General features: G+C 63.1%; 50 protein-coding genes and 2 rRNA genes (1 of these 52 running past the window's edge). 18 read left to right on the top strand and 34 right to left on the bottom strand.

Annotated features, from left to right (window positions below; translation table 11 throughout):
- The 5 genes from GTA51_RS08420 to GTA51_RS08400 all read right to left on the bottom strand — a co-directional run.
- Positions 1–1,706, bottom strand: the 5' portion of a protein-coding gene (locus GTA51_RS08420; protein ID WP_343039501.1) for a peptidyl-prolyl cis-trans isomerase. 43 nt of this gene lie to the left of the window's left edge; only the first 1,706 of its 1,749 coding nucleotides appear in the window; the start codon lies at positions 1,704–1,706; its stop codon lies beyond the left edge, outside the window.
- Positions 1,703–5,152 carry a transcription-repair coupling factor gene (gene mfd / locus GTA51_RS08415; RefSeq protein ID WP_160960251.1) on the bottom strand — a complete coding sequence of 1,150 codons (3,450 nt, stop codon included), beginning with the start codon at positions 5,150–5,152 and terminating at the stop codon, positions 1,703–1,705. The genes GTA51_RS08420 and mfd overlap by 4 nt, the downstream gene beginning before the upstream one ends.
- Positions 5,153–5,328: 176 nt before the next feature.
- Positions 5,329–5,805, bottom strand: coding sequence for a chemotaxis protein CheW (locus GTA51_RS08410; RefSeq protein WP_024826793.1), 477 nt, complete (start codon positions 5,803–5,805; stop codon positions 5,329–5,331).
- Between the two features lie 120 nt (positions 5,806–5,925).
- The gene (locus GTA51_RS08405) at positions 5,926–6,408 is read right to left on the bottom strand and encodes a MamS/MamX family magnetosome protein (protein WP_160960249.1); all 483 of its coding nucleotides are present in this window, start codon (positions 6,406–6,408) and stop codon (positions 5,926–5,928) included.
- An 82-nt stretch (positions 6,409–6,490) separates the two neighbouring features.
- Positions 6,491–7,690, bottom strand: a complete 1,200-nt coding sequence (locus GTA51_RS08400; RefSeq protein WP_160960248.1) for an aminopeptidase — start codon at positions 7,688–7,690, stop codon at positions 6,491–6,493.
- Between the two features lie 174 nt (positions 7,691–7,864).
- Between GTA51_RS08400 and infA the strand changes: the two genes are divergently transcribed.
- Positions 7,865–8,083 carry a translation initiation factor IF-1 gene (gene infA / locus GTA51_RS08395; protein ID WP_160960246.1) on the top strand — a complete coding sequence of 73 codons (219 nt, stop codon included), beginning with the start codon at positions 7,865–7,867 and terminating at the stop codon, positions 8,081–8,083.
- 74 nt (positions 8,084–8,157) lie between these two features.
- On the opposite strand, the gene GTA51_RS08390 is transcribed toward infA, so the two are convergent.
- Complete coding sequence (locus GTA51_RS08390; RefSeq protein ID WP_160960244.1) at positions 8,158–9,765, bottom strand: MBL fold metallo-hydrolase RNA specificity domain-containing protein; 1,608 nt, start codon at positions 9,763–9,765, stop codon at positions 8,158–8,160.
- Positions 9,766–9,926: 161 nt separating this feature from the next.
- Here GTA51_RS08390 and GTA51_RS08385 point away from each other — a divergent pair, with 161 nt between their 5' ends.
- Together GTA51_RS08385 and GTA51_RS08380 are read left to right on the top strand one after the other, a co-directional pair.
- Positions 9,927–10,583, top strand: a complete 657-nt coding sequence (locus tag GTA51_RS08385; RefSeq protein WP_160960243.1) for an LOG family protein — start codon at positions 9,927–9,929, stop codon at positions 10,581–10,583.
- Positions 10,584–10,592: 9 nt separating this feature from the next.
- The gene (locus GTA51_RS08380; RefSeq protein ID WP_160960241.1) at positions 10,593–11,060 is read left to right on the top strand and encodes a YaiI/YqxD family protein; all 468 of its coding nucleotides are present in this window, start codon (positions 10,593–10,595) and stop codon (positions 11,058–11,060) included.
- Positions 11,061–11,245: 185 nt separating this feature from the next.
- Here the strand turns inward: GTA51_RS08380 and GTA51_RS08375 are convergent, their stop codons facing one another.
- Positions 11,246–12,592, bottom strand: a complete 1,347-nt coding sequence (locus GTA51_RS08375) for a TrpB-like pyridoxal phosphate-dependent enzyme (RefSeq protein WP_160960240.1) — start codon at positions 12,590–12,592, stop codon at positions 11,246–11,248.
- Positions 12,593–13,163: 571 nt separating this feature from the next.
- On the opposite strand from GTA51_RS08375, the gene GTA51_RS08370 reads away from it, so the two are divergent.
- The 4 genes from GTA51_RS08370 (at position 13,164) to GTA51_RS08355 (ending at position 17,719) form a co-directional block, all read left to right on the top strand.
- Positions 13,164–14,612, top strand: a complete 1,449-nt coding sequence (locus tag GTA51_RS08370) for an outer membrane homotrimeric porin (protein ID WP_160960238.1) — start codon at positions 13,164–13,166, stop codon at positions 14,610–14,612.
- A 107-nt stretch (positions 14,613–14,719) separates the two neighbouring features.
- Positions 14,720–15,481: a molybdate ABC transporter substrate-binding protein gene (gene modA / locus GTA51_RS08365; RefSeq protein ID WP_160960237.1), complete on the top strand. Its 762-nt coding sequence runs from the start codon at positions 14,720–14,722 to the stop codon at positions 15,479–15,481.
- A gap of 76 nt (positions 15,482–15,557) precedes the next feature.
- Positions 15,558–16,217: a hypothetical protein gene (locus GTA51_RS08360; protein WP_160960235.1), complete on the top strand. Its 660-nt coding sequence runs from the start codon at positions 15,558–15,560 to the stop codon at positions 16,215–16,217.
- Positions 16,214–17,719, top strand: a complete 1,506-nt coding sequence (locus tag GTA51_RS08355; protein WP_160960234.1) for a carboxypeptidase M32 — start codon at positions 16,214–16,216, stop codon at positions 17,717–17,719. Before GTA51_RS08360 ends, GTA51_RS08355 begins: the two co-directional genes overlap by 4 nt.
- A 307-nt stretch (positions 17,720–18,026) precedes the next feature.
- Here the strand turns inward: GTA51_RS08355 and GTA51_RS08350 are convergent, their stop codons facing one another.
- Positions 18,027–18,647, bottom strand: a complete 621-nt coding sequence (locus tag GTA51_RS08350) for an MBL fold metallo-hydrolase (protein ID WP_160960232.1) — start codon at positions 18,645–18,647, stop codon at positions 18,027–18,029.
- An 82-nt stretch (positions 18,648–18,729) separates the two neighbouring features.
- On the opposite strand from GTA51_RS08350, the gene GTA51_RS08345 reads away from it, so the two are divergent.
- The 4 genes from GTA51_RS08345 to GTA51_RS08330 all read left to right on the top strand — a co-directional run bounded on the left by GTA51_RS08345 (position 18,730) and on the right by GTA51_RS08330 (position 22,834).
- Positions 18,730–19,905, top strand: coding sequence for a hypothetical protein (locus GTA51_RS08345; RefSeq protein ID WP_160960231.1), 1,176 nt, complete (start codon positions 18,730–18,732; stop codon positions 19,903–19,905).
- 239 nt (positions 19,906–20,144) lie between these two features.
- Positions 20,145–21,218, top strand: coding sequence for a D-alanyl-D-alanine carboxypeptidase family protein (locus GTA51_RS08340; protein ID WP_160960229.1), 1,074 nt, complete (start codon positions 20,145–20,147; stop codon positions 21,216–21,218).
- Positions 21,219–21,375: 157 nt separating this feature from the next.
- Positions 21,376–21,585, top strand: coding sequence for a TOBE domain-containing protein (locus GTA51_RS08335; RefSeq protein WP_160960228.1), 210 nt, complete (start codon positions 21,376–21,378; stop codon positions 21,583–21,585).
- A gap of 202 nt (positions 21,586–21,787) precedes the next feature.
- Positions 21,788–22,834, top strand: a complete 1,047-nt coding sequence (locus GTA51_RS08330; RefSeq protein ID WP_160960226.1) for a polysaccharide deacetylase family protein — start codon at positions 21,788–21,790, stop codon at positions 22,832–22,834.
- A 360-nt stretch (positions 22,835–23,194) separates the two neighbouring features.
- Here the strand turns inward: GTA51_RS08330 and GTA51_RS08325 are convergent, their stop codons facing one another.
- The 18 genes from GTA51_RS08325 to GTA51_RS08240 all read right to left on the bottom strand — a co-directional run bounded on the left by GTA51_RS08325 (position 23,195) and on the right by GTA51_RS08240 (position 40,766).
- Positions 23,195–23,665 carry a hypothetical protein gene (locus GTA51_RS08325; RefSeq protein WP_160960225.1) on the bottom strand — a complete coding sequence of 157 codons (471 nt, stop codon included), beginning with the start codon at positions 23,663–23,665 and terminating at the stop codon, positions 23,195–23,197.
- Between the two features lie 216 nt (positions 23,666–23,881).
- Entirely contained in the window at positions 23,882–24,250 is a 369-nt protein-coding gene (locus GTA51_RS08320) for a response regulator (RefSeq protein ID WP_160960223.1), read from the bottom strand.
- A 238-nt stretch (positions 24,251–24,488) separates the two neighbouring features.
- On the bottom strand, positions 24,489–24,692 hold the full coding sequence (locus tag GTA51_RS08315; protein ID WP_160960221.1) for a hypothetical protein: 204 nt from the start codon (positions 24,690–24,692) through the stop codon (positions 24,489–24,491).
- A gap of 151 nt (positions 24,693–24,843) precedes the next feature.
- Positions 24,844–25,149 carry a hypothetical protein gene (locus tag GTA51_RS08310; RefSeq protein WP_160960220.1) on the bottom strand — a complete coding sequence of 102 codons (306 nt, stop codon included), beginning with the start codon at positions 25,147–25,149 and terminating at the stop codon, positions 24,844–24,846.
- A 128-nt stretch (positions 25,150–25,277) separates the two neighbouring features.
- Positions 25,278–26,189, bottom strand: coding sequence for an ADP-ribosylglycohydrolase family protein (locus GTA51_RS08305; RefSeq protein ID WP_160960218.1), 912 nt, complete (start codon positions 26,187–26,189; stop codon positions 25,278–25,280).
- A gap of 337 nt (positions 26,190–26,526) precedes the next feature.
- On the bottom strand, positions 26,527–28,131 hold the full coding sequence (secD, locus tag GTA51_RS08300; protein WP_160960217.1) for a protein translocase subunit SecD: 1,605 nt from the start codon (positions 28,129–28,131) through the stop codon (positions 26,527–26,529).
- 110 nt (positions 28,132–28,241) lie between these two features.
- Positions 28,242–28,616 (bottom strand): preprotein translocase subunit YajC, encoded by a 375-nt coding sequence (gene yajC / locus GTA51_RS08295; RefSeq protein WP_160960215.1) that lies wholly within the window; start codon positions 28,614–28,616, stop codon positions 28,242–28,244.
- 164 nt (positions 28,617–28,780) lie between these two features.
- Entirely contained in the window at positions 28,781–29,515 is a 735-nt protein-coding gene (locus GTA51_RS08290; protein WP_246198052.1) for a thermonuclease family protein, read from the bottom strand.
- 220 nt (positions 29,516–29,735) lie between these two features.
- Positions 29,736–30,290, bottom strand: coding sequence for an acetate uptake transporter (locus GTA51_RS08285; protein WP_160960214.1), 555 nt, complete (start codon positions 30,288–30,290; stop codon positions 29,736–29,738).
- A gap of 129 nt (positions 30,291–30,419) precedes the next feature.
- The gene (locus GTA51_RS08280; RefSeq protein WP_160960212.1) at positions 30,420–31,319 is read right to left on the bottom strand and encodes a sensor domain-containing diguanylate cyclase; all 900 of its coding nucleotides are present in this window, start codon (positions 31,317–31,319) and stop codon (positions 30,420–30,422) included.
- Complete coding sequence (locus tag GTA51_RS08275; RefSeq protein ID WP_246198051.1) at positions 31,316–32,455, bottom strand: sensor histidine kinase; 1,140 nt, start codon at positions 32,453–32,455, stop codon at positions 31,316–31,318. Before GTA51_RS08275 ends, GTA51_RS08280 begins: the two co-directional genes overlap by 4 nt.
- Positions 32,456–32,469: 14 nt before the next feature.
- A complete protein-coding gene (locus GTA51_RS08270; protein ID WP_160960210.1) occupies positions 32,470–32,844 on the bottom strand; it encodes a response regulator in 375 nt (124 codons plus the stop codon).
- Between the two features lie 3 nt (positions 32,845–32,847).
- Positions 32,848–33,369: a chemotaxis protein CheX gene (locus GTA51_RS08265; RefSeq protein ID WP_160960209.1), complete on the bottom strand. Its 522-nt coding sequence runs from the start codon at positions 33,367–33,369 to the stop codon at positions 32,848–32,850.
- A 17-nt stretch (positions 33,370–33,386) separates the two neighbouring features.
- The gene (locus GTA51_RS08260) at positions 33,387–36,578 is read right to left on the bottom strand and encodes a transporter substrate-binding domain-containing protein (protein WP_160960207.1); all 3,192 of its coding nucleotides are present in this window, start codon (positions 36,576–36,578) and stop codon (positions 33,387–33,389) included.
- Positions 36,579–36,652: 74 nt separating this feature from the next.
- Positions 36,653–37,501 (bottom strand): transglutaminase N-terminal domain-containing protein, encoded by an 849-nt coding sequence (locus tag GTA51_RS21390; RefSeq protein ID WP_160960206.1) that lies wholly within the window; start codon positions 37,499–37,501, stop codon positions 36,653–36,655.
- A gap of 3 nt (positions 37,502–37,504) precedes the next feature.
- Entirely contained in the window at positions 37,505–38,269 is a 765-nt protein-coding gene (locus tag GTA51_RS08250; protein WP_160960204.1) for a proteasome-type protease, read from the bottom strand.
- 13 nt (positions 38,270–38,282) lie between these two features.
- Positions 38,283–39,257: an alpha-E domain-containing protein gene (locus GTA51_RS08245; protein ID WP_160960203.1), complete on the bottom strand. Its 975-nt coding sequence runs from the start codon at positions 39,255–39,257 to the stop codon at positions 38,283–38,285.
- A 45-nt stretch (positions 39,258–39,302) separates the two neighbouring features.
- On the bottom strand, positions 39,303–40,766 hold the full coding sequence (locus GTA51_RS08240) for a circularly permuted type 2 ATP-grasp protein (protein ID WP_160960201.1): 1,464 nt from the start codon (positions 40,764–40,766) through the stop codon (positions 39,303–39,305).
- Between the two features lie 162 nt (positions 40,767–40,928).
- On the opposite strand from GTA51_RS08240, the gene GTA51_RS08235 reads away from it, so the two are divergent.
- Positions 40,929–41,831 (top strand): hypothetical protein, encoded by a 903-nt coding sequence (locus GTA51_RS08235; RefSeq protein WP_160960200.1) that lies wholly within the window; start codon positions 40,929–40,931, stop codon positions 41,829–41,831.
- Between the two features lie 82 nt (positions 41,832–41,913).
- On the opposite strand, the gene GTA51_RS08230 is transcribed toward GTA51_RS08235, so the two are convergent.
- From GTA51_RS08230 to GTA51_RS08205, 6 genes are all read right to left on the bottom strand, one after another.
- Positions 41,914–43,605, bottom strand: a complete 1,692-nt coding sequence (locus tag GTA51_RS08230) for a PAS domain-containing sensor histidine kinase (protein WP_160960198.1) — start codon at positions 43,603–43,605, stop codon at positions 41,914–41,916.
- 291 nt (positions 43,606–43,896) lie between these two features.
- Positions 43,897–44,310, bottom strand: a complete 414-nt coding sequence (locus tag GTA51_RS08225; RefSeq protein WP_160960197.1) for a MarR family winged helix-turn-helix transcriptional regulator — start codon at positions 44,308–44,310, stop codon at positions 43,897–43,899.
- A 4-nt stretch (positions 44,311–44,314) separates the two neighbouring features.
- On the bottom strand, positions 44,315–46,222 hold the full coding sequence (locus tag GTA51_RS08220) for a heavy metal translocating P-type ATPase (RefSeq protein ID WP_160960195.1): 1,908 nt from the start codon (positions 46,220–46,222) through the stop codon (positions 44,315–44,317).
- A gap of 173 nt (positions 46,223–46,395) precedes the next feature.
- Positions 46,396–47,412 carry a type I glyceraldehyde-3-phosphate dehydrogenase gene (gene gap / locus GTA51_RS08215; protein WP_160960194.1) on the bottom strand — a complete coding sequence of 339 codons (1,017 nt, stop codon included), beginning with the start codon at positions 47,410–47,412 and terminating at the stop codon, positions 46,396–46,398.
- 13 nt (positions 47,413–47,425) lie between these two features.
- Entirely contained in the window at positions 47,426–47,986 is a 561-nt protein-coding gene (locus GTA51_RS08210) for a GAF domain-containing protein (RefSeq protein WP_160960192.1), read from the bottom strand.
- A gap of 196 nt (positions 47,987–48,182) precedes the next feature.
- Positions 48,183–49,148 carry a GGDEF domain-containing protein gene (locus GTA51_RS08205; RefSeq protein WP_343039500.1) on the bottom strand — a complete coding sequence of 322 codons (966 nt, stop codon included), beginning with the start codon at positions 49,146–49,148 and terminating at the stop codon, positions 48,183–48,185.
- A 371-nt stretch (positions 49,149–49,519) separates the two neighbouring features.
- Here GTA51_RS08205 and dksA point away from each other — a divergent pair, with 371 nt between their 5' ends.
- The 6 genes from dksA (at position 49,520) to GTA51_RS08175 (ending at position 56,497) form a co-directional block, all read left to right on the top strand.
- Positions 49,520–49,882 carry an RNA polymerase-binding protein DksA gene (gene dksA, locus GTA51_RS08200; RefSeq protein WP_024825974.1) on the top strand — a complete coding sequence of 121 codons (363 nt, stop codon included), beginning with the start codon at positions 49,520–49,522 and terminating at the stop codon, positions 49,880–49,882.
- A 175-nt stretch (positions 49,883–50,057) separates the two neighbouring features.
- Positions 50,058–51,662 (top strand): NFACT RNA binding domain-containing protein, encoded by a 1,605-nt coding sequence (locus GTA51_RS08195; protein ID WP_160960189.1) that lies wholly within the window; start codon positions 50,058–50,060, stop codon positions 51,660–51,662.
- Positions 51,663–51,757: 95 nt separating this feature from the next.
- Positions 51,758–52,732 carry a PhoH family protein gene (locus GTA51_RS08190; RefSeq protein ID WP_160960187.1) on the top strand — a complete coding sequence of 325 codons (975 nt, stop codon included), beginning with the start codon at positions 51,758–51,760 and terminating at the stop codon, positions 52,730–52,732.
- A complete protein-coding gene (locus GTA51_RS08185) occupies positions 52,707–55,019 on the top strand; it encodes an HD family phosphohydrolase (RefSeq protein WP_160960186.1) in 2,313 nt (770 codons plus the stop codon). The genes GTA51_RS08190 and GTA51_RS08185 overlap by 26 nt, the downstream gene beginning before the upstream one ends.
- Positions 55,016–55,444: an rRNA maturation RNase YbeY gene (ybeY, locus tag GTA51_RS08180; protein ID WP_160960184.1), complete on the top strand. Its 429-nt coding sequence runs from the start codon at positions 55,016–55,018 to the stop codon at positions 55,442–55,444. Before GTA51_RS08185 ends, ybeY begins: the two co-directional genes overlap by 4 nt.
- A gap of 342 nt (positions 55,445–55,786) precedes the next feature.
- Complete coding sequence (locus GTA51_RS08175; protein ID WP_160960183.1) at positions 55,787–56,497, top strand: class I SAM-dependent methyltransferase; 711 nt, start codon at positions 55,787–55,789, stop codon at positions 56,495–56,497.
- Positions 56,498–56,736: 239 nt separating this feature from the next.
- Here GTA51_RS08175 and rrf read toward each other — a convergent pair.
- Both rrf and GTA51_RS08165 read right to left on the bottom strand, forming a co-directional pair.
- Positions 56,737–56,851 (bottom strand): 5S ribosomal RNA (gene rrf, locus GTA51_RS08170).
- Positions 56,852–56,894: 43 nt separating this feature from the next.
- A 23S ribosomal RNA gene (locus tag GTA51_RS08165) occupies positions 56,895–57,068 on the bottom strand; the annotation flags it as partial.

Raw genomic sequence — 57,068 nt, 5'->3', positions numbered from 1 at the left:
ACGGTGGCCTCGCGGCCGCCGGCGCGGTAGGTCACTTCGCTTGGGCTGCCAAGCCGCACGACCAGCCGTCGGCTATAAGCGATGCGCTGGGGTTTTCCCGGTTTGAGATAGACCCGTTCCTCCTGGCCCTCATCCACGATGTAGAGAATCCAGCTGGCCTTGACCGCAACAAACTCCACTTCGCCGCCGGCCGGGGCCTGGAGCGCCTGGGGCGGTGCCGGCAGGGAGGCCGGCGCATCACCGGCGGCGGCAACCACCGCTGCATCATGCGACGGCGAGGCAGCCGGTGGCACGGGAGCACCAAGGCCGGACGGCGCGGTGGCGGGCGCTGTCGCCCCAGGGGTGGCGGCATGGGACGGTTCGGCCAAAACCGGTGGCACGGCCGGAGTAGCAATGGCAACAGGGGCCAAATCGGCCGAAACCGGCGGCGCGGCCGGGGTCAGGTCCGGGGGCGGCGCGGCTTCGGCCCCCTGCTCCGGCTGTCCGGGGGCGGCAGCAGGCTCGGCGGCAGGTATCGTCTCCCCGGCCACGACAGGCAGGCCCGCTCCGCCAGCTCCGGTCGGCCCAGGCGACAGGGGGACGGCGGCCGGGCTCACCGTCTGCCCCGACGCCACCGGCACTGCGGCAGCGGCTTCCCGCTTGTCGGCCAGGGTCTTTTGGGCCTGTGCAGCCACATAGGCCCGCGCCGCATCCTCGGCCCGGGCAGTCTCGATTTCCGTCTGCTCCGGCTGCCTGCCGGCCTGGGCCGATGGGGACGCCGGCCCTGTCTCCGGCGACTTCCCCTCGGCCAGAAGCTGGCGGTTGATGCTGATATGCGCTGCGGCCAGCGCCTCGGCCAGCCAGGCCGCAAACGCCTTGGTCAGCTTTTCCTCGGCCAGCAGGGCTTCGACCCGGGCGTAGGCCTTGGCCGGATCAAGGACGGCAGACGGCAGGCGCTCGAGAAGGACCAGCCCGATCTGCTCCCGGCCCGAGGGCAAGGGCGGGGTGGCCTCGCCGGGCTTAAGGCCCTTAAGGGCGTCGCGCCAGGCGGCGGGGAGGCCGGCTTCGGGCAGCACGGCCTGGGCGATGCCCGCCCCCGCCTCCTCCCCCTGGCCCAATTTGCGGGCCTTGGCGAGAAGCGCCTTGACCGCATCCGCGTCGCGCCCCGAAACAACCAGAACCCGGACCGAGGCCGGTCTGGTGAAGGTATTGATATGTTCTTTGTAATAGGTGGCCGCTTCGGAAACCCCCACCCGGAGCGTGGGGCGCAGCACCTCCCGCGTAAATTTTTCCTGGGCCAGCCGATCAGCCAGCATGGCCCGCCAGCGGGCCAGATCGAGGTGTTCCTCAAGGAGCAGGCGCTCGAAGGCGTCGCCCGGATAATCGGCCCGCACAGCCTCCTCGGCCTCGACCAGTTCCCGGGACGTCGGGGACAGTTTGCGCCGGGCCAGCTCCTGGGCCACCAGCCGGGACACAATCAGATCGGCCAGGGTTGCGCCGTATTCGGTCCGCAGTTCCTCAACCGCCGGATTCTCAAACGCGGGCATGCCCAGACGGCCGACCTCATGCCGGGCCTCCAGGGCAGCCAGACGGATCGGTGCGCCGTTGACCACGGCCACCACCCCCGACTCCTCGGGGTTCTCCCCCAGACAGCCGGCCAGCAGACAGGCCGCGAGCAGGCAACAGCCCGCCCCACCCCGCAGCAACCGGCCAAGCACAGCCCTCACGGAGTCCCTGCCTCGCCAAGCCCGGCCAGTTCCCTGGCCCAAATCGATAGCGCCTCGGGCAAGGGCAGGGTCTGATCCACCGGCAGGACGATCTTTCCCGGCGGCAGCAGGCGCGCGCCCTGATGCGTGCCCACAAAATCCACCAGCCGCTGGGGTTCGACCGCCGCCCCTTCGCCCTCAAAGGAAACAGTGAGCTTGGTCGGGGCAATCTCGGCCCTGGCCACGCCCAACCGGGCCAGCACCTGCTTTAAACCCAAAACGGCCCGGAAATTGTCCACCTCCGGCGGCGGCGGCCCGAACCGGTCGCGCATCTCGGCCGCCAGTTCGGCCAGCCCTTCCTCGGAACGGGCCGTGGACAGGGCCTTGTACAGGCGCAGCCGGTCCGAAGCCTCGGGCACGTAGCGCTCCGGGATGCGGGCAGGCAGGGCCAGGGTCAGTTCCGGTTCGGTGTGCTCCTTGATGGGTTCGCCCTTCAGGCGCCGCACTTCTTCGGAGAGCATCTCCAGGAACATGTCCAGGCCAATGCGGGCGATATGGCCGGACTGGGCCTCGCCCAGGATGTTACCGGCCCCGCGCAGGCGCAGATCTTCCATGGCCACCTGGAAGCCGGCCCCGAGATAGTCCATATCGAGAATGACGCGCAGGCGCTTTCGGGCCAGTTCCGGCACCTTTTCGATGCTTGGCACCACGAAATAGGCAAAGGCCTGCCGGGGCGAACGGCCCACCCGGCCGCGCAACTGGTAGAGTTGGCCCAGGCCAAACATGTGGGCGTTATCGACGATAAGCGTATTGGCGCGAGGAAAATCCAGGCCGGATTCGATAATGGAGGTGCACACCAGGATGTCGGTTTCGCCGTGCCAGAAGCCGTGCATGGCCTCTTCCAGGGCGGTTTCCGACATCTGGCCGTGGGCCATGGCCACCTTGGCCCCCGGGGCCAGGGTCTTGACGTAAGCGGTCACATCCTCCAGCCCCTGCACGCGGTTGTGCACCCAAAAGACCTGTCCCTGGCGCTCCAGTTCGCGCTTTATGACTTCGCGCAAAAAGCCTTCGTCGCGCTCGACCAGAGCCGTTTCCACGGTTTTGCGATCCACGGGCGGGGTTTCGATGACCGACAGCCCGCGCACGCCGGACAGCGACAGTTGCAGGGTGCGCGGAATGGGCGTGGCTGTCAGCGTCAGGGCGTCGATGTTCTTTTTAAAGGCCTTGAGGCGTTCCTTGTGCTTGACGCCAAAGCGCTGTTCCTCGTCGAGAATCAGCAGACCGATGTTGGGGATGGTCACGTCAGAGGACAGGATGCGGTGGGTGCCGATCAGGATGTCCACCTGGCCCCGGGCCACGGATTCCAGCACCACTTTGCGGCGTTTGGGCGAAACAAAGCGCGACAGCATCTCCACACGCACCGGAAAGCCTTCCAGCCGGGCGGCAAAATTCTGGTAGTGCTGCTCGGCCAAGACCGTGGTCGGACAGAGCATGGCCACCTGCTTGCCGTCAAGGACAGCCCGAAAAGCGGCGCGCAAAGCCACCTCGGTCTTGCCAAAGCCCACATCGCCGCACACGAGGCGATCCATGGGTTCAGGCCGCTCCATGTCGGCCAGCACCTCGTTAATCGCCCGCTCCTGGTCCGGGGTCTCCTCGAAACCGAAAGTGGCCTCAAATTCCAGGTACAGCTCGTTGGTGGGGCCGTAGGCATAGCCCTTGGCCACCTGCCGGTAGGCGTACATCTCGACCAGATCGGCGGCGATGCGCTCGATGGCCTTTTTGGCCCGCTCGCGAATCGACTTCCAGCGCGCTCCGCCCAGACGGTCCAGCGGCGGCGAGATGCCTTCCGGGCCTTTGTAGCGCTGGAGCAGGCCGAGCCGGTCGGCTGGCAGATAGAGCTTGTCCTCGTCGGCAAAGACCAGCAGCAGATAATCCCCGCCGGTGGCGTCCACGGTCATGCGTGTCAGGCCCTCGAAGGTGGCCACGCCGTAGTCGCGGTGTACGATCAGATCGCCTGGGCGGATGTCGTCAAAAGAGGCCAGCCCCTTGAAATCCTTGTCACGGCCCCGCTCGCCTCCAGCCTTGGCCGATTCGGGATGCAGGATATCCTCGGCCAGGATGCGGGTGTCGCGCCAGGACAGTTCCATGCCGTGGCGCAGCGTCGAGATGAGCGCGAAAAGTCCTGTCTCTCCAGGGGCATAGCTGGTGCGAAAGGCCAGCCCCTCAGGCTCGATCATCTGGAGAAATTTCTTACGCGAGCGCTCGCCATGAAAGGACAGGATGGTCTGGCCCTGGCGGTTCCAGTCTTTGAGCGACGCCACCAGCGTGGTCCAGGGCCGTTTGTCCGACCCCGGCTTCCAGAAGATGTCGCCAAAGTGCTCCACGACCTTTTCCGGCAGATCCGGCCCATGCCGCCCCCGGCCCATGACCAGATCTTCAAAGAGGATGCGCCGGCCGGCCACCAGGGATTTGCGCGCCATGTTCTCGGGCCACAGCACCCGGGACGTGGGCCAGGGATGACCGCGTTCCTTGGTTTCGGCCTCGAAAAACCGCCGCCAGGCGTGTTCGGCCTCTTCCAGGCGTTCCTTGACCTTGGTGGGATCGCTCACGAGGTAGGCGGCGTCTTCGGGAAACCAGGCGGAAAGCTCCACCGGTTTTTCATAGAAAAGTCCGGGCCAGATGCCGCCGTCGCGGGTTTCCAGGCAGGTTTCCAGATGCTGCTTGGCGGTCCGGTGCAGTTCGCCCGTGCCGGCGATGGTGGTCCACAGGGCGCGGGCCTCATCCATGAAGGTGTCGGAGAGGACCGCCGGGGCGGCCGGCAGCAAGGCGGCTTCGTTTAATTCCGCCAGGGAGCGCTGGCTGCCGGCGTCGAAGCGGCGTATCGCCTCCACCGTATCGCCAAAAAATTCCAGGCGCAGCGGGCTGTCGTAGCCCGGCGGAAAGATGTCTAAAATGTCGCCGCGCAGGGCGAATTCGCCAGGGTTGGTGACCATGGGCGAACGCTTGTAGCCCCACAGGACGGCCTGTTCGGCAATGAGATCCCGGGGCAGTTCCTCGCCCAGGGCCACGTTTAGGATGTTGCCTTCCAAGGCGCGCTGGGGCGGCCACTTGGGGAGCAGGTTATCCGCCGTGACGAGCAGCACCCGAGGCCCGCGCCCCATGGCGGCAAAGGCCAAAAAGGCCATGCGTCTGGCCCAGAACGCGCCGCTGGGGCGACCGGGCGCATAGGATGGCAAGGTGGCATAGGGCGCGCCCCACAGGGTTCCCGGCGAGGGCGGGGCCAGCAGTTCGAGCAGGGCGGCAATCCGGGTCAGTTCCGTCATACCCGGGACAACAACCACGGCGGACTGCCCCCGGGCCAGGGCCGCAACGGCCAGAAAGGCCAAGGTGGCCGGACCGCTTTTATAGACCGAGGCGGAATCAGCGCCGGCTAAAAGATCGGCAAGGGGAGAGGGGGTGCGGGACAAGACAGGCCTCATGGGGAAATACGGGATGGCCGCCGCCACAGGTCGTGACGGCGGCCGTGAAATCAAACGAATGTTGCCTCGGCCCCACAAGCGGCCGCATCAAGCCAGGATACGGCAAGGCCTGGAGCACTCCAGACCTCGCCCCGGCGCAGGTCCGAGCGCGTGGCGGCTTGGATCTAGAACGACCCGAGCATGTCGCGCTCTTCGCCGGAAAGCAGTTTGTTCAGATCCAAAAGGATAAGCAACCGATCCTCAAGCTTGCCCACGCCGCTGATATACTCCGATTCCAGACCGGAAACCACCGGTGGTGGCGGCTCGACCGTGCTGGCGGGTATGCGCAGCACCTCGGAGACGGAATCGACCACAAACCCCACGATCATATTGTTGATCTCAATGACAATGATGCGGGTATGCTTGTCGTGGTCCCGGGTGGACAGGCCAAAGCGACGCCTGAGATCGATGATGGGAATGACCTTGCCCCGCAGATTGATGACGCCCTCGACAAAGTCAGGGGCGCGCGGAACCTTGGTGATATCCATCATGCGGATGATCTCCTGCACGCTGAGGATATCGACACCAAACTCTTCCTCGCCAATACTAAACGTGACGAGCTGCAGCAGTTCGGCATCCTGTTTCTTGAGGGTTTCCTCCATGCGACAAGCTCCCATTTATGGTGTGGCCGCCCCTGCGGCGGCAGAATACGTCTCTTAGACCACTAGTAACGAAAGCAGGCCCAACAATGCAAGGCCGATCCGTGGCGACGGCGAAAAAAACTAGTCTCCGGCCGATTCCCGCTGGCGTTCCTCGGGTGTCATGCTCCAAAAAGGGAAGCCGTCCTTGGTGCGTCGGACCTTGAGTTGCTGGTTCTCGCCCTTTTTCACCTTGACGGCAAGCAGCACATCCTGGCCGTCAAACTCGGCCCAGACCCCGGCCGCCTTGATCTGGTCGCCTTCTTTCAGGCCAATGGAGGCCAGATCAACGAAATCTTTTGGTCCCAGGTGGACGATTTCCAGGGTTTTGTCTTTTTTGTCCTCGACCTGCAAGGCAACACCCGTGGCCATGCCGGGCGATGGCGTCATGTCATAAATCTTCACCACCCGGCCTTTGATGGCGTCGGCTTCCTTGGGATCGAACATCCTGTCGTATTCCCCGCCCTTTTCCCAGCCCTTGATGTCCGGGTTGGCCTTGGAACCGGCCTGGGCCAGACCAAAAACCAAAAGAACCGCCGCCACGCTCAGCACTGCCAATCTGCGCATACCCCACTCCTTGCATATCCCCGGTCGCGCCGGTCCCCAGGACCGCGCGCCACTGCCGCGATACGGTGCCTTCCCGTCGGCGTCAATACGCGAACTGGCCATCCTCATAAATGGTGACGTCGCGGCCGTCGGCGAGATGCGCCCGGACCCGCTTGGGCTCGGTATTGACCAGATCCCAGTGCAGGGCCGAATCGTTAAAGCCCAGGTCAGCTTTGGCGGCAGCGTCAAGGCTGGCCGGGTCGCCGTCGTAGGTGTCGGAATAGGAGCTTCCCACGGCCACATGGCAGTTTCCGTTCGCTCCGCCGAAATTCTCGTCATAGAGCGTGTTGGCCATGAATTTGTCGATGCGGGAGAACCGGCGGTCCGTCAGGGAAAACTCGCCCAGCCGGGAAGCCCCGGGGTCCATGGCCAATTGTTTGCGCACAAACTGCTCGCCCTGTTCGGCGGCAATCTCCGTGACCTGGCCGTTGGCAAAGGTCAGGCGTACGCCGCCGACCAGGTTGCCGCTGCGATACGACAGCTGATCGGCGTAATACCGCCCGGTGGTGCCGCGCCAGTCCGGGGAAGTGAAAATCTCGAAACTCGGGATATTGTGGCCGGACAGGCCCAGCCAGCGGCGCTTGGCCCCGGGCGTGACCTTCAAATCCACGTTGGCGGATTCGACGTGCAGGTATTCGGCCTTTATGCTGCCAAGCCAGGCTTTTATTTCCCGGGCGTCTTCGTACAGCTTGCTCCAGCGGGCGACCGGGTCGGCGTCTTTCAAGAAACAAGCTGCAATGACCTGGGCGGCGTATTCTTTTTTCGTCATGCCGGCTTTGGCGGCCAGTTCGGCGGTGGGATACAGACACAGCGTCCAGCCGAATTCGCCCCGCTCCTCCCGGCCGACTAAGATGTCGCGCAGGGGTTTTCGCGCCAGGGCGGCCGTGGCAATGCGTTTGGGATCGACGCCGCTTAAATGCGTCAAGCTGTCCGGGGCCAGCAGATGCATGGCACCGTGCAGATTTTCGTTGAGTTCGACCTGGCCGGGGGCCTGGAAGACGAGCTGGGCCTCGTCGGCCACGCCGTAAAAGGCGGATTCCATGGCCGGGGTCAGGGCCAGCCGGGGCACGGGATTAAGCCCCCGGGCCAAAAGCTTGGCGTACACGGCCTCGGCGAGCTTTATGGCGGCCAGTTCGTATTGGACCAGGATGACATCGCCCGGCTTGTACGGTTCGGCGCGCGAAGTGGTCAGTCCCCAGACGAGAACATCGGCGTATTTTTCCAATTGGGGGCGCGTAAGCACGGCGTTATATCCTTTTTTCCCGGGGTATAATCTGAAAGGCGGGCAGGCGGCAAGGACTGGAGAAGCGCTCCCGCCCCCTTGCCAACCGTAAAAAAATCGACTATCTTACTACGTTCTCAACAACGCGACCGTAGCGGCCGCGCCCATACGGCGTGCCGCAGGAGGATACAGATTATGGCCAAAGAAGGCGCTATTGAGGTCGACGGCGTGGTGCAGGAAGCACTACCCAACGCCATGTTTCGCGTCGAGCTGGAAAACGGGCACGCCGTGCTGGCCCACATCTCCGGCAAAATGCGCAAGTTCTACATCCGCATCCTGCCCGGCGACCGGGTCAAGGTCGAGCTTTCCCCCTACGACCTCACCCGCGGCCGCATCACCTACCGCCTCAAGTAACGTCGCCGCCCTCCTGCCTCGGCGGGCGGCGCGGCGACGGGGACACCCCCCAAAGCCGCGCCCGCTCCACCGGCTCACATCTCCGAGAGCAGCTCCAGCAACTCCCGGTCCAGGGCCAAAAGCCGCTGGCGCATTTCCGCCTGTTCCTCCACTGGCCGATCGGCCAGGGTCTTGGTGCGTTCCCGCATTCGGGACAGGCGGCCCTCCATCTCGGTGAAAACCACGTCCCAGTCGATGCGCGGGTGGGCCTTTTCGGCGTCCACCGCCACCACCGGCTCGGCCCCGGGGGTCAGGGTATATTCTTCCAGATACTGGGGAATGCGCACCGTGACGCCGAAGCGCTGGCGGATAAGCCCGGCCAGGGTGTCCAGGGACTTTTGTTCGCCGTGGACCAGAAACACCTGCGGATGGTTGACCTTAAAATGCGACAACCAGGTGAGAATCTGGCTCTGGCCGGCGTGGGAGGAAAAGCCGCCGATGGTGAAGATGCGGGCATTGACCACCACTTCCTCGCCAAAAATCCGGATCATTTTCGCGCCGTCCACGATCTTTCGCCCGGGCGTGCCCATGGCCTGGAAGCCCACAAAGACGATGGTGGCCTCGGGACGCCAGAGGTTATGGCGCAGATGGTGCTTGATGCGTCCGGCGTTGCACATGCCGCTGGCCGCGATGACAATGGCCGGGCCGGCCATCTCGTTTATTTCGCGGGACTGGTCCGTACTGAGGGTAAAGCGCAACGTGGGCAGGGACAGCGGGTCTTCGCCCCGGTCGAAATAGGCCCGCGTCTCGGCGTCGAGATAGGCCGGATTGCGCTTAAAGATCTCTGTGGCCTTGATGGCCAGCGGGCTGTCCACAAAGACCGGCATATCGGACGGTATCCGGCCTTCCTTTTGCAACAGATGCAGGCAGAACAACAGCTCCTGGGTGCGCTCCACGGCAAAGGCCGGGATAATGACCTTGCCGCCGCGCTCGTAGCTGGCGCGGATGGCCTGGGCCAGTTCCTCGCGGCTGTCGGCCACGTTTTTATGGTCGCGGTCGCCGTAGGTGCCTTCCAAAAAGAGATAGTCGGTGTCCACGGGCTTGTCCGGGTCGTTGACCAGCAACTGGTCCGGGCGGCCGAGATCACCGGAAAAGAGCATGCGGGTGCGCTTGCCGTCGCCCTCCAGGGTCAGCTCGATAAAGGCCGAACCCAGGATATGCCCGGCGTCGTGGTAGACGGCGGTTATGCCCGGGGCCGGCGAAAAGGGCTGGCCGTAGGGGATGGGCGTGAGGAGTTTCGTTGTGGCTTCGGCGTCGGCCCGGGTGTAGAGGGCCTCCACCGGGCGGGCACCGTGGCGGCGGTTTTTGCGGCTGGCCCACTCGGCCTCCATTTCCTGGATGTGGGCGCTGTCTTCGAGCATGATGCCCAGCAGATCGCGGGTGGGCGGGGTGCAGTAGATCTTGCCGGAAAACCCGGTTTTGACCATGCGCGGCAACAGCCCCGAATGGTCGATATGGGCATGGGTCAGGATGAAAAAATCCATTTTGCGCGGCTGATAGACCGAAGTATCCAGGTTTCGGCGCTCGATGGTTTCGTTGCCCTGGTGCATGCCGCAGTCGATGGCGAACCGGGCGGCGGCGGTTTCGATGCAATGGCAGGAACCGGTGACGGTGCCGGCCGCGCCGAGAAACTTAACCTTCATGATGCCTCCGAAGTTTGGCCGGGGGGCCGGCCACGTCTTGATAAACCTCGCCCAAGCGGGCAAGACCGGCGAACACGCCAAAGCGGTAGCCGCATCCCACCATGTACCCCGTTCGGCTGCCGCTGAAAAGCCTCGACCGCTTAGCCCGCAAAGGAGCGCCCATGCCCGCCTCGCGCCAGTATCTCATAAACGACCTGTCCATGTCCGAATCCTGGCGGCTTTTTAAAATCATGGCCGAAATCGTGGACGGTTTCGAGCAGCTTGGGGACTTAAATCCCGCCGTGTCCATTTTCGGCTCGGCCCGCACCCAGCCCGACGATCCGATCTACCACGAAACCACCCGGCTGGCCGATATGCTGTGCCGGGCCGGCTATTCGGTCATCACCGGCGGCGGCCCGGGACTCATGGAAGCGGCCAACAAGGGGGCCAACGAGGCCGGCGGCCAGTCTGTCGGCCTGCACATTCATCTGCCGCTGGAGCAGCAGCCCAACAAGTATCTGACCATTCGCAGCGACTACCGCTATTTTTTCATCCGCAAGCTTATGTTTATCAAATACGCCATGGCGTATATCGCCATGCCCGGCGGTTTCGGCACCCTGGACGAACTGAGCGAAGCCATGGTGCTGATTCAGACCCGACGCATCAAGCCCTTTCCCATCATTTTTATGGGCAGGCAGTTCTGGAGCGGGCTTATCGACTGGTTTAAGGGCACACTGCTGGACAAGGGCTACGTCTCGGCGGATGATCTGGAGCTTTTTACCGTGCTCGACACCCCGGAAGAGGCTGTGGCGTATATCCGGCGGCACGTGATTATCTAGAGGAAGCACATGCACATTTACGTCGATGCCGACGCCCTGCCCGGCCCCATCAAGGAAATTCTGTTTCGCGCCGCCATGCGCCGCCGCATTCCCATGACACTGGTGGCCAACAAGTTTTTGCAGATCCCCGCTTCACCCTACCTCGCCTTTGTGCGGACAGGCCAAGGGTTCGACGTGGTGGATGCGGCCATTGTGGCCCGCGTGGTACCCGGCGATCTGGTCATTACGGCCGACATTCCGCTGGCCGCCCTGGTCATTGAAAAAGACGGCCATGCGCTCAATCCCCGGGGCGAACTGTACACCAAGGACAACATCCAGGGCCGGCTGACCATGCGCAATCTGCTCTACGAGTTGCGCGGGGCCGGCGTGACCACTGGCGGCCCGCCGCCGCTGCATAACCGCGATAAGGAAGCCTTTGCCAACCAGCTCGATATCTTTCTAACCCGCCACGCCGGCACCATGCCTCGCCAGCCTTGATACGGCAGCGGACCTCGCTCTTTTATCGCCGCAATCAGAGACGGCGTGTCGGCGTGCCGCTCCAGCCTTGATACGGCAGCGAAGCTTGGGGACAACACCGGGCACACCACGCAAAAGCCCGCCGGACAGGACCTCCGGCGGGCTTTTGCAACGCTGGGACGGCCACCAGACGGCCGTGGACTTTACTATTCCGCGACGTCCGGGCAGGCCTTGAGGGCCTCGGCAATATGCTCCTCGGGATAGGCGAAATCCGTCAATTTTCCCTGCAGGAAGGCGTCGTACGAGGCCAGATCGAGCAGGCCGTGGCCAGAATAGAGAAACACCACCGACTCGCCGGGTTTGGCCTTTTTCGCCGTTTCGATGGCACCCTTGATGGCGTGGGAGGTTTCCGGGGCCGGCAGGAAGCCCTCGGTGCGCAAAAACAACTGGGCCGCCTCGAAACACTCGGTCTGGTAGTAGGCCGTGGCCTCCACCAATCCCTCGTTGACCAGATTGCACAAAATGGGCGCGTCGCCATGGTAGCGCAGGCCGCCGGCATGGATGGGCGCGGGCATGAAGGCGTGCCCCAGGGTGTGCATCTTGAGCAGGGGTGTCAGCCGCGCCACGTCGCCGTAGTCGTAGCGGAACTGCCCCCGGGTCAGGGTCGGGCAGGCCTTGGGCTCCACGGCGACAAAACGGATGGCTTCGCCGGAAAGCTTTCGCGGCAAAAAGGGCGTGATCAAGCCGGCGAAGTTGCTGCCGCCGCCCACGCAGCCCACCAGATAGTCGGGCTTGTCCCCGACCATGGCCAACTGCTTTTCCACTTCCAGGCCAATGACGGTCTGGTGGTGCAGGACATGGTTGAGCACGCTGCCCAGGGCGTATTTGGTGTCCGCGTGGGTCGCGGCGTCTTCCACGGCTTCAGAGATGGCCAGCCCAAGCGACCCGGTGCAGTCGGGATCGCTTTCCAGCATGGCCCGGCCGGTCTGCGTGCGTATCGAGGGCGAAGCAAAGACCTCGCCGCCGTAGGCGTTGATGAGAATACGGCGATAGGGCTTTTGATCGTAGCTCACCTTGACCATGTAGACCGTGCATTCCATCCCCAGCATGGAACAGGCAAAGGAAAGGGCCGTGCCCCACTGGCCGGCTCCCGTCTCTGTTGCCAGTCGGCGAACACCTTCGGCCTTGTTGTAATAGGCTTGGGGGATGGCGGTATTGGGCTTGTGCGAGCCGGCCGGCGAAACGGACTCGTTTTTATAATAAATCTTGCATTTAACGCCAAGGGCCGCTTCCAGGCGTGTGGCCCGCACCAGGGGCGTGGGGCGATAGAGGCGATAGACGTCAAGCACCGGCTGGGGGATGGGCAACCAACGCTGGGGAGACATCTCCTGCTCAATAACGGCCTTGGGAAAGATGACTTCAAGCTGCTCGGGACTTACGGGCTGCTTGGTCTGGGGATCGAGCGGCGGTGCCAGAGGTGTTGGCAGGTCCGGCAGGGCGTTGTACCACTGAGTCGGCATGTCGCTCTCGGGAAGATGTATCTTAACGTCCATGGATCACTCCAGTTTTCGAATTATTCCACAGGCCCTGGGCAAGGGTTTTCTCCCAAACAGCACGGCCAACCATGCGGCCCGTTGTGCCAAACCACGGATTCGGTGTCGTGTCAACGTCGTTGGCCCACGTCGTTAGCCCACTTTCCAACCAGCGCAAAGCAAGGCCCTTTCACAGGAAATCACAAGTGTCATGGCCCGCCGTGGCCCGGCATGGCACGTCGCCCGGCATGGCCGCCGCTATGGCCGCCGCGACCCGCAAGGATCAACTATGTTGCGGCGTTGCGCCTGCGCGGCCAGGGCACAGGCCCGGGGCTGGTATGCCCCATACAAATGCTTGCCGTTGGTCGATTTCTGTTTTAACAATTACATAATTACCCATATAGGCTGTGCGCGTCCTGTCGGCCTTCGGCAGGCGCGTCCCTGCGGGCTGGAGCGCAACGAAGCGTGCGGCTTTGTTTTCCCGAAAGCTGTTGTTGCAAAAATGCCGCTTGTTGCCACGGCGACGTAACAGGAGAGACACCACAGGGCCTCTATAGACGCAGAGTGCAGTACAACACCCAAGGGAGAAGGTATGAAACGGATCACCGCAGCGTTGCTGTTCTGCCTGCTTGTTGCAACAGCCACGGCCCAGGCCGCTACCGAAGTCAAAATGGCTGGCGATTTTCGAGCCTACGGCGTTTTTTTCGAGAACCACAACTGGACGTCCTGGAACGCCAAGGGCACCCAGACGGAAGACACCTTTGAAATATGGCAACGCTGGCGTTTGCGCACCGATTTCGTGGCCAACGAAGCCGTCAAGTTTCGCCTGGGCATCCGGGTCAACGACACGCCCTGGGGCTATGGCACCTACACCGCCGCCAACCCCACCGTTTCCATCGATGTCTACCAAGCCTATCTGGCCTTTAAATGGCCCGGCTCCGATGTGGAAATTACAGCCGGCCTGCAGCCCTTCTCCATGCCCGAAGCGCCGATTTTCTACGATTCCCCGATCCTGGCCGCCAAGGGCTCGGGCGACGGTGCCACGAACTCCTTTGCCGGGCTGGTGGTCAAGGCACCCATCGTTACGGGCGTGTTCGAGCCGATAGCCGGCTTCTCCCGCCTGATCGATGCCAACCGCACCTATGACATCACCACCACCCAGGTCGACGACGAGCTCGACATCTATTTCCTGACCCTGCCCGTCGTGCTGGACGGCTTCACCATCACGCCCTGGGGCTTGGCCGCCGTCATGGGCAAGGCCAGCGCCTCGGCGGTCACCGCCATCCGCAACGGCATGGTTTCCGGGGGCAGCTTCGTCGCGCCAAATAGCGCCAATAACCAAAACGGCTACTGGTGGGGCGGCCTCAATCTGGCGGTCACCGTCGCCGAACCGTTTAAATTTTACGCTGACGGCATCTACGGCCAGGGGGCCATGGCCGACCGGGAACGCTCCAGCCGCCAGGGCTGGTTCATCGACGGCGGCCTGGAATACACCGGCTTTGACTGGGCCACGCCGCAACTCGGTGCCTGGTGGAGTTCCGGGGAGGATTCGAGCCTGCGCAACGGTTCCGAGCGCATTCCCTCCATGGCCGGCTACTTCGGCCTGGGCAGCTCCTTCCTCTATCCCACCAGCCAGGAATTCAGCAAAAACGACATGGGCGTCAATCCGCTGGGCTCCTGGGGCCTTGGCGCGTCGCTGAAAAACATCTCGTTTATGGAAAAGCTGACCATGCTCGGCACCTTTACCGCCGCCTGGGGAACCAACTCCCCGGCCGGTCTGCGCAAGGCCGTCCTGGCCTCCAGTGGCAACGGCAACTACCTGACCATGGGCAAGGATCTGGCCACCGGCGAATATCTCATCGCCGCCAACGCCAACGCCAAATACTGGGTGTACGAAAAAACCCTGGCCTTTATCGTCGAGGCGGGCTGGGCGCATTACGGCAATCCCAATGGCAGCATCTGGAATACAGCCAGCCGCAACTTCACCGGCAACGTCACTGATGCCTGGATGACCTCGTTTGGCGTCAAATACTGGTTCTAAAACACCGCCACCGCATGGGGCCGGCCGCAGGACACCGCCCCGGCCGGCCCTTTTCTTGTGCGCCGCCCTGCGTTACAAAGAGCCAACGCACTTGATGAGGAATTCCCATGAAACGTCTCCTGGCCGCCCTGGTCCTGGTTATCGCTGCCTGCCGGCCGGCTGCGGCCGGGGAAATCACCGTGTTTGCCGCCGCCAGTCTGGTCAATGCCTTCACCGCCGTCAAAGCCGACTTTGAGCAGCTCCATCCCGGCAATACGATCCATCTGGATTTCGCCGCTTCCGGGGCGCTGCTTGGCCGCATGGACGCCGGCGCAGCCTGCGACGTGTTTGTCAGCGCCGACCGCGACACCATGACCATGGCCGTGGACAAACGCCGGGTCGATCCGGCCAGCCGGCTTGTCTTTGCCGGCAACACCCTTGTCCTGGCCGTGCCACCCGGCAATCCGGCCCGCGTCAAGGATCTCGACAGCCTGTCCCAGGGCGGCGTGCGGCGCATCGGCGTGGGCAATCCCGAAACCGTGCCGGCCGGCCGCTACGCCAAACGCGCCTTGCAGCAAAAGGCCCTGTGGTTCGCCCTGACCTCCAAGCTGGTCTACTATCCGTCCGTGCGCCATGTGCTGACGGCCGTGTCCCACGGCGAAGTCGATGCAGGCTTTGTCTACGCCACAGACGCTGCCGCCCCCGGCATCACTGTGGGCACCGCTGCCAGTCTGGTCCTGTCGCCGCCCATCACCTACACCGCCGCCAGGAGCGCGGCCGCCAAGGATACGCGGCTGGCCGCCGACTTCCTGGCCTATCTGGCCACACCCCAAGCCAAAGCAACGCTGGCTGTCTTCGGTTTCACCCCGCCGCCGACGCAACCGGAATAAATTTCGAGCCCTTTCCTTTCGGTGTGGGTTTGGCTATAGACAGGCGCAGCTTTGAGCGCCCCGTCTGGAGAACTGCATGTCCTTTGCCACGCGCCTTGCCGCTATTGTGCTGCTCGTTTTCGTTGCCGCCTGCGCACCTGCCACCCGCAACGCCACCAAGACCTCGGCCAAGCCGGTCCAAAGTACGGCTCCGGCCAAACCGACTCCGGCCAAGCCGACCCCAGGCCCCGGGGCGGCCAAGCCTGCCCCCACACCCCAGGCCTCCCCTTTGGCTGTGACCGATGCCGGCCCCCCCCAAGGTTTCGGCGGCATCGCCTGGGGCGCGCCGACCACTGCCCAACCGGGACTGGCCCAATGGGAAGCTTCTGCGGATAACGGCACCACCACCTACCTGTGGCCCCAAGGCCCCAAGGATGTGCTCGGAGCACCTGTCCGCGAAGCTTATTATGAATTTTTCAAGAACCAGTTCTACCACGTCTGGATCAATTTCGACGGCATGGCCGCCTATGAAACGGCCCTGGCTGGGCTGATCCGCACCTACGGTCCCCCGACCCAGGAAAATCGCGACAAATACTACCACGCCTGGACGCTTGGCGATGTCAACGTCTACTGCGCCTTCCATCCCGCTCTCAACGAAGGCGACGTGAGCTTTTTCTATCAGCCGCTCTACGAACGCATGATCGCCGCCCGCAAAACCGGTGGGGCCAAAACCCCGGCCAGGAGCGCCAAGCCATGAACGCCAGGGACGCCTACGACAAACTCCTCGCCCACAGCCGGGCCTCGGCCGACATCGCGGCCACCTTGAGCCTGCTCTCCTGGGACCAGCAGGTCATGATCCCGCCCGCCGGCCATGCCGGCCGGGCCGAGCAGATCGGAGCCTTGACCGCAATCCTGCACCGCCGGGCCTGCGATCCGGCCATGGGCCAGTGGCTGGACGCCTGCCAAGGGTCGGAACTGACCCGGGATGCAGCCTCGCCCGAAGCTGCCAACATCCGGGAGCTGCGCCGGGATTATGAGCAGGCTGTTAAAATCCCCGAATCCCTGGCCGTGGCCCTGGCCCAGGCCGCAAGCACCGGCCAGCGGGCCTGGGAACTGGCCCGCAAAGACAACGATTTTGCCGCCTTTGCCCCGCACCTGACCAGCCTGCTCGACCTGTCGCGCCAAAAGGCCGAGGCCCTGGGCTATGCCGGCGAGGCCTACGACGCCCTGCTCGATCTCTTCGAGCCAGGGGAGACCGTGGCGGCCATCGCCCCCATCCTGGCTGAGCTACGGGACGCCGCCACAGACATCCTGGGGGCCATCGCTGACGCGCCCCAGCCCGCTCCCCTGCCCGCCGGGCCGTATGCGGCCAAGGAACAGAAAGCGCTGCTGGCCCAGGTCACGGCCCGCCTCGGGCTGCCGGCCGCAGCCTCGCGCCTGGACGTATCGACCCATCCCTTTTCCACCCTCATCGGGCCGGGCGACGCCCGCATCACCACCCGCTTTGACGAAGATGATTTCACCAAGGCCTTTTTCGGTGCCGTCCACGAAACCGGCCATGCCCTCTACAGCCTGGGCCATGTCGGCAACGGCCACTACGGCACGCCCATGGGCGAACCGGCCTCCTTTGCCGTGCACGAGTCCCAATCGCGGCTATGGGAAAACCAGGTGGCCCGCTCCCTGCCCTTTTGGGAGCATATGCTGCCCCTGGCTGCCGCGCATTTTCCACAACTGGCCGGCCTGACCCCGCTTGACGTCTTTCGGGATGTGGGAGCCATCCGGCCGGGGCTTATCCGGGTGGACGCCGACGAGACCACCTACAACCCGCATATCGTGCTGCGCTTCGAACTGGAACTGGCGCTCATTCGGGGCGATCTGGCCGTGGCCGACCTGCCCGGGGCCTGGAACGAAAAATCCCAAGCCATTTTGGGACTGACGCCGCCAAACGACGCCCTGGGCTGCCTCCAGGACGTCCACTGGTCCACCGGTGCCTTTGGCTATTTCCCGACGTACAGCCTGGGCAACATTTACGCCGCCTGCCTGTTCGAGGCCGCCGGCCAGGCCATCCCGGATTTGCCCGCCCGCATGGCGGCCGGCGATTTCGCCCCGCTGCTGGCTTGGCTGGGTAAAGCCGTCCACGAAAAAGGCCGCCTGCTGCGCCCGCGCGCCCTCATCACCCAGGCAACCGGCCAAGCACCAACAGCCGGACCGCTGGTACGCCATCTGCGCGCCAAGGCGGCAGCTATTTACGGCATCTAGAAGAGAAGGCAGAAGATGCCTCCGGCGGCCGGGGGCCTGAGGCCCCCGGACCCCCCAACGGGAAAAGTTTTTTAAGGGGTTTTGGGCGTTGGCTGGTAGACGGGTCGGCTACCAGCCTGGAGAGTCAGCGTTGGAGCTTGACAGGAACCACCGTTGCTCCGGCGGACGCATACAGTGCCCCCTTGCTACCCCGTTGAGAAAGACAAGAGGCTTCGAGGACGCGTCCCGCTCGGGGCGCGTCTTTTTTCATTGTCATGGGGCAGGTGGACTGCAGACGCAGCGGGCCGGCGGCGGGAAGCGGCGAAAGTTATTTCGGAGCGAAAAAGGGATTCTCGGCCTTTTCCCGACCCACGGTGGTGGAGGGGCCATGTCCCGGAAAAAGCTCCACGGCGTCCGGCAGGACGAGCAGGCGGCTGCGGATGGACTCCAGGAGCAGGGAGGCGTCGCCGTAGGGGCTGTCGGTGCGGCCCACGCTGCCGCGAAAGAGCGTGTCGCCGGTAAAGGCGGTAAGTGTTTTGGGGAAAAAATAGGCCAGATGGCCCGGCGTATGCCCGGGAACCGGCAGGACCAGACAGGGCTCGCCCAGAAACGTTGCGCGACCGTGACGGATGTCCTTAAACGCGAACGGCGGCACGGCAGGCAAAGCGGCGTCCGGGCTGTCGCTGTCCGTTTCGACCAGCACGGCGTCGGCGGCCGAGGCAAAGACCGGCGCCCCGGTCTGCGCGGCCAACGTGGCCACCCCGAGCACATGGTCATGGTGGAGGTGGGTGAGCAGGATAGCTGTCAGCTTCAGACTGTAGGCCTGCAAGTGCTCCACCAGCACGTCGGGCTGGCCGCCGCAATCCACGACCAGGGCCGTGCCGTCGGCATTCCAGGCCAGATAGCTGTTGACCCCGTAGGGCTGCATGGGAAACGTCTTGATGTACATAGGCTGCCGGTAAAATTGTCCTTTCCCAAAATGCCTTGCAAACCCCTTGCCGATTGATGCCCAGCACCCGGGGAGGCTGACCATGATCCTTTTTCGCGGCAACTGCCAGATGCAGTTTTGCGCCGAAGCGGCCGCGTCCGCTGGCTGCGACGTCTCTTTTGCCTCCCTGGCCTCGCCCCTGACGCTGACGGCCTCGCCGGGCTTCGTGCCGCCCCTGGTGGCGTCGCTCATTTCTGGGGCCAAGGTCGGGGAATATCTCCACTCCCGGGAACTTGTTGACCAGTTTGTGCCGCCTGCGCCCGACCCGAAAGCCCAGGCCTTGGTCATAAACCTGTTCCACGAAAACCGGCCGCTTTTTCTCCATAAAACCGACGGCTACGCCTTCTATCTCGATCCCAACGCCTACGCCGGCAAGCCGGCCCTGGGCCGGGCCATGGACCGCCATTTTCAGGCTATTGTGCCCAAGCCGGCCGGCTATCTCGACCGCTATGCCGCCATGCTCCTTTTGCTGCGGGAGCGGCTCCCCGGCCTGCCCATCCTGGTGGCCGGGCGCATGAGCCACTACCCGGGCCTGGGGCCGGCCCCCCACTCCTATCTCGACGGCTGGGGCGAACTGTGCTTTACCGCCGGCCGGGAATTCGCCGCCTGGGTCGAAACCGTGCCCGGCGTCTTTTTTCTCGATGCCGACCGGATCATGGCCGGGGTGGCCGCCCGGTCCGGCGCGCCGGTGGAAGCTCTTTTTCCGTTTCTGCGCGTCTCCGCTTCGCCGGCCGACGGCCGGCCGGCCATCAGCCGCGATCTGGAGCATGCCGGCGGCCTGTGGCCGGCTCTTGCGGCCACAATCGCCGCCACCCTGGCCAGCGGCCGGGTGACGTATGCCCCGCAAGAATCCGTGCCGGAAAGTTGGCAGCAACCCTTTGCCCCGGAGCGTTTAAGCGACGACGCCCTGATCGAACATCTCATAAGCGGCTCCAACTACCGGGCGGCCCGGGCTGTGGGGCATTTCCTGTTATGCCCTCAGGAGAGCGCAACGGAACTGCTGCTCGCAGCCGCGCCCCATATGCCGGTGTGCCACAATCTGCTGCATATGGTGCGGGCCTACGGCGCGCGCCGACCGGACCCGGCCCTGGCCGCGTGGTGCGAGGCCCATAGCCGGCGGGCCGCCGCTTTTACCAATAATGGCGAGGTCTATCGCCGGGAGTATCTGGAAAAAATTGAGGCATTGCGGCATTTAATGCTTGCCCCCAAAAGCGTCTAACATTATCAAACACCTCGTTTGAAAATCGTAAACGTTTTTGACCAGCGTGTACGCCCAACCGTGGACCGTCTGCCGGCCCGATTTTAATCCAGCATCAAATCCCGCGCATTTCCAGTTTGTTGGCTGTTTGCGGCCGCAAAACAGGTTTTGGCTGGCATGGATCATGCTCGCCTGACGACGGCCAGGGGCAGCCAAGGTTGCAGCGGCACTCGTATCACTTTTTTAATCTGGGAGGCGTCATGCGCCGCGTACTATTCTTGCTTGTCCTCCTTTGTCTCATCGGACCCAAATCGGCCTTCCCGGCCAAGCAATCCGGGAAACTGGCCGTCAAATCCGCCCTGGTCACGGAGTTTGGCTCGGGCAGGACGCTCTACAGCCAGGACGCCGACCGCCGCATCCCCCCGGCCTCGCTGACCAAGGTGATGACCATGTATGTGGTCTTTGACCTCGTGGCCTCGGGTCAGGCCAATTTCACCGATCGGGTCAAGGTCAGCCGCCAGGCTGATGCCACCGGCGGCTCGTCCATGGGCCTGCGCTCCGGCGAAGTCGTCACCCTGGACGACCTCATGCGCGGCATGGCCGTGGCCTCGGGCAACGACGCCTGCATCGCCGTGGCCGAGCATTTCGGCGGCATCCCCCGTTTCGTGGAGTTGATGAACCGCAAGGCCCGCGCCCTGGGCATGAACGGCACCACGTTTAAAAATCCCAACGGCCTGCCGGCCCCGGGCCAGTTGACCACGGCCCGGGATCTCACCACCCTGGCCGTCAGCTATCTGCACCGCTATCCCCAGGCCCTGCGCTACCATTCCACCACCGTGATCAATCACAACGGCGCGGTCCACGGCAACACCAACCATCTGCTCAATTCCTGTGACGGCGTGGACGGCATCAAGACCGGCTATGTCGATGCCAGCGGCTACAACATCATCGCCACGGCCAAACGCGGCGATTCCCGGGTCATCGCCGTGGTCCTCGGCGGGCGCACCAAGCAGTTGCGCAACCGCGAAGCCACCCGCATCCTCGACGCCTCTTTCTCCGGCGTCGTGGACAGCATGGTCGCTTCCTGCGACGTTCCCGAACCGGCCCCGACCAAAATCACATCCAAGCGCGGCAGAACAAGCCACCACGGCAAGAACCTGCGCGTGGCCAACTCCGAGCACCGCAGCAGCAAGGTCAGTGCCCGACGCGGCGCTTCGGCCCGCTTTGATGCCCACGATGTCTCGTCCAAATCCAAGCGTTCCAAGTCGGCCAAGTCCAGTAAAGCCGAATCCTCCCGCAAAAACTCCCATAGCCAGGGCAAGCAGCGCCAGTAACACAATACTGCGGATCGCTCACCGCGGCCAAGCCTCCCGCTTACATGAAATTTCATAACAGGGTGACAGCAGCGCCAATTCAATTGACAGTATTGACCTGAAGAAATCAGAACAGCTACTCTTTCATGGTAGATCAACCTCCAACCAGGAGCCCTCCATGAAAGTCAGTGCCCGCAATCTCGTACCCGGCATGATCAAATCCATCACCAACGGTATGGTCAGCAGCGAAGTCGTTATTGAAATCGCGCCCGGCGTTGAAATCGTGTCTGTCGTCACCAAACACTCTGTTGAAGCCATGGGCCTTGTCGTGGGCCAGCCCATAAAGGCCATGGTCAAGGCCTCCAGCGTCATGCTGGTCACCGACTAGCCCGCCTATTCGCCTTCCCCTCCCGCGCCGCTTTGGTCACTGCCATCCTCCCGGGGCGGCGTGGGAGGCTTGGACCGGGGCTTGCCAGTCACCCGTGCCTGTCGCGCCCATCTTGCCAAGCCCGGCCCCGCGTGCCACCTTTCCCAGCCACACCACCCCGGCGGCCCGGCTTAGTTCGGGAGCGCCCCAAGGAGATACCGGCGTGCGCCCTGCCCTTTTGCTCTTCCTGACGCTTGCCTGCCTTGCTTTCCCCTCGCCGCCGACGGCCAGGGCCGATTGCGACGTGGTAACGATTCCAAGCACGTTGTGGAGCCCGGCCGAACTGGCCGGCACGGCGGCCGAACGCAAATCCGGCCGGCTGGGCCAGCCGGACCGTTCACCGCCGACGTCCGTTACCGCCCCGGCCCTGCCCCCCCTGCCCGAGAATCTGCGCGGTTCCATCCGCCGGGTGGATACCCACGGCCAAAAGCTCGTCGCCCTCACCTTTGATCTGTGCGAACTGGCGGATCAGGTTGCCGGCTATGACGGAGCCGTCATCGATGCCCTGCGCGCCGCTCATGCCCGGGCCACGCTCTTTGTCGGCGGCAAATGGCTGCGGTCCCACCCGGATCGGGCCATGCAGCTCATGGCCGATCCGCTTTTCGAGATCGGCAGCCATGCCTGGACCCATGGCAATTTCGGCCGCCTGGACACTGCCGCCATGATCCGGGAAATAGACTGGACCCAAACCCAGTACGCCGCGCTGCGGGCCGAACTGGTGCAGCTGGCCAGCCGGCACGGCCTGCCGGAAACGATCCTGGCCCATATCCCGGCCGTGCCGACGGTATTTCGCTTTCCCTATGGCCGCTGCCGGGCCGAGGCCTTGTCGCTGCTCGCCGAGCGGGGCCTTCCCGCCATCCAGTGGAGCCTGACCACCGGCGACCCTGATCCGCTGAGCACCCCGGAACGCATCCTAAAAGTCGTGCTGGAACGGGTGCGCCCCGGCGACATCATCATCGGCCACGCCAACGGCAACGGCCACGGCACCGGGGAAGCCCTGCCCGTCCTGATTGCGGAACTGACCAAACGCGGCTTCAAGCTGGTCACGGTGAGCGAACTGCTGGCGGCCGGCCGACCGATCATCGCCTCGGACTGCTACGACAGCCATCCCGGCGACACGGCCCAATACGACGCCCTCTTCGGCGACGGCACCACCCATCCACGCAAAAAAAGCGGACCAAAGCCCACGCCACAGCCCTTGGAAAAATGACCGGCAGGAAAAGAAAAGAGCCTCCGGCGGCCGGGGGCCTGAGGCCCCCGGACCCCCCACCGGGAAAAGTTTTTCAAGGGGTTTTGGGCGTTGGCTGGCAAACGGGTCGGCTATCAGCCTGGACAGAGAGCGTTGTTGCTTGACAGGAACCACCGTTGCTCCGGCGGCCAAAGGGAGTGACAGCCCTTTGGAATCCCAGATGGAGGCAAGGGGTAAAGGGGGACGGCGTTGCCGTGACGGTGGGTGGGAGCGGGAAATGCACTTCCATCAGGCGGACAATGCCGCAAGGCAGGCTTGACGGGAATCACGGTTGCTTGGGGGGGCCGGGGGCTTAAGCCCCCGCCCCCCGAAACAGCCGCGCTATTGCGCCGGCGCGCCGGCCGGCGTCTCTTCCTTGTCGCCGCCTTCCCGGATGAAAAGCGTGGTGCTGGCCACTTTGGATTCCTTGCCCGCTTCCATATAAATGAGGAGCATCCGATGCTTGCTGGTCAGCTTGCCGACGGTCACGCCATCGTCATCGGCCAAAAAGAGCTTTGCGCCGTCAACCACCCCGACCACGGTTTCTTTGCCCCGGGCCGAAACCTTGCTGCCGAAAAAGGTCCGGCCTTCCTGCTTGTCGATGGTCAGCGTCCACGCCACATGCTGGAACTTGGGCGCATCACTCGGTTCGCCATGCCCCAGCTTCCCCATGGACACAGAATCTGAAGTGCCCTTCCAGACCCCGGTGACATCCGGGATGTTTTTTTCCTTTTTCTCCTTGGCCAGGGCCGGCGCGGCGGCCAACAAACATCCGAGGACGAGGGCCAGTAGCACTGTGGTCATACGAGACATGCAAACCTCCGGGAGACGGTGTTGTAAAGTCTTTTGATCAGCCCTGGCCGGGCGTGCGCCATGACGCGACGCCGAGCCTCCAGCGTACGGATATCCCGTATTGATAGGGAAAAGGATCGTTGCTGACAACGGAAAAAGGGGGAAGAAGGCAGGGCTGACCGAGCTGGCGCTGTCAGGCGTTGGCGGCATCTCCCGGGCTTGGGCGGCCGGAGTCGCTTAGTGGGCGTCGTAACTGCGGATGATGGAAGCCAGTTCGTCGCAGTCGTAGGGTTTGGCGAGGTAGTGGCGAACGTCAAAATCTTTAAAAAAATCGATATATTGTCGCACACCGTAACCCGTGACGACCACGATGGGGATGTGGCTTAGCGGCGTGCCGGCGGCCCGGATCCGGCCAATGAATTCCCGTCCGTCAATTTCCGGCAAACGCATGTCGAGCAGCACCAGATCATACGCTTCGTGGGTGATCGCTTCCAGCGCCCGCTTCCCATCCGAAACAGCCGTGATTCGGTGCCCCTCGTCTTCCAGGGTCAGACGGGCCAGTGTGGCGTGGTTCTCATCGTCTTCGGCAAGCAAAATGCGCAGCATGGTGTGCTGTTCCTCCCTGCCCTGCCTCTAAGCAATAATTGAGCCTTGTCTCTCTTTGCATCCAACAAGCTGAAAATGAAACAATTTCTTCGACAGTGAGCCAGGAACCCGGGCGCAGACTGTCCACTTTTACGACAAAACAGGAAACGCGTTCAATTGGCAGCGACCGGCACCGGGCCAGTGAGCCGCCCCTGGGAAAAGCAAACAGGCCGCCGGCGCCAAAGGACGGCCTGGGGATTTAATGGGCGTAGGCGAGCATGTTTTTCAGGCGGGCCGGAGTGACGGAATAACCTTCCTCGCGCAGAATACGCACAAAGCTGTCGATGATGCACTGGGTGGCGAATTCCTTGTTGCTGATGCTTGGCGAATGCATGACCTCTCGCAACACCAGATCGATCATATAGACACAATGGGCAATGTCCTTGATATCCTTGTCAGCCATAACGCCTCTTGGTCACGCGCTCTCCCTGGGCCGCACACCCCAATGTCCGGCCGGTAACGTCCCGTCGTCTGCGTCCCCCGCGGGCCGTCGTATCCGGGGCTTTTCCGTTTGTCCGGTTCCGCCTGAACCGGCCGTTTTCAATGACGCGGGGTTAGGCTCCGACGGGTGCCTCTTGTGCAGCCACGAGTTTTTTAAACCCCGCCCCGTCCACCACACCCTGGCGGTAGGCAATGGCCACGTAATCCCGGCGGATGCGGTCGATCAATCGCTCCACGTCCTCCACGAGTTGTCTGGCCGCATCGGCGCTCTCGGTCCGGGCCAGCGCCTCCAGAGCACCAAGGCGGGCCTCAAGCTCTTTCATGTGCGTGGCCATTTCCTCGTCAACAGTCTGGACATTGACGAGATCTTCGATGCGCGACTGCACGAGTTCCGGCAAATGCGCGTTCAGCACTTCCATGTCCTCCCCCTTAGCCGTCGATCAAACGCCCGGTCGTCCCGGACACCCGTCGAACGGGATTGGCGCAATCAAACACGACCCTATCCAAACAACGCGGTGCTGTAAAATCCGGTTGCCTCTGCGCGGGGTCAGGCAACGGCAAGGGCCTGCAGATCGCCTTCGATGGCGGCTTTGGCGGCCAGCCCCTCCATCCAGGCCACGGGCAGCCCTTCAAGGCCCACCGTGGCCCCGACGATGAGGCCGGCGAGCATGCCCCGGGCCGCGCTGTCGCCGCCGGCCATGACATTTTCCCGCAAACAGGCGGACAGATCCCAGCCGTGCCGGGCGATAAGATGAATCACCCCGGGCATGGCTTCGCCAATATGACAGGTCTGGCCGAAACCGGCGATGGCCGTCACCGTATCCTGATCGGCCGAAGCCAGCCCCATCTCCAGCCACTGGCCGATGGGCGCACTGGCATACCCGGCTTCGCCGGCCAGGCGCAGGGCCGCTTCCGGCTTCGTGCCACCCAGAATGGCCCAGGCGGCACGGGCAAAAAACTCAGCCGCTTCAATGACCTGGGCATGGTTATGCGTCATTTTCGTTTGAGCCCGGGCCGCAGCCACCAGCTGCGGCAGATCGCCGCTTAAGGCATACACCAGCGGGGCCACCCGGGCTGCTCCGGCCAAATCATTGGAATTGGAACCGGAATTGGTCGGCCCTTCGCCAAAATCGAATATTTTAAGCGTCATACGGGTAGCGCCGTCCACATAACCGCTGTAGCCGTTAAAAAGTGCCCGCCACCGGGCAGCAAAATCGTCCAAGTCAAAGCCACCCCGGGCAGCCAACGACTCCAGCAACACCAAAGTCTGGTCACCGTAGTGGGTCAGCTCGCCGGCATTTTTGCCGTCATGGTAGCTGTCGGCCAGCGGTTTGAGGTACCCGGTCACCGGGCCAAAGCGTTGGGCCAGGATCTTGGGATCATACTCCCAGTGCGGCCCAAGCGCCAATGCATCGCCGATAAAAGACGCCAGGACCATGGCCCTCGCATTATCAGACATCCTGCCTCCCTGGTTAGGCCTGAGAACCTACCTGATAACTCGGAAATATCCAAGACCCGGCCAAGATAAAAGCCCGACTCCGGGAAACGCCGATGCGCCACAACCAACGGCATACCCCTGTGATGCTGCGGAGCCGGGCCGCGGCGAGGCTGCCTTGCGGCAGGGGCGAACGGACAACGAGGCGTTTTTTGGACGCAGCCGCTTTGGACCGTAAGAATTTGGAACCCTGCCGGACGCATCACAAAAGTGGCTCCTGCAGGGCATGCAGCCGGCGGCTGGCGACCGCGTTCCAGTCCCCGGCGCACCACAAAAAAGGCCCCCTTGCGGGGGCCTCGGATCAGATGCGCAGGGCAGCGTCTGCCGGCCGCTTGGCCAGCCACAGATCAAACAAAAAGCGGGTAAAAAAGATAGCCGTAAACATGGAGGCCACGATGCCGAGGATGAGCGTCACCGCAAATCCCCGAATGGGACCGGTGCCGAACTGATAGAGCACCACGGCGGCGATGACGGTGGTTACGTTGGCGTCGAGAATGGTCAGGGTGGCCCGGCTGTAGCCGATGTCCACAGCCCGACGGGCCGTATCGCCCCGACGCAGTTCCTCGCGGATGCGCTCGAAGATGATGACGTTGGCGTCGACAGCCATGCCGATGGTCAAAATGATACCGGCTATGCCCGGCAGGGTCAGCGTGGCCCCGAACCCGGCCAGTCCGGCCACAATGAGCACCAGATTGAACAGGAGCGCCATGTCGGCCACGGCTCCGGCCAGACCGTAGTACAGGATCATAAAGGCGATAACGATGATGCCGCCGACCACAGCCGAGAAGACGCCTTTTTCGATGGACTCCTGTCCAAGGGACGGACCCACCGTGCGCTGCTCCAGGATGTTGACCGGGGCGGGCAATGCGCCGGCGCGCAGGACAATGGCCAGATCGCGGGCTTCCTCGGTGGAGAACCGGCCCGTGATGCTGGCCCGGCCGCCGCCGATTTTTTCCTGGATGGTGGGCGCGGAATAGACCTTGCCGTCAAGGACGATGGCCAACTGCTTTTTGACGTTTTCACCTGTCACCCGCTCAAACTGGCGCGAACCGCCCGGGGTGAAGGTCAGGGCCACGTAGGCCTGATTGTTGGCGTCGAAGTTGGCCCGGGCATCGGCAATGCTCTCGCCGGTCATGACGGCGTCGGCCTTGAGCGCAATGGGGCGCTCCAGATAGGAGCCATCGGGATTGCGGTGGCGCAGCACCGACAGTTCGTCACCCGGCGGCAGGACACCCTTCTGGGCTTTGTCCAGATCGACCGTCTCGTCAACGACCTTGAATTCCAGATGGGCGGTCTTGCCGATGAGCTTGATGGCCCGCTCGGGGTCTTGCAGCCCCGGCAGCTGGATCTGGATACGGTTGTCGGCCTGCTTGCGGATATCAGGCTCGGCCACACCGAACTCGTCGATGCGGTTGCGGATGGTCTTTACCGCCTGATCCACGGTCATGCGGGCCTGATCGTCCCGGTAGCTCTGGGTAAAGGACAGCTTATAGATGAAGCGGCCTTCGGGAGCGCTTGCAACCGAGTCCACATGCAGCACGGCAAAGTGGCTGGAGAGGTACTTGTCGAGGGCGTCGCGTTTGTCCGGGGTGGCCAGGACAAATTCCAGCTGTTTGCCGTCGCCGGTGGTTCCCGGGCGTTGGATGGCGATGCCCTCTTCCTTGACCTGGTCGCGGATATCGCGACCCATCTGGGCCAGGGAGGTGGCAAGCGCCTTGTCCACGTCAACGCCAAGGGTGAGATGGATGCCGCCTTTAAGGTCAAGGCCCAGGCTGATCACGTCATCGGGCAGGAACTTGCCCAAAAAAGACTGCTTGACCGACCCCAGGGAGGGCAACATGTAGATAAGGCCCAAAAAGGCCACAAGACTGATCACAGCCAGCCGCCAACGCAGATTTCCAGTCATGGGCGAGGCTCTCCTTGGGAGGCTTGTCGGGTACAACGACAAAACGAAGGGACGGCCTGGGGCATCCCTTCGTCGTCGCTTCGGGCAGCATGCGGCCCGAAGTGCGTTTCCTAGTCCTTGGACTTGTCTTTGCCCTTGGGCTCGGCTTTGGCAGCCGGCGCAGCGGCGTCGCCAGGACCGGAGACGAAGTTGCGATTGATCTCGATGTTAAGATCCTTGGCAATGTCGATGGTCAACTTGTCGCCATGGACTTCCATGATGCGACCGTAGATGCCACCGCCGGTCAGGATGTAGTCGCCGCGCTTGAGGCCGGCCAGATATTCCCGATGTTGTTTGGCTTTTTTCTGCTGGGGACGGATGAGCAGAAAATAGAAAATACCAAACATGAGGATCAGCGGCAGAAAAGCGGTGATGGGGTTACTGCCCCCGGCAGCGTCTCCGCCGGGAATGGCACCCATGGCGTGCGCCAGGCTCGGAAAAAGCATGAGGCCTCCAGTTTGAGATGGTGAGAGCGTCCGAAAGTCCGATTTGCGGCAACGTCCGCAACACGATGCGGCTTTCGAAGCGAGTCTATTGCGCCAAAATGGATGGTCCAAAAAAGCCGCCGCGTCAAGGTTTGATTGCGGCGCAACCGACCGGGAAGGCGCGTTTAGCGCAGAGTTGGCCAGGGGGTACACTCCCTGGCCGGGGCAAATCCCCGGGCAAAGGCTTCGTCAAGCGTTGGCAACAGCACCCGGTTACGCCGGGCGATACGCGCCGCGTCCGGGCAGCCCGGGGCATGAAACCGCCAGGAGGCCACGTTGCCGACATACGGGTCCGGCGGGGCAGGCAGCGCCAGCAGCCGTGGCCAAAACCCCTTGCCGGCCGCCATGGCCCGCTGCTGGGCTGCAAGCAACCGCGCTTGCATTGGCGGGGGGATGTCGTCAAACCAGAAGCAAAAGGCCGCCCCTTCGGCCACCAGACGCTCGGCCGCCGACACGCCACCAGGCAGGAGCAGGTCGCCCAGGAGCCGGCCGAAACGGTCGTGGCCAGGACCGACTCCCACAAACTGCACCCCAGCGCCCGCAACCAGCCGGGACAGCGCATTTTTGGACTCCGCCGCATAATACTGGGCCGGCTGGCCGTCGTGGGCCAGTTCCGGGGCATCAATGCCGGCCAGTCGCACCCGGGCACCGCCGGCCAGCCGGCAGGTGTCGCCGTCAAAAACCGCCTCCACCGGCACCGGCCGGGCTGCCGGAGCTGCCGGCTGCCCCCAGGCCGCCGACACCATCGCGGCAGCCCCCCCGATCCCAGCCAGCCCCGTCAGCCCCAAGGCCAGGACGCAAGCCAGCCGGATGGCCGCCAGGGTGCGCTGCACCACCCGTTTCCCCAATCTGGTCGGCATCATCGTCTCCATACAGGCGGCCAACGCCGCATACGGCCACCCTGCCGGGTGCACCAAAAAAAGCCGCTCCCCGCAGCCCGGGGAAGCGGCTTTACCAGTACAGAAAACCCGGCCTAGCGTCGCGTTCACAAAAAAACATTTATGTTTTTTTGTGAATAAAAACAATAAATTCAACGTGTTAATACTTGGATAACCCTAACGGCAATTAGCGAACGCCACACTAGCCAACAGGCAACACGGTGCGGCCGTATTTTTCGTTGAGCACCTCGGCCATGGCCAGATAGCAGGCGCTGGCCCCGCACACGATGCCCTCGTAGCCGGCCAGCCGGCCGATGGCTGCCGACTCCAGCCAATCCCTGGCCGCCAGCAGGAAAAACAGCACGGTCAGGGAACCGAAGATGAACTGCAAAACGAAGTTGCCGCCCAGCGTTCCCAGAAACATAAACAGGGTGAAAAGACCCCAGAGAAACAGATACCAGCCCATAAAGGCCTCTGGCGTGGGCTCGGCCAGCCCCATTTTGGGGAGCACGATCAGGCCCACCAGGGTCAGCCAGAAAAAACCGTAGCTGACAAAGGCCGTAAGGCCAAAGGTATTGCCCTTTTTAAATTCCAGGATGCCGGCAACGACCTGGGCCAGACCGCCGTAGAAAATCCCCATGGCCAGGACCATGGAACTGACAGGAAACCAGCCGGCATTGTGAATGTTCAGTAAAATCGTGGTCATGCCGAAGCCCATAAGGCCCAGGGGAGCGGGATTGGCCAGTTTGCCGTCCATACCGTGCGCCGTCCTTTCGAGTGGGGGGTGGAGCCGGGCGAACCCGCCGCAGTGCGCTTCGGCCGAAAGACACAGCCGGTAAAAGCTTTTGGGCTGTATGTAAAGCAGGCAACGGATAGAATCCGTGGATCAGGCCGTCTCCACCCGGTTACGCCCCAACGCCTTGGCCATGTAGAGCGCCTGATCGGCGCGGGTCAGCAAATGCACCGGGGAGTCCCCGGCCCGGGCCTCGGTCACCCCAAAACTGCAGGTGATGCGCCCTATCCCGGACAGATCGAGGCACGATATGGCCCGGCGCAGGCTCTCGGCCAGAACATAGGCATCCGCCAGATGCAAACCCGGACAGCCGACGAGAAATTCCTCGCCGCCCCAGCGGCCAACAGCCGGCCCCTGCGTCCCCGCATCCCGCAACAGGCCGGCCAAAGCCCGCAGCACGTCATCCCCGCGCAAATGGCCGTGGTGATCGTTGATGGCCTTGAAATTGTCGATATCGAGCATGATCAGGCTAAAGGGCTTCCCGTCCCGGGCCAGAGCGGCCAGGGCCGCCTCCAGCAGGGTTTCGGTATGCTGGCGGTTGGCCAACCCGGTGAGCATGTCTGTGGTCGAAAGGCGCACCAGTTCAAGGTTGGTCAGGGCCAGCCGGGCATGGGCTTCGGCCAGTTGGTTCTGGGTGGCCTTGAGTTCGGTAATGTCCACGGCAATGGCGTAGCGCACCACCCGCCCATCGGGCCAGGTCATGGCCCGCACCTGCATCTGATACCAGCGGTCGTCGGACTCGTTAAAATGCTCAAACACCCGGGTTTCGCCGTTGGGCAGGCCTTGATCGGTCATCAGTTCCTGCACATAACACCACGGACAGGGAACGGGGCGCTCGTAGAGGGCGTTGTGGCAGCAACACCCCACATGGTTGCCAAAGTGCTCGATAAACGCACTGTTGCAGTAGATGATATCGTTGCTGGCTGCATCCACCACATAGATGCCAAAGGGAATGAGATCGAAATGGCTTTCAAAGAGGGCGTTTTCCATCATGCTCCACCGCCTCCCAAACGCGGCAGGGTCACGGTGACGACGGTGCGCCCCGGGGTGCCTGCGTCGAGATCAATGCGCCCGCCGTGGGCTTTGGCCGCCAGAAAAGCCGAATACGCGCCAAGACCCGTGCCGCCGCGCTTGCCCTGGGTCACGTATTTCTCAAACATGCGCGCCCGGATCTCGGGGGGCACTTCCCCGTCATTGGTCACGACAAGGCGTGTTGCGTCGGATTCGGGCCGCAGATCCACGCTGACCAGCCCGCCTTCGGGGGAGGCTTCCAGGGCATTGACGATGATATTTTGCAGCATGGGGCCAAGCAGAAGGTCGTCACCGGCGAAATCCACCCGGGCACCAGAGGGAATCGGAGCGCCGGACAGGCTTGTCAACAGGCTGCGGCCCCGGGCTGTGGGCATGTTGGACAGCCGGGTGCAGGTGCGCTGGGCCAGATCGAGCAGATCCAGGGGCTGCGGGGTCAGCGTAAACGAACCCGTCTCCAGGCGATAGAGCACCAGGGACTGATTGAGCATGTCGAGCATGGAATGGGCGGCCTGTTCCATAAGCCCCACAATCTCAGCAGCCTGGGGCGGCAGATCATAGTTCTCCAAAAGCACCTGGGGCAAGCCGATCAGGGCCGACAGCGGCGCTTTGAGGTCATGGCGGGCGATGCGCTCCACATGTTCGCGCAGATCCATGCTGTCTGTCAGCGCCTTGTTTTGGCCGGCCAACTCCCGGTTGCGAATGGCCAGCTCGGCATGGGCCTCGGCCAGACGGTTCTGGGTTTCTTTGAGCTCGGAGATATCAACGGCAATGGCGTATTTGACCACCCGGCCATCGGGCCAGCCCATGGCTTTTTCCTGAATCTGGGCCCAGCGCTCATTGCGGTCGTTGTAGTGGTCGTAAATGGCGGTCTGGCCATTTGGCAGGCCCGCCTCGGTGAGCAGTTCCGGGATACGGCAATGCAGGCACGGGGTATCGTTGTCGTAGAGGACTTTGTAACAGATACCGCCCTCGGCCTGGCCAAGACTTTTGCGGTAATGGCGGTTGACGAAGACCAGCTCGTACGAGACCACGTCAACGACATAGATGCCAAAAGGGATGACGTCGAAGTGCGTTTTGAGCAGCGCGCTTTCGAGCATGGAGCCGCTTTGCATCACAGGTACTTAGCTGCCACAGTTTCCAGGGTTTCGGCCAATTTTTCCTGTTTGACGGGCTTAAGGATATAGCCTTTGGCCCCGGCCTCGATGGCGTCCATGACCATCTGCTCCTGGCCGTGGGAAGTGACCATGATAATGCAGGCCTGGGGATGATCGGCCAGGATGCGCCGGGTGGCCTCGATGCCGTTTAAATCCGGCATGGTGATGTCCATGGTGGTCAGATCCGGGGCCAGCGATGCAAAGATGTCCACGGCCTGCTGGCCGGTGGTGGCCACGCCGACCACCTCGTGCCCGATATCTGTGAGGAGCTTGGTCATTTTCTTTACGGTGAGGCCGGAGTCGTCCACCACCAGGATGCGCAACGATTTCATGCCTTACCCCTCCACATATTCCAGTGCGTCGTCAAACAGTTCACCCGGACCGATGAGGTGGATGGCCAGCGAACCGGCGGCAGCGGTCAGCTCGGCGGAGGCGAACTTCGCGCCCCGATGGCGCATGACGGACTTGGCCTCGGTGAGGATAATGGGCGGCGAGAGTGCTATGGCCGCCCCATTGCCGGCAATGTCGGCCAGGGCATTGCCCACGATGATGTTGATGATGTCACCGGCGGTTTCCTGCACGGCGTCCTCCCGTTCGTCCTCGGCGATGTCGAGGTCGGCGGTGTAGGCGGCAAAGGCCGCATCGATCAGCGACGCGTCGAAACTATAGGCCAGGTAGAGCTTGAGCTGGCCGGTGGCGCTTAAGATGGCAGTCAGATGGCGCAGGTCGAGCTTTTGGACCTCGTCAAAATGCAAGCCGGCGGTCGTGGTTTCCAGGCCCAGTTCCTCTTGGAAAAAGGCTTTGGTGCGCGCCGTCAGGGCGTCGAGGAAGGCTTTCACGTCCAGATATTCGGTCATAACATCTCCCGATAGAATCAAGAACTCACTGGGTCAAGGGGCACGGCAACGAGCAGGCGCAGGCCGTGGCCCGGATTATTGACGATGCGGACAGTTCCGCCCAGGCGCTCGGCTTCGGCCCGCACAGCGGCCAGCCCCACGCCCCGGCCGGACAAATCGCCAACCTCCCGGCGCGACGAAAATCCGTCGCGAAACAAAAGCTCCTCAAGGGCCGCGTCGTCCATGGCTGCCAGCTCTTCGGCTCCGGCCAGCCCGCGTTCAAAGGCCCGGGATCGAATGGCTTCCACATCCACGCCCCGGCCGTCGTCGGCCACCTCGATGGTGGCCCACCCTGAGGCGACATGCACCCGGCAGGAGATGGTTCCGGTTTCGGTCTTGCCCATATCCGAGCGTTCGTCCGGCGTTTCCAGGCCATGGTCCACGGCGTTTCGAAAGGCATGGACCAGTGTTTTCGCCAAGGGGCCAAACCGGGCCGGATCGACCGGCACGGTCTCGCCTTCCACGGCAAAGGGGGCCACGAGCTTGCCCCGACCGGCGGCCAGTCGGGCCACGGTGCGGGGATAGGCGGCCAGCAGTTTTTTCAGATCGACATGGCGCAGGCTGCGGGCGGCGGTCAGCACGGCCCGATCCTTGGCTCCAAGCGGCAAGGCATCCAGACACGTAAGCAGCCGGTCGGCCAGAGAGGCCAGGGCCTCGGCCAGATCTTTTCCAAGGCAGATCTCGCCGCGCCGGTCGAAAAATTCCGGTCCCAGGGCCTGGCGCACCACGTCGAGATCCCGGGCCAGGGCCGCGTCCACGTCCGCCGCCGCCACCAGGGCCGCAACAGCGGCCGCAGCCGGTGCCGCCTCACGGCCAAGCTCGGCCAGCCGGGTTTCCAGGTCGTTTAAGGCCTTGCCCACAAAGGCGCATTCGAGCTGGAGAAACAACCCCTTAAAGGTGTGCACCTGCCGATACACGGCTTGCAGGGCACTGCGACCGTCCACAGCCCCGGCAATCAAGGCGGCCCCGGATTCCCGAAAGGCGGCGAAACTGTCGAGGACGGCAAAAAAGTCGTGCTGCTCCCGGACCGCCGCCACCACGCAGGCCAGCCGGTTGCGCTCCCGGGCCACGGCGTCTTTGAGGCGCACTTCGCCTGTCACGTCAGTGACAACGAACATGAGCCGCCCCCCGGCAAGGGGGCGATACGCCACGGTCAAAGAGGCCTCACCCCGGGCCACGGTTTTGGGCATAAGCGACAGGTAGAGTTCCTGGCGATAGGCGTCAGGCTCGTCAATGACGCGCCCGATGTTGACACGCATGGTCTCGCCCCCGGCCGGGTTGTCGGGAAAGAGTAGTTCGGCCACATTGCGCCCTTCGATGGCAGCACCAAAAAGCACCCGGCATTCCTGGCTGTACTGCGGCGAAACGATCCCGTCGCGATCCACGGACAAAAAGCCCTGGCGGGCGTTGTCGAGCAGGGCCGCCATGTTGCGGTTGGCGTCGTCGAGTTCCTCGTGGGCCTGGCGGATGGCCCGATTGAGCCGGGTGAGTTTGCGGTTCCACCAGACAACCAGGGCAACCACGGCCGCAGCCACGGCCAAGGCCTTCCAGAACCTGGAATAGTCAAAGCGCTGTTCAAAGGTGACGGCCACCCATTTCTTGATGATGGCGTCGGTTTCTTCCTTGGTCAGGGTATTGACGGCCTTTTGGAAAAGCGAGGCCAGTTCGGGTTCGTCGTCGCGGCTGGCCAGGGACAGATCGAGCTGGGCGTCCAGACGGCCGGCGATCTTTAAATCGCTGAAATGCCCCTTGGCAATGGCCCGACTGATGGCCGGCACGGTGTCGATGTAGCCGTCGAGCTTGCCGTCGGCCACCAACCGCAGGCCTTCGGCAACGCTGGGGACTTCCACCAGCCGGATGCCCGGGTATTTGGCCCGCAGGATGTCCAGGCTGGCGTAGCCGTTGACCACGCCAAGCGTCTTGCCCGACAGGGCGGCCGGATCGTCGATAAACGGCGCCGTGGCCAGGGCGGCCACCACCATGGGAAAACGCAAATAGGGCGAGGTGAAACGCAGGTAGCGCCGCCGCTCCTTGGTGTCCCCGGCTGCCGGCAGGAAATCGCAGCGCCGGTCGCGCACCGCCGACAGCGTCTGGCTCCAGGAACTGGTGGGCACCAAAACGACCGGAACGCCCAGACGCTCGCTTATCAGCGACAGAAAATCGGCAGAGATGCCCACATGCTGCCCGTTTTCGTCAATGCGCTCGATGGGTGCCCAGTCCGGGTCCACGCAAAAGGCCAGGGCTTTTTTGCCGGCGAGGTAGTCGCGTTCGCGCTCACTGAGGGTAATGCCGGCGTGGGAATCGACGGGCTTGCCGGCCACGTCCGAGGCCGGCTGGTCGCTTTTGACCCCGCCCTTGTAGATGGGCAGCCATTTGGCCAGCAGCGCGGCCTTTTCCGTATCATCAACCGCTGCCTGGGCTTTTTGCAAAATGGAAGCCAGGACCGGCCAGTCCTTGCGCACCAGGGCAAAAATCTCAAAATTGTAGTCGAGCTGGCCGGATATCTTGACGTTGGCCAGCCCTGCCCCGCGTATGGCGTAGGCAGCCACGGCCAGATTTTCCACGGCAGCGTCGGCCTTGCCCACAGACACCATGGCCAAAGCGTCGGCGGCGTCCTTGGCCGGCACCAGTTCAATATTTTTGCCGTGTTCCCGGATGTATTCGTAGGCCGTGCCGCCATTGCCGGCGGCCACGCGCTTGCCGGCGAGTGTTTCCAGGGAATAGGCCGAGGCGTCGTCGCGAGTCATGATGGCCAGGGGGAAACGCAGGAACGGTCCTACGAACAAGGCGTAATTCGCCCGGTCGGGAGTCTTGCCCGTGCCGTCGATCATGTCGATGCGTCTTTCGCGCAGGGCATCCAGAACGGACTGGAAGTCATGCCCGTCGCCCACGGGGACAAACTGGAAGGCCAGACCGGATTTTTGGGAAATCAGGTTGTAGTAGTCGTGGAAAAGCCCCTGTAAACGGCCGTCTTCGTAGATGGACAGTGGCCGCCAGTCCGTATCGCTAAAGCGGATGACCGGATGGGCATCGATAAAGGCTTTTTCTTCAGGCGTGAGGTCAATGGCCGACGACGCGGCCCCAGCCGGCCCGACCGCCCCCCAAAAAAGGCTGGCAAACACCATGACCAGCAGCAGACGTCCAATGGACGCGCGACAAGAAAAATGCATGCAGCCCCCGTTTCGTTTCCCGCCAACGATACCCCAAGCAGCCCCGAAACCCAAGCCCCATAAACGGGCTGGCCTCAGGCCGGGGACTCCTTGAGCCGAATATGGTGTGTCAGGCGGGCCGTCACCCCGTCCCCCCGGAAAGAGCCGGAGACCGGGGAGGCGTCGTCAGGATGGGGCGCTGCGGCCACGACGACGTGGCGGTCGGCCACGGCCAGCCCCAGGGAGGGATCGAAGCCGCGCCAGCCGCCGCCGGGCAGGAGCAATTCGGCCCAGGCGTGCAGATCGCGTTCGGTGCTGTCGGGATCGCCCTCGTGGTAGCCGCTGGCAAACCGGGCCGGGATACCGACATGCCGGCAGGCGGTGATGTAAAAAACGGCCAGATCGCGGCAGGACGCCTCCCCGGCGGCCAGCACGGCGTCGGGATCGAGGATGCCGGGTTCATGGCGGACCACGGTGCGCAGATTGATCTGCATCCAGTCTACAAGCGCCAGGGCAAAGTCCTGGGGCGCGCCGCTTACGCGGCGCAGGGTCTCGGCCAGCGCCAGGACGCGCTGGACAGCCCCTTCGGGCCGGGCCAGACAGAACGGGGCGGCCGCAGCCTCGATCCGGTCCAGCGGTATCGGGAGCACAGCCCGGGCCGACTCCACCAGATAGTCGAAGGGATTGGCCCGCAGCGTCTCCACCAGCGCCTCGGTGGTCACCTCGAAATGGTCGGTGAGCTCCACAAACCAAAAGGACAGCAAGGTGTTGCCAAGGGCATCGGTGACAAGGGTCTGGCCGGCCGGGGTGGGTTCAATGGCGGCGGCAAAGGAGAGCAGGCGCTGGCAGGCATCACCGCGCGGCACAAGGCGCAGCCGATGCGGCTCCAGGAAAACCGGCCGCCCGTATTCGTAGCGGGTGCGGTGGCGGATGCGAAAGTGCACGGCTTACTTCGTTTCGGACAGACAGCCCGCCTTGCCACAGACCTTGGTCAGTTTGGAGGCGATGTTGTCGATCCACTCCGAGGGCAGATCGTGGACCAGACCGCGCAGATGTTCCTGCCACCAGGAGGAGATATCGGCCAGATCCGCCTTCTCGTAGCGGTGCTGCACCAGCTCCATGCCGGCCCGGTGGTAGAGCACCACGTCGATGGGGAAATCCACGTCCGAAGCGCTTATGCGGGTGGAATCAAAGGCCAGGCAGCCGACCTTAAGCGCCATACGCAGGGAATCGGAATACTTGAGCGTCCGGTCGAGCACCGGCTTGCCATACCCGCCCTCGCCGATGATGTGATACGGCGTGCCCTGGCTCACCTCCACCCAGTTGCCCTCGGGATAGACCAGATAGAGCTTGTGGGTGGCGTCGGCGGTCATCTGGCCGCCAATGAGGACATGCAGATTGAATCCCAGGCCCGACTCGGCCAAAAAGGCCTTGTCTTCCGTCGCCACCCGGCGCAACTCGGCGGCAAAAGCGTTGACCACCTTGTAGAGCTTGTCAAAGGGAACGGAGCAGGAATCCATGGTTTCTTCAAAATACGTCAGGGTCTTATCACGCACCGAGCGCAGCCCCGAGGTCATGAGGAAAAAGGCCCCATGGCCGTTATGGTAGGTGGAGACCTTCTGGGCGCTGGTCAGTTCGTTGCCGGAAGTGATGCGGGTGTCGGCAATGCCGACAAGGCCTTCCTCAACTGTAATACCGAGGCAAAATGTCATGGCGCTTTGTTTCTCACTGTTGGGAGGCGGCGTCAATAGCCGGGAAGGTGGAGAAAAAGGTGTCGTATATGGCCGTATCCACAAGATTCATCCTGGTTTGCAGATTGTCGGTGAATTCATGCAACCCGGCCGAAAAAATCTCTTCCAGGCCGCTGTAGGCCAGATCGCCGGTCAGCAAGCCAATGCGCTTTTCCGCCGGATTGGCGAAGTAGCCGGCCGGGGTGCCGGTGATGGCGTGCAGGCACTCTTGGGCTTTTATGAGGCAACACAGCACCGAACGCGGAAAATCGTGGTCCAGCAGCAAAAACTCCACAATCCGCTCCGGCTGGATGCGGCCATGGCGGCGACGATAGGCCTCCAGGGCGCTTATGGCCTTTAACAAGGCCCCCCACTGCACATAGTCGAGGTTGGAGCCGATGTCGGTCGGGTGCGGCAGCAGGATGAAATACTTGACATCAAGGATGCGCGACGTCTTGTCCGCCCGCTCCAGCAAGCGCCCCAGCCGAAAAAAATCCCAGGCTTCGTCATGGCTCATGGCATCGCCGGCAATGCCGCTGATGGTCAGATCGCGCCGCTTGACCTCGTCGCAGAACTGGTAGGGGTTATTAAGCACCGTTTCGCAGTCGCGGGCCGCTTCGCGCACCATATGGTAAAACGTATTGGTCTGCTCCCACATCTCGGTGGGGATGATCTCGCGGATGGTGCGGGCATTGTCGCGCGCCCGGGCCAGACAATTGACAATGGAATTGGGATACTCCGGGTCAAAGGCCAGAAACCGGATCACGGATTTGCGGTTGCCGGCCAACTCCCGGTCAACAAACAGGCTGTGGTCGCCCATGGCCGACACCAGCGGCATCCATTGTTCGCCGCGCCCGCCCGGGGTGTCCAGGGTAAGGTGCCAGTTGACGTCGAGGAAGCGGGCGATATTTTCGGCCCGCTCCAGGTAGCGGCTCATCCAGTAAATGGCTTCGGCCACACGGCTTAGCATGGAGACTCCTTCCCTTGGCTCACGCAAAAAATGGGTGCTGCACCCTTAGCCCTGACGCGCCTGCCCCGGGCCGAGCACCCAGGTGTCCTTGCTGCCGCCGCCCTGGGAGGAATTGACCACCAGCGAGCCGCGCTTGAGCGCCACCCGGGTCAGGCCGCCGGGGATGACCCGGATATCCTCGCCGTAGAGAATGTAGGGGCGCAGATCCACATGGCGGCCCTCGAAATGGTCGTCCACCAGGACCGGAGCCCGCGACAGGTTGATGGTGGGCTGGGCAATGTAGTTGCGCGGATCGGCCTCGATCTTGGCGGCAAAAGCGGCGCGTTCCTCGGGTGTGGCGGCCGGGCCGACCAGCATGCCGTAGCCGCCGGATTCCGCCGCTGCCTTGACCACCATGGTATCGAGATTTTCCAGCACATGCCGGCGCTGCTTGTCTTCCCAGCACAAAAACGTCTCGACGTTGTCAATGAGCGGCGTCTCGCCCAGATAATAGCGGATCATCTGCGGCACATAGGCATAGACCACCTTGTCGTCGGCCACCCCCGTGCCCGGGGCGTTGGCCATGGCCACCCGACCGGCCTTGTAGACTTCCATGATGCCGGGCACGCCCAGGAGCGAATCGGGCCGAAAGACCTTGGGGTCGAGAAAATCCTCGCCCACCCGGCGATAGAGCACATCCACTTTTTTAAGGCCCTTGGTGGTGCGCATGTGGACGTAGCCGTCAGCCACCACCAGATCGCGTCCTTCCACCAGCTCGATGCCGGCCTGCTGGGCCAAAAACGTGTGCTCGAAATAGGCGGAATTGTAGACGCCGGGGGTTAAAAGCGCGGCCGTTGGCCGCCCCACCGCCGGGGGGGCGATGGCGTGGAGCATATCGAGCAAAAGCGGCGCGTAGTCGTCCACCGGCCGGATGTCGATGGTCTCAAACACTTGGGGAAAGGTGCGCTTTAAAATCCGGCGGTTGGCCAGCACATAGGAAACGCCGGACGGGCAGCGCAGATTGTCTTCCAGCACCATGAACCGGCCCGTTTCGTCGCGCACCAGATCAGACCCGGTGATGTGGCACCACACTCCGCGCGGGGGATTTAACCCCTGGCATTCCTTGAAATAGCCCGATGACGATTCGACAATCGAACGGGGAATGACCCCGTCGGCCATGATGCGGCCCTGATGATAGACGTCGTCGATGAAAAGGTTGAGCGCCCGGATGCGCTGCACCAGCCCGCGTTCCAGGCTGTCCCACTCGGCAGCTTCGATGACCCGGGGAATGATGTCGAAGGGGAAGATTTTTTCGGTTCCCTCTTCGTGACCGTATACGGTAAAGGTGATGCCCATGTCGTAAAAGGCCTGTTCGGCCGCCGTCTGGCGGGTGCGTATCTCGCCGGGCGGCAGGGACTCGACCTTGCCGTGGAGCAGGCGGCAGCCGTCCCGAGGCCGGCCGTCAGGGGTGAACATCTCGTCGTAGAAGGGACCGGTGTCGTAATTGTCGAAGTCCATTTTCGGGAGCATGCAGATGCCTTGCTGCCGCCTGGGCAGGCGGGTTGGTCGGATGCCGGCCTGGGGTCCGGGACGTGGACCGCTTCGACCTGATTCCTTTTTTTGTTAATAATATTCCAAGCCCCCTGTCAATCGCCGGCCCTGGCGCAGGGGATAAAACCTCCCGGAAAAACTATGCAAGACCAGCCGATCCAGGATCTCATGGCCGCCATCATCGACATCCTTGAAACCGGTCTGCCCCAGGACGCCGCCGTGCTCCATTTCATCCACTCCACCTATGGCGAACTCCGAGCGCAGCAACTGGCGGCCCTGATCGCCGATCCCGACGATCCCCAAGCCGAAACGCTTCGCGAACTGTTGCTCTTTCCCGGCCCGGACACGGCACTCGCCCTGGAGCCGACCATGGAGCGCGCGCGTTTAAGCGTCGCCGCAACCGCCCGGCTGGCCGAGGCCCTGGTCGAAAACCCGCCCCGGGCCGCCGCGCTGATGCCCGACGGCACCCGGTTTCCCGTGCCCCTTTCCCCGGAGCGGATACGGCGCTTCGTTGACCGTCTGGCCCCCCAGCGCAATCTGCCCGAACCGTTGGTACGGCTTTTGGCAGAACGCTTCCCGCACGACGCTGTGCCCCTGGCCGCAGCCGCCCGCCAGATCGGCCCGGACTGGTCGCCGGGGGCGGCCGCCTTTTTCCAGACACTGCTCGTCAAATTAGCGCCCGAGGTGCCCGACATCCCGGGCATCCTGCGGTTTGGCCTGCGCTTTCTGGCCGATACGCCCCCGGGCACGCCGCCCCTGCCGGCGCTGTCGGCCCGCTACAGCCAACTGCTGGCCCAACTGCGCCGGGCCAGGCAGCAGGAAGAAGCGCTGGCCAAAAGCAACTACGAAACGCTGATCATGGCCGGTGCCCGCCTGCCCTACCTCCACGCCCCGGACATCGCCCGGGAACTGGGCCAGGCCGCCGCCATCCTGGAAGCCGTCACCGGCCGCCCGGCCGTCGATACCGGAGCCAGTTGCCAGAATATGGGCATTGCGGCCTCACTGGAGCAGGTCTTTGCGGCCTTTGGCGAGGAGGCGGAATAGAAAACGCGGTGGCGCGACAAAAACGGCAGGCCCACGGGCTGGCGCGGCCTTGCCGCAATCAGACGGGGAACGTTGGAAACAATCAGGCGGATTGACGGCAGCCCGGCGAGGCATGGAGCGGCAGGCGCACGGTCAGACGCGTGCCTGTCTCGTGGTTTGATTCCCAGTCGATATCGCCGCCGTGCAACTGGATGATGCGGCGCGCGATGTAGGCTCCAAGACCGGTGCCGCCCACCTTGCCGCTGGTGGCGTATTTCGTAAAAAACCTGTGGCGGATGTCTTCGGGGATGACGCCGAAATTGTGCACCGAGGCCGCCACGCCGTCGGCCAGGGCGGCCAGGGCCACGGTGACGGCGGTCTGGGGCGGGGCGGCTTCCACGGCGTTGGTGATGAGATTGGAAAAAACCGTGGCCAAAAGGCCGGCCTCGCCAGCCACGCAGGGGCTGTCCTCCCCTGCCGCATCGGTGGCAAACCCGTCGCCCAGCACCAGGGACACGCTGCGTCTGGCGGCCAACGGCAAAGCCACCTGGACCTGACGCCGCACCAGGGGAGCCAGCGGCACGGGATTTGGCACCAGCAGATAGCGGCCCTGCTCAATCTTGCACAAATCGAGATTGCGCCCGACCAGTTCGCCCAGGCCCGTGGCCGTGTCCCGGATGACGGCAGCTATTTCGTGCTGTTTGGGCGTCAGCGGCGTGTCGGCCAGATGGGCGGCCAGTCCGGCAATCCCGGCCAGGGGCGAACGCAGATCATGGCGCACGATCTGCTCCACCCGATCCCGGGCCTCCTCGGCCCGGACCCGGTCGGTCACGTCGTGGACGATGGAAAAGAGCAGATTGCGGCCCAGATATTCCACCGGCCCCGAATAGACCTCCACTTCCCGCATTTCCCCGGCGGCACAGCGATGCCGGAACCGGAAAAATCCCCGTCCCTCATCCTTGGCCCGGTTCATCTCCTGGCGAATCTGCTCCTGGGGCATGGTGTTGATGTCCCAGATCGACAATTTTTGTATTTCGCCCAGTGAATACCCGTAAAAGTCGCAGGCCGCCGGGTTGGCATCCACGATGCTGCCGGTCATGGGATCAATGAGAAGCTTGACCGCGATGTTGGAAAAAAACATGGCCCGATGCCGGGATTCGGAATCGGCCAGGGCTTGCGCCATTTCCTGGCGGGACAAAATGATGGCCAGGCCGTGAGCCAGGCGCTCCAAACGTTCGATGTCAGGTTTGTCCAGGCAATCCGGTCGCCGGTCGTCAAGCTGCAACAGACCGTAGGTCGTATCGGCCGCGCGCAGGGGGATAAGGGCCACGGTTTCATAGCCGGCAGTGTTGCAACGGTTTCGCACACGCCACACTCCGCCGAGGGCGGAAGGATCCGCCAGCAACCGGGAGGTCGAACCGGTAAAAAAACTGCCGTGTTGTGTAAAAAAAGGCAGGGCCGCATCGGTTCTGCCTTCAAGGACTGCGCCGCACAGGCATTCCAGCCGGCGGGACGGCGTGTCCGACAACGCCTTCTGGTCCGGCCCGGCCGGTTGTCGCGCGCACAGCGAATTCTCCGCCATAATGAACTGTTCCGGGAATCCCTGCGTGGTGTAATACGGATAATCCTCGCCGCTGCGCAGCCGGATGCCCACGGCTTCGCAGCCGGTCCAGCCACCAACGAGGCGCAAAACGACCTGGAGCAAGGCCTGCCGGTCCGGCACGGCCAACAGCAGGGCCACGCCTTCGAGAAGGCTGTCCCTGTCCGCTTGGTTTCCATGCGATTCCGGCAGCATTCCCGTTCCTACCATCCTTTTGCCATGGATCACAAGCGCTTTGCCGCCGGGAAAAGCCTCTCGCGGCTGGCGCTGCGCCGCACCCCCGCTGTGTTCCTGCCGACAGTGCGCAGAACTGGTGCGCGGCAAGCAGGTTGCGCCGCACCGGGAGTCGTTGGCCGCCCGCTGTTGCACCCATAGCAACGCTGCCTGCCGACCGGATGGCACAAAGCCGATTACCCCTTAAAAAACTTCTCCTATCAAGGGGGTCCGGGGGGGATTATCCCCCCCGGCCGCCGGAGGCCTCTTCTCCTAAAAACAACTCGTAATTTTGTGCAACATGGCGGCGAATTGGCCGGCTTCGTCCGGGGCCAGGGCGCACAGAATCTCCTGGGTGAGCTGCTCGTGGAGCTTGTGGTGTTCGGCAAAAAGGCGCTGGCCGGCCTCGGTGAGGCTCACCCGGATGGAACGACGGTCGGTCTCGTGGGGTTTTCGCACCACAAACCCGCCCCGCTCCAGACGGTCCACCAAGACGGTCAGCGAGCCGGTGGTGATGCCCATTTTGCCGGCCAGTTCCGTCATGCGCAGATCACCGTCGGCCCCGAGGATTTCCAAAGTGTGCATCTGGGGCAAGGACAGGCCCGACTCCTTGACCACCCCGTGTTCCCAGGAGGAGAATTTCTCGTAAAACGCAATGAGCAGCCGGGTGAGCTGTTCGGTTTCCATGGCGTCAGGCCTTTTCGCTCTGGATTGCAGGTTCGGCCGTAAGAGCAAGACTGGCCGAGGACAGGACCACCACGATGGAGCCGAGGTTGTGCAACAGGGCGGCCATGATGGGTGAAAGCAGGCCATAGCCGCTGCCGAGGATGGCGGCGCTGTTGAAAAAAAGGCCCAGGCCGATGTTCAATGCGATCATTTTGGTCATGCGCCGACCAAGATACACCAGAAAGGGCAGGCGTCCAAGATCGTCGTCAACCAGGGCCACGTCGGCGGTTTCCAGGGCCACATCCGAGCCGATGGCCCCCATGGCCACGCCCACATTGGCCCGGGCCAGGGCCGGGGCGTCATTGACGCCGTCGCCAACAAAGAGCACCCGCCGGCCCCGGCGCTGCAAGTCGGCCAATACGTCGAGCTTGCCCTGGGGCTTAAGCCCCGACCAGACCTCGCTGATCCCGACCTGGCCGGCCAGGGTGGCAACGGCCCGGTCATGGTCGCCGGAGAGGATGCCCACGGAGGTGATGCCGAGATGGCGCAGCGCGGCCACGGCGTTTTTGGCGTTGTCCTTGACGGTGTCGGACACGCTGAGCAGCCCAAGGACTTCCCCGCCCCGGCGCACCACCAGGGCCGTGGCCCCGCGCTCGCGCACCGTTTCCAGGCAGGCAGCCACATCGGCCGGCAGGGCCGGGGCACCGCCCAGCATCTCCGGGCTGCCCACTTCCACGACCTGCCCGTCCAGTTCGCCGCGAACGCCCAGGCCGATTTCGGTCACCATGGCATCGGCCGCCCGGATGGTCAGGCCGGCGGCCCGGGCCGCGTCCAGGACGGCGGCAGCCAGCGGATGGTTGCAGTGGCGCTCCAGACAGGCGGCGCAGGTCAGGACATCGGCGGTGTCGTGGCCAGCGGCCGGGATGACGGCGTCCACCGTTGGCCGGCCCAGGGTCAGGGTTCCGGTCTTGTCGAAAAGGACGACATCGGCCCGGGCGGCTTCTTCGAGATACTGCCCGCCCTTGATCAGGATGCCGCGTTTGGCGGCCCGGCCGATGGCGGCCACCGTGGCCGTTGGCGCGGCCATCAGCAGGGCGCAGGGACAGCCGGCCACCAGCACGGCCACGGCCCGCCCGGCCTCGCCGCTGACAAGCCAGGCCAGGGCGGCGCTGGCCAGGACCAGGGGCGTAAAATACCGGGCGTAGCGGTCCACGATGCGACCGGCCCGGGGCTTGCCGGCCTCGGCCGCGACCACCAGCCGCACCACTTTGCCGAAGGTGGAATCCTCGCCGACCTTGACCGCCCGGGCCGTGACCCGGCCGGTATAATTGAGCGTGCCGGCCAGGATGGCGTCGCCCGGGGCGCGCTCCCGGGGCAGGGATTCGCCGGTCAGGGCCGATTCGTCCACAGCGGTGACGCCGGTTTCGATGACGGCATCCACCGGGATGCGCTCGCCAGGGCGCACCAGCACCCGGTCGCCCACACGGACCTCGGCCAGTGGCACGGTGCGCTCGCTGCCGTCCTCGGCAACCACCACCGCTTCCTCAGGGGCCAGCGAGGCCAGAGCCTGGATGGAACGCCGCGCCCCGTCGCTGACCGCCTCCTCCACCAAGGCCCCCAGGGTCATAATGAAACTGACGACAGCGGCGGTGAGCATCTCGCCTTGCAGCAGCGAGGCCACGATGGCAATGGCGACCAGCTCATCCACATTGACCCGGCGTTCCATGACGCCCTTGGCTGCTTCCACCACAATGGGCAGGCCGTTTACAGCCACGGCCCCAAGGGCCAGGACGCCCGCCAGCCAGACCGGCCCGCCGGCCTGGCCGAGCACGAACGCCGCCAAGGCCAGGCCACCGCCGGCCAGACAACCGGCAAAATCTTTCAAGGAAAACAATCCCCGGTACTGGCCGAGGTTGGCAAAACGACCGATCATAGGCACTCCTTACGCTTTTATGCAGGCAAGGAATCTTTACGACGGGGTTTCTTGAGAGTCAAACAGTTTGATAAGCGAGATACTCGCGCACGAAATAAAAAAAGGCGGGAAGGCCGTAGCCCTCCCGCCCAAGCAGACGTTGTCGCCGCGTCGCAGGTCTGGCCCCGCGCGGTCTACAGGCCCTTTTCGGCCATAAAGGCGGCCAGATCGGCAACGCGGCAGGAATAGCCCCATTCGTTGTCGTACCAGGCCAGGATCTTGGCCATGTCGCCGCCTTGGACGAAGGTGTATTCGGCGTCGACAATGGAGGAGCGGGGATCGGCCTTAAAATCCGACGACACCAGCGGCAGTTCGCAAAAGCCCAGGATGCCGGCCAAAGGACCGTCAGCGGCGGCCTTGAGGGCGGCGCGCAGATCGGCGGTGGTGGTGGATTTTTCCAACTGCACCACAAAATCGACCAGGGAAACGGTGGGCGTGGGCACGCGCACGGACAGGCCCGAGAACTTGCCCTTAAGGGCCGGGATGACCAGCGAGACCGCTTCGGCCGCACCCGTGGAAGTGGGGATCATGTTGCAGGCGGCAGCGCGCGCCCGGCGCAGATCCTTGTGCGGTAGATCCAGGATGCGCTGATCGTTGGTATAGGAGTGGATGGTGGTCATGACCCCCTTGACGATGCCGAACTGCTCGTGGACCACCTTGGCCACCGGGGCCAGACAGTTGGTGGTGCAGGAGGCGTTGGAGAGGATGTGGTGGGCGGCCGGGTCATAGCGCTCGTCGTTGACGCCGAGCACGATGGTGAGATCCTCTTCCTTGGCCGGCGAGGTGATGATGACCTTTTTGGCTCCGGCGTCGATGTGGGCCTGGCATTTGGGGCCGGTGCGAAAGATACCGGTGGATTCGACGACGATATCGACGCCCAGGTCGTTCCAGGGCAGGCCCTTGGGATCGCGTTCGGCAAAATTGCGGATGCGCCAGTCGCCAACGACCATAACGTCGCCTTCCACGGAAGCGGCCACGGGCAGTTTGCCGTAGTTGGTGTCGTAGGAGAGCAGATGGGCATTGGTGCCCACATCGAAAAGATCATTGATGGCCACGACGTCCATGGCGTCGGCGTGGCGTTCGAGAATGGCTTTAAGCACTTGCCGGCCGATGCGGCCGAATCCGTTGATGGCGATGCGAAGCTTTTGCATATGCCTGCTCCTGCTACTCGTGCATGGTGTATTCGTAGGCGGTTAAGAGTTCGTAGTCGGTGCGCAGCGCCTGATGCATCCGGGCGTTTTCGATGGCCATGGCGCTTAAGTTGGCAATAGCCGTGGCGAAGTGGATTTCACTGACATCAAATTCGCGGGGCTTGTCGCTGTACAGCCGCATGATGCCGATGGCCTTGCCGCCGACCATGAGCGGCAGCGCCATGACCGAGGCGATGCCTTCTTCGCGGGCGGCGTCGGGATACTGAAAACGCGGGTCGTTGCCGGCGTCCTTGATCTGGACGACCTTGCCGGTGAGCGTTTCCTGGTCGATCTTGCTTTTGGCCACTTCCACAGCGCCCTTGCGCAGATAGCCTTTGCTCAGGCCATGGGAGGTGCCGGCCAGCAAGGTGCGGCCCTGGCGGTCGAGGAGACGGATGGAGCAGGCCTTGGCGGAGAGCGCCTTGGCCGCCTGTTCGGCGATGGCGTGCAGCACCGTGGCCGGCTCCAGGCTGGAGTTGATGCACATGGCAACTTCATAAAGGCTTTGATAATAAGCGCATTCCTGCTCGCTCATAATTCCCTCCAAAAGGGTCAGTTGCGCCCGGACGGCGGACGATCCGCCAGCCGGGAAGACACCCATACCGGCCGCTTGTAAAGACCGTATGGCAATTGGATGGCAGCATACGTCTTTCGGATAAAAAGAAAAGCTTTTCGTGTCAGACGCTTTGGCCGGCTGCCGCCGGAGTCGTTCCAACCGGCGGCGCAGGCTCTCAGGCGGGGGATGGTTCAAACTGGGCCACATTGTTGCGGCCCGACGTTTTCACCTGGTACATGGCGGCATCGGCCGCGCCGATGAGCTCGGCTGCGGACATGCCGGAGACATGCTCGGCCACGCCAATGGAGACGGTGAACCGAACCGGCTTCTCGGACAGTCTGCCCTCGATACGTGGCACAAACTCGTAATGCTGGACAGCCAGCCGGATGGCGTCGGCATGAAACTGGGCCTGACTGCCGGGTATGTTGCACACCAGCACCAGCTCGTCACCGCCGAACCGGGCGGCAAACCAGCCGTGGCGCGTGGCGTGGGCATCGATGATCTTGGCCAGGGTGCGCAGGACATCGTCGCCGACCACATGGCCAAAGGCGTCATTGATGGCCGTCTTGAAATTATCCACGTCGATCATCATGGCCGCCAGCGGCTCGCCCGAGATTTCGGCCCGGGCGATGGCCCCGCACAAATGATCTTCCAGGGAACGGCGATTGTGCAGCGGCGCCAGCAACGGGTCCACCTGGATGACCTTTTCCAGTTGCTGGACCTTGCGTTCCCAGGCTTGCGCCTCCTCCCGGTAGTGGGCCAGCATGCCGACCACGAGCTGGCGCAGCCTGGGGATTATCACCGCCGGTTCGTCGCCGCCGTCCAGGGTGTCCATGGTCTCGCGGCCAAACGCGCCCACAAGGGTGGAACGTTCCTGCTCCGAGGCCAGGGTCTCTTCCAGAAAATCCGTGATGGAGCGGGCCAGGGACCGTGAGGCGGCCTGTTCGGTGGCGAGCTGCTCTTTGACGGCTGCCATGGGCAGATGATCAACCAGCAGTTGTTCAAGGCCGGCCAGCATCTGCGCGCGATGCGCGGCAGAAGGATCGCGCCGGGCCAACTCGGAAAAAACGTATTCCTGCAGCTTTTTTTTGTGGCTGTCGTCAAATATGGTGAAGGGACGCAACAAGTTGCGAACAAACAACAAAATCGCCAACCAGGAGGGATCCTGATCGCACCCGAGTTTTTGCAATTCGCCGCACAAATTTCGAATGTTGCATGGCGTTTCCTGGCACCCCGCGCGCATCACCGCCCCCTTTTCCACCTGGCTGACCCCGGCCCGCAGCCTGCAAGCCTGCAAGCCTCGCGCCCTCGTGTCTCTTATCTATCCTGCAGACCCGGTCGGGGGCAAGTGCAAGCCGCCCCATCCACCGAAATCGCCGGATCGCGCCGCCAACCGCAAGCAGCCCGGCCTTTCTCCCGGCCAATCGATACCTCTTTACCTCTGCGCCACTTTGCATTACTCAATTCGTTTTTCAAGCCGGAGCTGTTTAGCCGGCGGCCGAGGAGGACTTCATGGATCCCAAGGACGTCGATTTTTTTCGGGAACTTCTAAACGGCATGCTCCAGGACATCCTCAAAAAGGGTGAGGAAACCATGGAAGACATGACCGATACGGTCGAGGTGTACGCCGACCCGGCCGACCGGGCCACGGCCGAATCCGACCGGGCCTTTACCTTGCGCCTGCGCGACCGGGAACGCCGGCTCATCAAAAAGATCAAGGAAGCCATCGAGCGCATCGACGACGGCACCTACGGCGAGTGCGTCGAATGCGGCGAAGACATCAGCTTCGCCCGTTTAAAGGCCCGCCCGGTCACCACCCTGTGCATCAAGTGCAAGAGCAGGCAAGAGGCCGACGAAGACCTCCGGGGAGATTAGCCGGTCGCCGCCGGAAACGGTTGCGGTTGCGGCCCGTCTCCCGGACGAAACGCCGCATCGGGCGGCATCGGGCCTTGTCCCTGCCGCCGCTGCAACGTGAGCCGCCCCGGGACGCCACAGACCATGGCCCGCCCTGGGACGCAAAAGGCCGGCCCCAGGCTGGAGGCGAAGTCCCATGGAGGCAGTTTTTTTTCGGTTCCTGGCCCGGGAACTGGCTGACGCCCTCCCGGGAGCCCGGGTGGAGAAGGTCTTCCTGCCGGCTCCAAACGTCGTCACCCTGGCCCTGTATCTGCCGGTCAACCGTGTTGTGCCCGGCTGCGAGGCCAGAAAAACCGTCTATCTCCACGCCCGCTACGGCACGGGCCGGTATTTCCTTTTCCTTTCCGGCCAGAAAACCGCCCAGCCTGACCGCGCCCCCCAAGCGGCCATGCGCCTGCGCAAATACCTGCGCGGCCGGCGCATCGTCCGCGTCCTGGCCGACTGGCCAAACCGCCAGCTTGTCCTGACCCTGACCGGCGACGGCCCGGCGCTGGTCCTTGATCCCCGCTCCTTTCCGGCCCTGGCCGACGCGCCCGGCCCCGGCCTCTCCGAACCGGCCGAACCGACCGGATTCTACAAACCGTCCGAACAGGCCGGACTATCCGAATTGGCCGGACTATCCGAACTGGCCGAACCGGTCTGGCCGACGCTGGCCGCCGTGCGCGCGACACCCGACATCTGGCAGACAAGCCCCCAGCTGTCCCCCGGCCTGCGCCGCCGGCTGGTCGCCCTGCCGCCCCAGACGGCCCAGGCCGTGTACGACCGGCTGGCCGACGGGGAATCCGAAGGGTTTTTCCTGGAGCGCCACAACGGCGAACTCGCAGCCGTGTGGCCGGTGCGCTGGCCCGACCCGCTCCCGGCCTCGGTCACGGCCCAGGCTTTTCCCACCGCCCTGGAAGCGGCCGCCGCCTTTGGGGAGCCGTTGGCCTTTGGCGAGGTGTCGGGCCGCAGCCGCGCCCCGGACGCCGCGGCCCAGGTCGCGTCCAAACGCCGCCAGGACCGGGCTTTGTCGCGTCTGGCGGCCGACGAGGCCCGCATGCAGGCATTTATCGCCCGCAAGGCCGAAGCCGACGCCATTGCCGCAAGTCTCCACGCATTGGACAAAACAGCTAAAATTCCTGAACTTTTATTGACAACCCCAGAAGGGGAGCAGCAAACCCTGCTCCTCGATCCGGCCCTGACTATCCTTGGCAACATGCAAAAGCTCTATTATTTGGCGGCTAAAGGCCAACGAGGGTTGGTCGCTATCGCCACCCGCCGCCGGGACTTGCAAGGCGCAAAAAAAGACTTAAAAAGTAGGGAACGCGGCCCGGACCGCGTCGTCGCCAGTCCGGGACCGTCAGGCAGCCTCAAAGGCGTGGCCGCCCACGTCTACCGCACTACCGACGGCTTTTTGGTCCTTCGGGGCAAAAACGCCAAGGCCAACGACCAGCTTCTGCGACTTGCCAGCCCCTTCGATCTGTGGTTCCACGCGGCCAACGGGCCGGGTGCCCACGTGATTCTGCGTCGCGACCATCCCGGACAGGAGCCGCCGCGAAAAAGCCTCGAAGAGGCCGCCGGGCTGGCCGCCCTGGCCAGCTTTGCCGCCGGGGCCGGGACGGCCGACGTGTGGATGGCCCGGGTGGCCGATGTGCGGCGAATAAAGGGTGCCGCGGCCGGGCTGGTGACGGTGTCGCACACGCTTGAAACCGTGCGGGCGGCGGTGGACCCGACCTTGGAAATGTTGCGGGAATCAACGTGATTGTACTGTTTTGCTTGTCCTTAACGGCGCGGTGTATTACTTGCGGGCCGTAGCTTGTGCGAAGGCTGCGCACCGCAACCGGGTGTTGTGAAGTTATGCTAGAAACACTGTGCTGTGAGCGCCGCATCGATTTCGACGATTCGGAGCTGGCCAGGGACCTTTTCGGGCCCCAAAATGCCAATATTGCCCTGATCGCGGACAAATCCGGGGCGCGTCTCGACACTCGGGGAAACGCCGTTGTCGTGCGCGCCGACTCCGAAGAAACGCTGGCCCATGTGGCCAATGTCCTGGTCCAGCTCTACGGGCTGTTGCGCCAGGGCAAGCCGCTGTATCCCGTTGACGTGGAGCAGGCCTTAAGCGTTCTGGCCCGGACACCCGAGGCCAGCCTGCAACGCGTCTACCGCGAAGAATCCCTGATCATATCCCCCAAAAAAACCATTACCCCGCGCACCGCCACCCAGCGCGACTACATTGCCGCCATCCGCCGCCACGACCTTGTTTTCGGCATCGGACCGGCCGGCACGGGCAAGACCTATCTGGCCGTGGCCATGGGCGTCACGTTTCTGCTGGAACGTCGGGTCAAACGGCTCATCCTCACCCGGCCGGCGGTGGAAGCCGGCGAAAAGCTGGGTTTTTTGCCCGGCGATCTGGTCGAAAAAATCAATCCCTACCTGCGCCCCCTCTATGACGCCCTCAACGACATGCTCGATTTCCGCAAGGTGCGCGAGATGCTCGATACCGGGGTCATCGAAGTGGCCCCCCTGGCCTTTATGCGGGGGAGAACCTTAAACGATGCGCTGATCATTTTGGATGAAGCGCAAAACACCACCCCCGAACAGATGAAAATGTTTCTCACCCGCCTGGGACTGTCCTCCAAGGCCGTGGTCACGGGCGATGTGACCCAGATTGATCTGCCGCAGTATACGGCGTCCGGTCTGATTGAGGCCCGTCGGGTGTTGCGCACTGTACGCGGCATCGAATTCGTCACTTTTAGCGACGTCGATGTCGTCCGTCATCCCCTGGTGGGAAGGATCGTTCAGGCCTATGAGCGAGATAGTCGACAGGGTTAAGCGGGCCATCAAGGCCCCGGCCCCGACCACGGGCCAGCCGACAAACGGGACGACGACACCGGAATGGGTGCCGGGATTTCTGTTTTTCCTGGCCGTTGTTTTTACCCTCAGTTTTGTGGCCAGGCTTGGCCTGGACACGTCGGTGCGGCTTTTTACCGCCGGCGAGATCGCGACCCAGGACGTGGCCGCCGACCAGAATCTGCAAATCGAAGACATGGAAGCCACGACCCGACGCCGGGATCAGGTGGCCGAGGCCCAGCCCCCGGTCTTCGATGTCAGCCCCCTGCCCTACGAGGCCCTGGCCAAAAGCGTCGAAGACATCATCGCCTCGGTGCGCGCCGCCGCCCCGGGCGAGGATCTGGAAAAGCTGCGCTGGCAGATCGCTGAAAACCTCAACACCGAAGTCGGCGGCGACATCATCGAAGTCTGGCGGCAGGACGATTTTCGAAATCTGCTCAACAAAGACGTGCTGCCGTGGCTCAAGCATAACTACGAGCCGGGCGTTGTCGGCAGCGTCACGGTCTTTACGCCGTATAAAAACGGCATCCTCATGCGCGATCTGCCTTCGAAAATGGAAACCCTGCGGGTCGATACCCGCGACATCAGGGATCTCAAACAGATCAAGGACGACCTGGAGCATCAGCTCAAGGTGTCGCTCAATAAGCCCTTCCGTCTGCGAAAGGCTGTCTACACCCTGGTCTATCCCCTGCTGGCCCCCAGCATGACGCTGAACCAGGAAACCACCCAAGCCCGCAAGGCCGAGATCACCCGGGCCGTGGAACCGCTGTATTACATCATTAAAAAGGGCGAGATCATCGTACGCCAGGGCGAACGGGTAGGCCCCATCCAGCAACTCAAGCTCCAATCCCTGTATTCCCACCGCAAAGGCCCCTACAACCTGTTGCGGGCCACCGGGCTGTTCGGCATGTGCCTGATGTTTCTGGCCGTGCTTTATGTCTCACTGGAGCGGGTTGGTTTTAACCGGGTGCGCAGCACGGACTGGATGTTTCTCGGGGTGGTGCTGCTTATCTTTGGCTTCCTGGCCAAGGTGGCCGACGTGGTTACCCTCCCCGGCGGCGGAGGGCTGCCTGAGGCCACGCGATCCATCTATTTCGCCTTCAGCCTGCCCATGGCCGGGGCGGCCGGCATTTTGGCGCTGTTTTTCTCCAAGCGCCTGTGCATCTTTGTCAGCCTCATTCTGTCGTTTCTGGCCGCCAATATGGTCTACGGCGGCATCGGCGTTTTTTGCTACTATTTCGTCGGCTCGATGATCTATATCTATCTCATCAAGCGCTCGGAAACCCGGTCCCAACTGTTCAAATCCGTTTTACCGCTCCTGGCCTCCCTGTGCGTCATGTGGATTTCGGTCAATCTGATGGATTTAAACGATCCCTCGGTGGTGGGAGCCGGTCTGGCCTTTGTGGCCTTGTCGGCCTTCCTGTCACTTTTGGCCGTGGTCGGCATCGCCCCCATCATGGAACTTATCTTCGGCTATACGTCGCGCTTCCGCTTGATGGAACTGCTCAATCTGGAGCAGCCGCTGCTTCAGGAACTTATGGTCAAGGCGCCCGGCACCTACCACCATTCCCTGATCGTTTCCAACATGGTGGAAGCCGGTGCCCGGGCCATCGGGGCCAATCCGCTGTTGGCCAAAGTGGCGGCGCTCTACCACGACATCGGCAAGCTCAAAAACCCCCACTATTTTATTGAAAACATTTCCTGCAAGGAAAACCGCCACAACAAGCTCGCGCCGTCCATGAGCGCGCTCATTCTCATCTCCCACGTCAAAAAGGGCATCGAACTGGCCCGCGAGCACCGGCTCGGCCAGGCGCTCACCGACCTTATCGGGCAGCACCACGGCACAACGCTCATTGCCTATTTCTACCACAAGGCCAAGGAACTGGCCGAGGCCAAGGGCGACGATCCCATCCGTGAAGCCGATTACCGCTATCCCGGCCCCAAACCGCAGTCCAAGGAAGCCGGCCTGATCCTTTTGGCCGACGCCATCGAAGCGTCCAGCCGCACCCTGGTGGACCCCACGCCAAGCCGCATCAAGGGGCATATCCAAAATATCGTGCGCAAGATCTATACCGAGGGCGAGTTGGACGAATCGCAACTGACACTCAAGGATTTGACCCTTTTAACCGACACCTTTCACCGGATTTTAACCGGCATCTTCCACCAACGCATCGAATATCCCAGCGCCAACCGCACGGAGAAAAACGGCAAGACTCGCGAAGAGCCGGCCTGCGCCGTTGATCCCAAGGCTGCGGAACACGCGGCATGATAGGTCTTGCCCGGGGCGTTTTCGCGCCCGATCTGCCGGCTTCCCGGCCCGAGTTGGCGGCGTTGTGCGACGCACTTCTGGACGCTCTGGACCTCTCGGGCCGGGAATTTGATTTGCAGGTGGCCGGCGACGCGGCCGTTGCGGCGCTGAATCGGGAGTTCCTGGGCCTGCCCGGTCCGACCAACATCTTAAGCTTCCCGGCCGAAGATCCGGCCCGGCCGGAGTATCTGGGCGAACTGGCGTTAAGCCTTGACGCTGTTGGCCGCGAAGCCTTTCTCTACGGCCAGCCGCCGGGGCTGCATATGGCGCGGCTTCTCGCCCACGGTTTTCTGCATCTGGCCGGCCTCGAGCACGGCCCGCTCATGGAGTCGCTGACCGAGATCGCCGCTGAAACCGCCGCCGCCCGCCTGGGCCTGCCAAGCTGACGGTCGGGTCGGCGCCCCCGCCTCTGCAACGCCCAAGCTGTGGGCGAACTGTCCCGCATTGCCCCATGCCAAGCTGATAGGCGGCTCGCCGGCCTGTGAAACTCCGGCGGGCCGGCAATGTCGGCAACGATCCTGGTTGCCAGACTGACGGTCGGCGCGCCTGCCTCTGAAAACGAGGGAAACACCCCATTTTCGAAGAAGTCCAAGAGGTCCTGGCAAGCCGTTTCACAGCGGTCACACTGGCTATGTTAAGTGATACTGTGAGCGCCCTTCACGGTTTGAGGATTAAAATGTTGTAAACAGAGGGAGCCGGGAGCACCGAGCGTCCTATCAGGTGGCGACATGGACTTCATTAAGCCCTTTACCGATCCAGCCAACGTCGCACGCTACGCGGCAGACACCCCGCAACGCGTCCCAGGGTACGACGATCTTCACCGTATGGCGATGCTGTTACTTACGGAACACGCCCCCAAAAAGGCAAACATATTGGTTTTAGGGGCCGGAGGCGGTCTGGAGTTGAAGGCATTTGCACAATGGCAACCTGAGTGGCATTTTCTAGGCGTCGATCCCTCCGCCGAAATGCTCCAACTCGCGGAGGAGATAGTTGGCCCTGCCATCGGGCAAGTGACACTTCAAAAAGGATATATCACCGACGCGCAGCGGGGGCCATTCGATGGTGCGACCTGTCTCCTGACGCTTCATTTTATGACGAAGGCTGAAAGATTTGAAACGCTTTGTGCGTTGCGGTCAAGGCTTGCACCCGGTGCGAGGCTTGTGGTCGCACAGCATTGTAAGCCTGACAACGGACAGACTGCTCGGGAGTTGACCCGATTAGTGGCGTTTTCAGGCGGCACAAAATTCGATTTCGCACAGGCCGCTGCGTCGGCATCCGTCATGGCGGAGAAGTTGCCGCTCCTCACTCAGAAGGAGGAAGAACAATTACTGACGGACGCCGGGTTTAAAGATGTGTCCATGTTCTATGCAGGTTTCTCGCTTCGTGGATGGGTCGCAGTGGCTACCGACTCGAAAGCAAAAAGCTCGCCGTTGGATTGACGCGGGCCGCGTTGGCCGGGCGTCACGAACTTTTAGCTGGGATACCTCACGGGGGAAAAACAGTCTTACGTTCGGCGTCCCGCGTTCTGCTATCGTCTTTAACGCCACCCGTCGCGAACTGTAGCGCAGCGATTGGCAGCCTCGTCCTGCGTCCGGGCGTCCAGCGTCCAGCATTCTTTGGTGAGCGCAGGGCCAAAAAAAAGCCCCGTGTATTTCTACACGAGGCTTTTGAAAAAGAGCCCTGGCGGCGACCTACTTTCCCACACAAGAATATGCAGTATCATCGGCGAAGGAGGGCTTAACTTCCGAGTTCGGAATGGGGTCGGGTGTACCCCCTCCTCTATGACCACCAGGACAAATATATAAGTTAAAATAAGGGATGGGATTTGTGTTGGCAAAAATCAAGTCGAACGGACTATTAGTACTGGTCTGCTGAAAGCATTGCTGCTTGTGCACATCCAGCCTATCAACCATGTAGTCTACATGGGTCCTTCAGGGAGAACTCGTCTTGAGGCAGGCTTCCCGCTTAGATGCTTTCAGCGGTTATCCTTTCCGAACGTAGCTACCCTGC

The sequence above is a fragment of the Solidesulfovibrio aerotolerans genome (assembly GCF_009856865.1).
Lineage (GTDB): Bacteria > Desulfobacterota > Desulfovibrionia > Desulfovibrionales > Desulfovibrionaceae > Solidesulfovibrio > Solidesulfovibrio aerotolerans.
Note: the sequence above shows the minus strand (reverse complement) of the source record. Positions and strands in the feature narration are given on the sequence as shown.

Excerpts from the sequence above, each read along its gene's own strand:
- GTA51_RS08410 (WP_024826793.1), bottom strand. The coding sequence starts at position 5,805 with ATGGAGGAAACCCTCAAGAAACAGGATGCCGAACTGCTGCAGCTCGTC.
- GTA51_RS08405 (WP_160960249.1), bottom strand. The coding sequence starts at position 6,408 with ATGCGCAGATTGGCAGTGCTGAGCGTGGCGGCGGTTCTTTTGGTTTTT.
- infA (WP_160960246.1), top strand. The coding sequence starts at position 7,865 with ATGGCCAAAGAAGGCGCTATTGAGGTCGACGGCGTGGTGCAGGAAGCA.
- GTA51_RS08390 (WP_160960244.1), bottom strand. The coding sequence starts at position 9,765 with ATGAAGGTTAAGTTTCTCGGCGCGGCCGGCACCGTCACCGGTTCCTGC.
- GTA51_RS08385 (WP_160960243.1), top strand. The coding sequence starts at position 9,927 with ATGCCCGCCTCGCGCCAGTATCTCATAAACGACCTGTCCATGTCCGAA.
- GTA51_RS08380 (WP_160960241.1), top strand. The coding sequence starts at position 10,593 with ATGCACATTTACGTCGATGCCGACGCCCTGCCCGGCCCCATCAAGGAA.
- GTA51_RS08375 (WP_160960240.1), bottom strand. The coding sequence starts at position 12,592 with ATGGACGTTAAGATACATCTTCCCGAGAGCGACATGCCGACTCAGTGG.
- GTA51_RS08370 (WP_160960238.1), top strand. The coding sequence starts at position 13,164 with ATGAAACGGATCACCGCAGCGTTGCTGTTCTGCCTGCTTGTTGCAACA.
- modA (WP_160960237.1), top strand. The coding sequence starts at position 14,720 with ATGAAACGTCTCCTGGCCGCCCTGGTCCTGGTTATCGCTGCCTGCCGG.
- GTA51_RS08360 (WP_160960235.1), top strand. The coding sequence starts at position 15,558 with ATGTCCTTTGCCACGCGCCTTGCCGCTATTGTGCTGCTCGTTTTCGTT.
- GTA51_RS08355 (WP_160960234.1), top strand. The coding sequence starts at position 16,214 with ATGAACGCCAGGGACGCCTACGACAAACTCCTCGCCCACAGCCGGGCC.
- GTA51_RS08350 (WP_160960232.1), bottom strand. The coding sequence starts at position 18,647 with ATGTACATCAAGACGTTTCCCATGCAGCCCTACGGGGTCAACAGCTAT.
- GTA51_RS08345 (WP_160960231.1), top strand. The coding sequence starts at position 18,730 with ATGATCCTTTTTCGCGGCAACTGCCAGATGCAGTTTTGCGCCGAAGCG.
- GTA51_RS08340 (WP_160960229.1), top strand. The coding sequence starts at position 20,145 with ATGCGCCGCGTACTATTCTTGCTTGTCCTCCTTTGTCTCATCGGACCC.
- GTA51_RS08335 (WP_160960228.1), top strand. The coding sequence starts at position 21,376 with ATGAAAGTCAGTGCCCGCAATCTCGTACCCGGCATGATCAAATCCATC.
- GTA51_RS08325 (WP_160960225.1), bottom strand. The coding sequence starts at position 23,665 with ATGTCTCGTATGACCACAGTGCTACTGGCCCTCGTCCTCGGATGTTTG.
- GTA51_RS08320 (WP_160960223.1), bottom strand. The coding sequence starts at position 24,250 with ATGCTGCGCATTTTGCTTGCCGAAGACGATGAGAACCACGCCACACTG.
- GTA51_RS08315 (WP_160960221.1), bottom strand. The coding sequence starts at position 24,692 with ATGGCTGACAAGGATATCAAGGACATTGCCCATTGTGTCTATATGATC.
- GTA51_RS08310 (WP_160960220.1), bottom strand. The coding sequence starts at position 25,149 with ATGGAAGTGCTGAACGCGCATTTGCCGGAACTCGTGCAGTCGCGCATC.
- GTA51_RS08305 (WP_160960218.1), bottom strand. The coding sequence starts at position 26,189 with ATGTCTGATAATGCGAGGGCCATGGTCCTGGCGTCTTTTATCGGCGAT.
- secD (WP_160960217.1), bottom strand. The coding sequence starts at position 28,131 with ATGACTGGAAATCTGCGTTGGCGGCTGGCTGTGATCAGTCTTGTGGCC.
- yajC (WP_160960215.1), bottom strand. The coding sequence starts at position 28,616 with ATGCTTTTTCCGAGCCTGGCGCACGCCATGGGTGCCATTCCCGGCGGA.
- GTA51_RS08290 (WP_246198052.1), bottom strand. The coding sequence starts at position 29,515 with ATGCCGACCAGATTGGGGAAACGGGTGGTGCAGCGCACCCTGGCGGCC.
- GTA51_RS08285 (WP_160960214.1), bottom strand. The coding sequence starts at position 30,290 with ATGGACGGCAAACTGGCCAATCCCGCTCCCCTGGGCCTTATGGGCTTC.
- GTA51_RS08280 (WP_160960212.1), bottom strand. The coding sequence starts at position 31,319 with ATGATGGAAAACGCCCTCTTTGAAAGCCATTTCGATCTCATTCCCTTT.
- GTA51_RS08275 (WP_246198051.1), bottom strand. The coding sequence starts at position 32,455 with ATGCTCGAAAGCGCGCTGCTCAAAACGCACTTCGACGTCATCCCTTTT.
- GTA51_RS08270 (WP_160960210.1), bottom strand. The coding sequence starts at position 32,844 with ATGAAATCGTTGCGCATCCTGGTGGTGGACGACTCCGGCCTCACCGTA.
- GTA51_RS08265 (WP_160960209.1), bottom strand. The coding sequence starts at position 33,369 with ATGACCGAATATCTGGACGTGAAAGCCTTCCTCGACGCCCTGACGGCG.
- GTA51_RS08260 (WP_160960207.1), bottom strand. The coding sequence starts at position 36,578 with ATGCATTTTTCTTGTCGCGCGTCCATTGGACGTCTGCTGCTGGTCATG.
- GTA51_RS08250 (WP_160960204.1), bottom strand. The coding sequence starts at position 38,269 with ATGACATTTTGCCTCGGTATTACAGTTGAGGAAGGCCTTGTCGGCATT.
- GTA51_RS08245 (WP_160960203.1), bottom strand. The coding sequence starts at position 39,257 with ATGCTAAGCCGTGTGGCCGAAGCCATTTACTGGATGAGCCGCTACCTG.
- GTA51_RS08240 (WP_160960201.1), bottom strand. The coding sequence starts at position 40,766 with ATGCTCCCGAAAATGGACTTCGACAATTACGACACCGGTCCCTTCTAC.
- GTA51_RS08235 (WP_160960200.1), top strand. The coding sequence starts at position 40,929 with ATGCAAGACCAGCCGATCCAGGATCTCATGGCCGCCATCATCGACATC.
- GTA51_RS08230 (WP_160960198.1), bottom strand. The coding sequence starts at position 43,605 with ATGCTGCCGGAATCGCATGGAAACCAAGCGGACAGGGACAGCCTTCTC.
- GTA51_RS08225 (WP_160960197.1), bottom strand. The coding sequence starts at position 44,310 with ATGGAAACCGAACAGCTCACCCGGCTGCTCATTGCGTTTTACGAGAAA.
- GTA51_RS08220 (WP_160960195.1), bottom strand. The coding sequence starts at position 46,222 with ATGATCGGTCGTTTTGCCAACCTCGGCCAGTACCGGGGATTGTTTTCC.
- gap (WP_160960194.1), bottom strand. The coding sequence starts at position 47,412 with ATGCAAAAGCTTCGCATCGCCATCAACGGATTCGGCCGCATCGGCCGG.
- GTA51_RS08210 (WP_160960192.1), bottom strand. The coding sequence starts at position 47,986 with ATGAGCGAGCAGGAATGCGCTTATTATCAAAGCCTTTATGAAGTTGCC.
- dksA (WP_024825974.1), top strand. The coding sequence starts at position 49,520 with ATGGATCCCAAGGACGTCGATTTTTTTCGGGAACTTCTAAACGGCATG.
- GTA51_RS08195 (WP_160960189.1), top strand. The coding sequence starts at position 50,058 with ATGGAGGCAGTTTTTTTTCGGTTCCTGGCCCGGGAACTGGCTGACGCC.
- GTA51_RS08190 (WP_160960187.1), top strand. The coding sequence starts at position 51,758 with ATGCTAGAAACACTGTGCTGTGAGCGCCGCATCGATTTCGACGATTCG.
- GTA51_RS08185 (WP_160960186.1), top strand. The coding sequence starts at position 52,707 with ATGAGCGAGATAGTCGACAGGGTTAAGCGGGCCATCAAGGCCCCGGCC.
- ybeY (WP_160960184.1), top strand. The coding sequence starts at position 55,016 with ATGATAGGTCTTGCCCGGGGCGTTTTCGCGCCCGATCTGCCGGCTTCC.
- GTA51_RS08175 (WP_160960183.1), top strand. The coding sequence starts at position 55,787 with ATGGACTTCATTAAGCCCTTTACCGATCCAGCCAACGTCGCACGCTAC.